Here is a 40,380-nt window from a genome sequence, read left to right on the forward strand (position 1 = left end):
CATCGAGAAGAAGCGGTGAATTGAGGTAAGAATTTTTATGCATCACACCATAGCGGATAAATTCAGCCTCTTCAAGGCCGGGAATCATCCGGAAAACTCGTTTTTGCTCTGGCCAACGCAAATGCGTTTGAAAACCAACCATGTTAAAGAGGCTCCCTGCCCCATTATCCTGACGCAGCTGGACAACGGCATAGGGATCTTCCCCCGTTCGGGGATCGGGAAGCCCAACCGGTTTCAAGGGACCAAATCGCATGGTATCCTCGCCGCGAACGGCCATTTCTTCAATCGGCATGCAGCCTTCAAAGACCATCCCATGTTCAAAGTCCTTTACGTCGGCCACTTCGGCTGTGCGCAGAGCTTCCCAAAAACGCAGGTATTCCTCTTTGTTCAAAGGGCAGTTGTAATAGGCGGCCTCCCCTTTTCCATAACGGGATGCCTTATAGGCAATCTCCTCGTTGATGGATTCCAAGGTCACAATAGGCGCGGCTGCGTCAAAGAAATGGAAATAGTCCTGGGAAACAAGATTCTGGATTGCGCCAGATAAGGGTTCACTCGTAAGGGGGCCTGTTGCTACAATGACGTAATCTTCTTCTGGAAAGGAAAGATCGATTGTTTCCTCTTCAATGACTGTCACGAGCGGATGATTCCTGATGGCTTCCGTAACTCCTTGGGCAAAACCCATACGGTCGACAGCCAATGCCCCGCCAGCGGGGACGCGGTGTGCGTCCGCCTGAGCCATGATGAGGGAGTCCAACCGCCGCATTTCCTCCTTTAAAAGGCCGACGGCATTTTCAATGTTATCGGCCCGTAGGGAATTGCTGCAGACAAGCTCACTGTAATATGCCGTATGGTGAGCAGGATCTGATTTTTTGGGACGCATTTCGTGCAGCTTGACAGGGATTTTCCGCGATACAAGCTGCCATGTGGCCTCACTGCCTGCAAGGCCCGCACCAATCACATGAACAGTCATAGTTTCTTTCATTCCTTTCCAGTTTTTTTCACGGCGGTCTTTTTAGTGGAAGCGGTCTTCTTGGTAGACGCGGTCTTCATTACGGCAGTCTTTTTGGCCGTTGTTGTTTTTTTTGCAGTCGTTTTTTTCACTGTTTTTTCAGCGGTTCCTTCTGTTTTCGCAAGAGCGGCCTTGGCACTGACTTTCTTTAGTCCGCTCTTTTTGGCGCCGCTGTTTGGACACTCAGGATTGCTGCAGTGGTGCACGACCTTCCCGCCGCGCTGAACCGCTTCCAGCATGATATGACCGCAAAGGGGACATGTTTCGTTGATGGGCTTATCCCAGCTTGTAAAATGACATTCCGGATAATGGGAACAGCCATAAAAAGTCCGTCCTGTCTTGGTTTTTCTTACAATCAGATCATGACCGCAGAGCGGGCAGGCGACGCCAATTTTTTCGTAATAAGGTTTCGTGTTGCGGCATTCCGGAAATCCAGGGCAGGCAAGGAACTTTCCATGACGCCCTGTTTTTACGACCATCATACGGCCGCACTTCTCACACTTTACATCACTTACAATGACTTCCTGAGGTTTTACAGGAATTTCACGGTCGGCAATTTCCAGTTCCTTTTCAAAGGGCCCATAGAACTCCTTGAGGACAGTTTCCTTTTTAGTCTTGTGCTCACTGATGGCATCCAATTCATTTTCCATATGAGCAGAAAAGGGCACATCAATCAGATTGGGGAAATATTGGGTCAAAAGTTCAATGGTCGTCATGCCCAATTCCGTCGGCATGACTTTTTTTGCCTCCTTGGCTACATAACCGCGGGAAAGGATGGTCTGGATGATGGTGGCATAAGTACTTGGCCGTCCAATTCCCTTTTCTTCCAGTTCCTTGACTAAGGTAGCTTCCGTGAAATAGGCAGGCGGTTCCGTAAAATGCTGAATGGCATCATCGACGGAAATGAGGGTAAGGGGCGTCCCCTCCTTAAGGTGTGGAACCTTCTTTGTCTTTTCCCCGGCAAGTTCCTTTTTATCCATCAAAGTCAGGAAACCATCAAAATTAACAACAGATCCGGAAGCGCGCAGTTCGTAGGGCCCGCCGTTAATGATGAGGGTTGTGACCTCACTGACGCTGGGTGCCATTTGGCAGGATACGGTCCGTTCCCAAATCAGGCGGTAAAGCCGCAGCTGATCCCGTTCAAGATAGGGCGCAACCTCATCGGGGGTACGCATGACCGAGGTCGGACGGATGGCTTCATGGGCCTCCTGGGCATTCTTACGGCTGCTGTATACGTTTGGCTTTTTCGGCAAGTAGGCATCGCCATAAACCTCGCCGATATAATTGCGAATTTCCGCAACGGCAACACTGGCCAGATGGACAGAGTCCGTACGCATATAGGTAATGAGGCCGACAGGAGTCCTTTTTTCAAGGGCAATGCCTTCATAAAGCTGCTGGGCCAGCATCATGGTCTTTTTCGTTGTAAAATTAAGCCGCTTGACCGCTTCCTGCTGAAGGGAACTGGTCGTAAAAGGAGCTATGGGGCGGCGGATCCTGTCCTTTACTGCCGAAGAAGCAACGGCATAGGACTGGTTCAGCAGTTCCTTGGTCACGGTCCGGGCTTCCTCTTCGTTATGGATGACAAGTTTTTTGCCCTCTTTTTTCGTCACCTCTGCCGTAAATTTATGACTTGGTTTATCTGCCGTAAGGGTTACGGAACTCGTCCAATATTCCTGCGGCTCAAAGGCATCAATTTCCTTTTGCCGGTCGCAGATGATCTTGACTGCTACAGACTGGACACGGCCTGCCGAAAGACCTTTGGCAATCTTGCGCCACAAAAGGGGCGACAGCTTATAGCCGACAATACGATCGAGGATGCGACGCGTCTGCTGTGCGTCGACCTTATCCATATCAATGGCAGCAGGATGCTTGATAGCTTCTTTGACCGCATGAGGTGTGATTTCATGAAAGGAAATCCGGCAGTTGCTTTCTGGATCGACGCCCAATAAATAGCCCAGATGCCAAGCAATGGCTTCCCCTTCGCGGTCAGGGTCCGTTGCAAGATATATCTTGTCCGCTTTTTTGGCAAGGGTCTTCAGTTCTTTGATGAGGTCACCTTTTCCACGGATGTTGATGTACTTAGGCTCAAAATCATGATCCACGTCCACACCGAACTGGCTTTTGGGAAGATTACGCAAGTGACCCATGGAGGCCTTGACAGTATAGTTTTTTCCCAAGAAACGACCGATAGTTTTTGATTTTGTTGGTGATTCTACAATGACAAGATTAGCCATAAAACATCTGACTCCTTTTTAGCGAACTAAATATCGATTGCCCGCGCTTTTACGGACCATGCCGGCAACTTCCATACGCAGGAGAAGCATGCTGACAAAAGAAAGCGGCCAGGGAAAATGGGCCATGATTTCTTCCATCTGTTTGCCATTTCCTCCCTTGATAAAATCATAAAGGGCTTCTGCTTTTTTCCGGTCGGGAACGGGAAATGTTTCAAATAAAGAAAGTTCTACTGCGTGGGCCCCCTTGGGAACGTCCTCGGGAAAATAGACGTCCAAAAGATCCTGCGGATCATCAACAAGATGGGCACCTTCCTTGATAAGGGCGTGGGTTCCTTTGCTTGTGAATGATTCAATGGGGCCCGGTACAGCATAGACATCACGGCCTTCATCCGCCGCTAAGTGAGCCGTAATCATAGCCCCGCTTTTTAGTGCAGCCTCGACGACAAGCACTCCGGAAGAAAGCCCGACGATAATGCGGTTGCGCATGGGAAACTGATAGGCCATGGGCGGAGTAAAAGGGGAAAATTCAGAGATGACAGCACCCGTTTCGGAAATACGTTGAAAAAGACCTTTGTGTCGAACTGGATAGGGGCGCGCCAGGCCGGAGCCCAAAACGGAGATTGTCTTTCCTCCGCCAAGGAGGGCCCCCTCATGGGCTGCTGCATCAATGCCATAGGCCCCGCCACTTACGATGGCAATCTTCTCCGACGCAAGGACGCGGGAAAAACGTTCTGCAATGGATAGACCGTATCCGGTAGCTTTGCGTGACCCAACAACTGCAAGATAAGCCGTCAGATTCGGCAGCTTACCCTTGACGTACAGGACCCAAGGCGGATCCGCAATCTCCCTAAGTGAAGCTGGATACCCACTTTCCTGGATGCCAAGAAGTGAAATATGGGCGATTTCACAGTAATCGGCTATTTTTTGAGGAAGGCCAGGATCATACCACTTTCGGTAGTGCTGGGCTCCTTTTTCTGTGAGTATGCCTGACGCTTTCACCTGTTCGAAAGAAGCCTCAAAGGCTTCCTTTGCCGACCCAAAATAGGCTGCAAGTCGAGGCCCCAAAAGAGCGGCGCGGGAACCCAAAAGATGGGCCAGGGCTGCCATATAATAGACTTCCACGATGGATTCAACTCCTACTGCAAATAGACTGCAAATTCTGTCTTACAATGCTATGAAGATACCACGAATGAATAAGAATGTCCAATCTAAATTGAAAATTTTTTGCAAAATATGGAGGGATATACCAGGGGATAATGCCGGTTCATCCAGCTTTTTTCATCTTTCAGCGCCGATTTTCACCCTTTTGGGAAAAATCCCATCGACGGAGCAGGGAAGATGAGGTATAGTATAGAAGTCAAAATTTTTGAGGGATGGGTTCCCATCCCAGAAAGGAGCTTGCTATGGCCTCTTCGCTTAATGAAACCCCAGCGGCTGAACGCGTCCACATTGGACTTTTTGGCTGCCGCAATGCAGGGAAATCTTCCCTGATCAACGCCCTAACAGGACAGGACCTCTCCATTGTATCCGACTTCAAGGGCACGACGACGGACCCCGTCTCCAAGGCCATGGAAATCCTTCCTCTTGGCCCCGTACTGATTACAGATACACCTGGCCTTGATGATGAAGGGGCTCTAGGTGAAAAACGCGTCAAAAAAGCACGCTTTGTCCTGCGCAGCACAGATATTGCCCTCCTTGTTGTCGATGCGGCCCTTGGCCTGTCAGAAGCTGATCAGCGTCTTCTTAAGGAATTCAAGGAACGAAAGGTTCCCTACCTGCTCATTGTCAACAAAATCGATATATACAGCGCTCCCCTCCTACCTCAGGCAGAAAAGGACCATCTTCTTTTTGTCAGTGCCCAGACCCATGAAGGCATTACGGAGCTTAAGGAACGCCTTTCCCGGATGAATCCCACTGCAAAAGCGCAGCGCCCTCTGTTGGGAGATCTTTTGGCGCCCGGCGATCTGGTTGTTCTTGTCGTTCCTATTGACGAGTCAGCACCAAAAGCGCGGCTGATCCTGCCTCAGCAGCAGACCATCCGGGAAATCCTCGATTTCCATGGAAGGGCCATTGTTGTACAACCTGACGAACTGCCTTCCACCGTCAAGGCCTTTCATGACAGTATTCGCCTTGTCATTACGGACTCTCAAGCGTTTTCTACCGTGAAGGACATGGTGCCGGAAGATGTACCGCTTACCAGTTTTTCCATTCTCTTTGCCCGCTATAAAGGAGAACTGGAAGCCTTTATTGAAGGTGCCAATGAACTAAAACGTCTGAAAGAGGGCGACCGTGTCCTGATTTCCGAAGGCTGCACCCATCACCGTCAGTGCAACGATATCGGTACAGTGAAGATGCCTGACTGGATCCGCCGCTTTTCCAGAAAAACACCGGAATTTTCCTTTACAAGCGGCAAGGGCTTTCCCGATGACCTTTCTTCCTTTTCACTGATTGTCCACTGCGGAGCCTGCATGCTGAACCCACAGGAAGTTTCCTATCGGCAGCAACTTGCAAAAACCGAGAACATTCCCATGACCAATTATGGGATTGCCATTGCTTATATGAACGGCATCTTAAGGCGCGTTCTTTCCCCCTTTCCGGAACTTGTGAAAAAAGTCAAATAAAACATGGACCCACTCTGTATGTCATCACAGGATGGGTCCTTTTTCTTTACCCCTTTTCTTTTACTGCCCGGGCATCGAGACGGTTCATGCGGAACCTTTCGACGATATCCATGAAGCCTTTTTCATGAAGCGGGTTCTTTATAAACCCAAAAAGATGGGACCCATCTTCCGGGCAGTCTGTCGCACCAAAGTGAGAGATGGACCAGTCTGCGGCCTTTATCAGTTCCCGCGCCATGAGATGTTCCAAATCATCCTGGGTCCTTACGGGAAGGGCAGCAAGAACCTTGGCTTCATTACGAAAATAATCAATATGCCAATGCATTCCCTTGCGCTTCCGTTTATGCCGTTCCAGCCGTTTCATGAGATTTTTTTTTGCAGATCCGACATAGACATAAAAGCCCTTGGGAAAATGTACTTTCCCTAAACTGCCTACGGCAATATCTCGATTTTCGGCAAGTTCCAGAACCACAAAGTAGTCCCCGGCGTCCTGATTTTCCTCTGCAAGGAGCGTCTCTGGGTACATAAGAAGTTTTCCTGGTTCAGGATAAGTAAAGGTCTTATCCCAGGAAAGGGAAAAGGCCTTCCAATCAAGGCGGGGTGCGCAGCGCCGAAAGGCTTCCGCAAAAGCAGGATCTGTATGGTAATCAGGAAGGAACCATTCAGCCCGGTTCCAGTGGGCGAGGATGAGAAGTCCCGTCCTGATTCCCTCATCATGCATGGCGGCAAGTTCCTCGATATGCTTGCGGCCCCTTTCGGTGACCGCGTCCGGGAACATGGCACCCTTACGACCAAAAAGGGTGCATGATTTGACTTCTACATAAAATGGCTGCCCCTCCTGCTCAAGAAGCAGGTCGAAGCGGCTGTCCCCCACTGTGACTTCCCGCTTTACGACACGGCAGGACTCCCAGCCAGGGATCAAATGGTTCCGGATAAGGTACTCTGCCACATCATTGTTATACTGTGTATCAAGCAGAATCGGGACACCGTCACGCTCAATCCCGACAACATCATAGGGCGTTTTACGCGCTGGATCCTTGGCTTTTCGAAGGTAAAGCCGCGTCCCCTCATAAAGGAGCTCCCACATGCGACCCGGGTTGGGCATATGACAAGTAACAACAGCATCCCCCATGACCGCCTTTGTCACAAAGCGATTGGGCCTGCTGACAAAGGCCGCTGGAATCAGCACTTGATGATCATGCATCATCGTTTGTTCCTCCTTAGGAAAAAGGACTGCCGCCCTATGGGTGAGCAGTCCTTTTCAGATTTTTCTTCCTAGGCCTTGAAAATCTTCTCAAAGACATCCTTATTTTCTTCAATGGCTTCCTTGCTGCCTACAACGCATCGATATCCATCAGAAAGAACGTCCCGCACAACAGGCGCCAAAGCCCTGATATCTTCTACCGAGCAGTCAATGACTTCATCGCGGTAGGTCTGGGCAAGGTCCTTGGGCAGGCCGCGCAGATAGGTCGTAATGGCTTTTTCAAGCCGCATAGCATTTGTCAGCGGCGTATCAAGCAGACTGATGGTCCCGATGACATACTTGGTCATTTCCCGTTCTGAGGCTTCAAAATGTTCCAGATACTCAGGCAGTCCTTCATAGGTGCTGAGCGTCTTCATGAGCTGTGGATCGCGGTAGCTGGACAGATAGAACAGCCCGTTCTGATCAAAGCGCGCCCCTGCCCCATAAGCACCTCCCTGAACACGGATCTTGGTCCAAAGATAGCTATAGCGAAGGATAGTTTCAAGGACCTTCATGGCGCCCGTATAGTCATGGCCATGGGCACGGAAATTGCCGCCGGCAAGAACATACTGGACCTTGCCGCTGGTCGTAATGCCCTCATTAAGGCCCGGTGCAGCAAACTCCGGCACTGGCTTTCCGGCAAAGGAAGAATGGGGCAGCTGATCGACAAAGGATTCCATCTTCTTTTCTGCCGTTTCCCTGTGGCTTTCGTCACAGCAAAGGCTCATAACAAGACGGTCCTTATTGAAGAAAGCGGACATCAAAGTCTTCAGGTTTTCAATGACGCGGTCCGCCTTTTCCTCAAAATGCGCGCACAGATCCTGGAGGAACTGGTAATAGGTCAGCTGATCATGCTCGCTGGAGCGGCCGGAATCGGAGAAATAACTAGAAAGACGGATGGTGGCAACGGTCATGCCTCGTGAGAAAAACAATGCATCCCAACCCGCCTTGACTTCTTCCACGATTTCCTTGAGGCGGGCCTTGTCCCCCACATGGCTGGTTAGTGCCAGGGCTTCAAGAAGCTCAAAGAGCCGGTCCTCATTATGTTCCAGAACTTTGGCCGTCACCTTGAAATAGTTCCTGAAGTCATTCATGTCCCGATAGGAGGTATAAGGCTGGATAGCAAAGGAAAGTCCTCCAATATATTGGTCTGTAAACGTGTTTAATTCTTCATAGGTGAATGTATCCGTATTGACCTTTCCGAGGACGTCAGAAAGCAAATATGCGCATGTGAGAAGGTCTTCCGGTACGCCTGTCATATCAAAACACCAATCATAATAGACGATTTGGTTCGTAAAGGCAGGGCGGTAAAGCAGGGTATAGCTCCCCTTTTCCGTGACTACAGGTGTTTCAAAGGAAACCGTCCGCTTGATATCATCCCGCTTTAATAAAGGAATTGTTTCCAGTGCTTCCGGTGAGTCTTCTGCCGCCTGACGGGCATGGAGTTCATCGGCAATGACCTTGATTTCATTGATTTCATCCTGTGAGAGGCCTTCTTTGATGGCCTGCATCTTTTTTCGGAAGAGGGCGCCGTCCTTTTCTTCCTTCCCCGGCTCCGGCTTCAGCGTCAGGAGCACTTTATGCGTGTTATCAAGAAGGAGCGTTTCAATGAGGGACTCATAATAATGCGTGCCGATTTTACCGCGCAGGAAATCCAAGGTTTCCGTAAATTTTAGGCACGTCGTAGGATCCCCACCATAAAGCCAGGTCTCCATGATCGAAAGTCCATAGATGAGTCCTTTTGGGTAGACATTGAAATCAGCTTCGCGCATCTTGAATTCTTCGCTGCTGAGTTCTGCTTCCATAAGTTCCTGCGGGATGCCCTTGCGGGAAAGCTCCTGGAGCGTGCTGTAAAGGACCTTGATGAAACGGTCTTTTTCACTTTCCTCACTGCCGCTAATGCGGATAGAAAGAACGGGCTGGAGCTGGGAGGCATTGAGGCTGCCTGATACATCGCTGCCGAGACCGGCCCGCAGGAGGGCAAGGCGCAAGGGGGCGTTATCGCCTTCAAAAAGGACCTTTGTAAGGACTTTAAGGGCCATGGTCTGTTTCTGGTCAAGGCTTGATCCCATAACAATGTTAAGGGAAAGATAGGTCTTGTGATCCACGTCCACCCCCTGGGCTTCCGGATAGTAGGCCGTCACTTCTTTTGTCCGGTCAAAGGGGGCCTGCAGGGGAATCTTGACGGAAAAATCCGGATCTTTATCAAAATGGCTCAGGTAAGCTTCATCCAAATAAGACAAATAGGCATCAATATCCATATTGCCATAAAGATAGATGAAACTATTCTGGGGACTGTAATAAGTCTTATGGAAATCAAGGAACATTTCCTGCGTCAAAGTAGGAATCTCCTCTGGATAACCGCCCGATTCAAAACGGTACGGCGTATCCGGGAAAAGGGCCTTGTTCACCTCATTTTCTTCTACGGCATCAGGGGAAGAATAGACCCCTTTCATTTCATTGTAGACGACGCCGTTATAGACAAGCTGGCCCGCTTCATCGAATTCATAGTGCCAGCCTTCTTGACGAAGCGTGAAGGGGTTTTTATAGGTATTGGGATAAAAGACAGCATCAAGATACACATCGACTAGATTCCTGAAATCCTTATCATTGCGGCTCGCTACAGGATAGACCGTTTTATCGGAATAGGTCATGGCGTTGAGAAACGTATTGAGGGACCCTTTCACAAGTTCGACAAAGGGTTCCTTGACCGGGTATTTGCGGGACCCGCAAAGTACGGAATGTTCCGTTATATGGGCCACACCGGTATCATCCCGACTGGGCGTCCGAAACCCAATGGTAAAGACTTTGTTGTCATCGTCGGAAGCCACATAAAAAAGACGGGCCCCACTTTTTTCATGGGTCATTTCATAGCCCATGGCCTTGATATCACAAAGATCGGTGATTCGATCCACGCGAAAGCCATGGACCTTATCATTCAGGGAAAACTGCATATTGGATAACCTCCATTCAGGGAACAAAATCAGCAAAGATGGATTCTGCATCTAAGAACTGTATCACCCTGCATTATAGTAGAAATTGATGAAAAAAGCCATAGCCACCCCTTCCGGCACAGAAAAAGGACCCACCCCCCAAGGAGGTGGATCCTCTGTTTAGACAGGAGCTGAACAACTTATTTGAAGTACTGTACACCGGACAGGAAGATTGGCTGGAACTTGTTGCCCGGAATGTTCTTCATGAGGCCATCGGTGTAGCGTTCGGAATGGCCCATCTTGCCGAGGACGCGGCCATCGGGGCTGGTAACAGACTCGACGGCATAGAAGGAACCGTTCGGGTTGTACGGGCTTTCCATGGTCGGATTGCCGGCAAGGTCAACATATTGGGTGCCAATCTGGCCATTGGCAACAAGGTGTTTGATTTCCTCCTCCGTCGCTACGAAACGGCCTTCCCCATGGGAAACGGCGATGGTATGGATATCACCAGGTTCGCAAAGGCTGAGCCACGGAGATTTGTTGGAAACCACTTTTGTGTCGACCATTCGGGAAATATGACGGCCAATGGTATTGAACGTCAGCGTCGGGGAATCATCCTTCAGCGGTACAATATGACCGTACGGCACAAGGCCGAGCTTGATCAGGGCTTGGAACCCGTTGCAGATTCCAAGGATCAGGCCATCACGGTTCGTCAAAAGATCTTCCACGGCTTCTGTAAGAGTTGGGTTGCGGAACATGGTGGCCATGAACTTACCAGAACCATCCGGTTCATCACCGGCAGAGAAGCCACCGGGAAGAGCCATGATCTGCGCCTGTTTCATTCGTTTGGCCATTTCTTCCACCGATTCCTTGATGGCGTCTGGCGTCAGGTTGCGGATTACGAAGATATCCGTCTTCGCTCCAGCGGCTTCAAAGGCGGCAGCCGTATCATATTCGCAGTTGATTCCTGGGAATACGGGAATGAAGACCGTCGGTTTGGCAACGTTATAGGGAGCGGTCAGCGGTAGATCATTGGTGTAAGCCGGCATGCGTACATCCTTCTTTTCTTTCCGCGGTGCCTTCATGGGGAAAATCTTATCCAGGGTCTTCGTATAGGCGGCTTCAATTTCAGCAAGACTGATTTCTGTATCGTTGACGACCACTTTGCCCTCATCGGTCAAGGTTCCCAGAACGAGAAGATCCGTCCCCGCAAAAACTTCTTCCGCATCTGCCCCATCTTCAAGTTCTACAAGGAAACCAGCAGGCTGCAGGGTGAAGAGACATTCCTCGTGAAGGAATGGCTTAACAAAGGAAAATCCGAGCTCGTTGCCAAGGCACATGGCAGAAATCGCGGCAGCGACACCGCCTTCCTTGACCACACCAGCCGTAATGACCCGCTTGGAAAGGATGCCCTTATGGAGGGAAGCAAGGAGTTTCTTTAAGGCGTCGTAATCAATGACTTCATGTTCATCACAGCTAGCAGGCAGGAATACCACGGTATGACCGGCTTTTTTGAATTCATTGGAAATCGTGTCCCGACCATCCATGACGCCTACGGCAAAACTGATGAGCGAAGGCGGAACTTCAAGATCCATAAAAGTACCACTCATGGAATCCTTTCCGCCAATGGCAGGAAGGCCCAGCTCGCAGCAAGCTTCGTAGGCTCCTAACAGTGCGCTGAGCGGTTGTCCCCAATGCTTGCTGTCATGGAGTTTTGGGAAATATTCCTGCATGGAAAGACGCAGCTTGCTAGGATCGGCGCCAAGGGCTGCTGCACGGCAGACAGATTCCACGACTGCGTACATACCGCCATGATAAGGACTCCAGCAAGCGACGTTTGGATTATAACCAGCGGCCATGACAGAGGCCGCCGTCGTTTTGCCGCCCAGTACTGGAATCCGGGCCGCCATCCCTTCGGATTGAGTCAGTTGACGCTTACCGCCAAAAGGCATGATGACAGTCCCACGTCCGATGGTCCCATCAAAACGTTCCCCCAGCCCTTCCTGACTGCAGACGTTCAAGCGGTCCAGGTTACGGAGCCAGCGATCCTTGATGGACGAAAGGCCCTGCACTTGTTCGGGGATTTCATTGAAAGGAGAAGGCGCCGTAATGGCTTCCACTTCAACGTCAGCCTTTTGGGAAATCCCATTCGTATCGAGGAAGGCACGCGAAAGATCGACGATTTTTTCCCCACGCCAGTACATGACAAGGCGTGGATCCTTGGACACCTCGGCAACAACCGTTGCTTCCAGGTTCTCTTCATCGGCTGCATCCATGAATGCCTTCAGGTCCTTGGCGGCAATGACAACAGCCATACGTTCCTGGGACTCACTGATGGCAAGTTCCGTACCATCAAGGCCTTCATATTTCTTGGGAACCTTATCCAGATTAATGACAAGCCCCGGAGCAAGTTCCCCAATCGCCACGGAAACGCCGCCTGCGCCAAAGTCGTTACAGCGCTTGATGAGACGGGTCACTTCAGGATTGCGGAAAAGACGCTGGATCTTACGTTCGTTGGGAGGATTGCCCTTCTGGACCTCTGCCCCGCATTCACTGAGGGATTTGGTCGTGTGTTCCTTGGACGCACCCGTTGCGCCGCCCATACCATCACGGCCCGTACGGCCGCCAAGAAGTACAACAAGGTCACCATCACTGGGTCGTTCACGGACGACGGCATCACGAGGTGCCGCGCCGATTACAGCGCCGACCTCCATCCGCTTGGCTACAAAACGGTTGTGATAATATTCTTCTACAAGACCTGTAGCAAGGCCAATCTGGTTGCCATAGGAACTATAGCCAGCAGCGGCGCCTTGGGTGATTTTACGCTGTGGCAATTTCCCAACAAGGGTCTTATCATAAGGCGTACGTGGGTCACCTGAGCCCGTGACACGCATGGCTTGATAGACATAGCTGCGGCCGCTCAATGGATCACGGATGGCACCGCCAAGACAGGTTGCCGCACCACCAAAAGGCTCAATCTCCGTGGGATGGTTATGGGTCTCGTTCTTAAACATGACGAGCCATTCTTCTTCGTTTCCATCTACCGTAATGGGGACAACAATGCTGCAGGCATTGATTTCCTCAGAGGCATCCAAATCAGGCAGATGGCCTTCTTTTTTCATCTTCTTGGTCGCAAGGCAAGCCATGTCCATCAGCGTGACAGGCCGCTCTGTATCCTTGCCATAGACAAATTCTCGATCCTTCAGGTAGCGTTCCAAAGCCTGCTGGATAGGTTCCGTATAGACGCTCTCCTCAATATTGATTTTCTCAAGATTGGTTTCAAAAGTGGTGTGGCGGCAATGATCGGACCAGTATGTGTCAAGAACCTTGATTTCAGTAATGGAAGGATTCCGGCCTTCTTTCTGGAAATATTCCTGGATAAAAGCAAGGTCTGCTTCACTCATGGCCAGTTCCTGTTCCGTAAGGAACTGATGGAGTTCTTCCTTGGAAAACTGCGTGAAGCCCTTGATGATGGCAACTGGTTTCGGAGCTTCCCAGCTCATTTCCAGGCTGTCAGGTTTTTGTGTGGAGGCTTCCTGGGCTTCTACAGGGTTGATGGTGTACTTTTTGATTTTTTCAACGTCAGCATCGGTCAGATTGCCTTCCAGAAGGATGACCTTTGCAGCAGCAACTGCGGGCCGTTTACCCTGACTAATGAGCTGTACACACTGAGCGGCAAAGTCTTCCCGCTGGTCATACTGGCCAGGCAGGAGTTCAATGGCAAAGCTCTTCACGCCTTCTGGGATTTCCAGCGTCTCATCATGAACCGTATCTACCGGCGGTTCAGACAGGACAACCCGTTTAGCAGCTTCATAGTCCTCATCGGACAATCCTGCAATATCGTAGCGATTGACGATACGCAGCCCCGTCAGCTGGGTCATGCCCAAGGTTCCCACAAGATCTGCCAGGAGTCCTGCTGCTTCAACAGCATACTCCTTCTTTTTTTCCACATAAATCCTTCTCATCGATTCGCTCATGACAGCCTCCCTTAAAAATATTCATTGATAAAGTTTACTTTTTTGGGGAACAACGTTTCAAGCGTCCACAGGGATGATTCTTCTTCCACGTGGATAAAGCCCGCGTCTTTCAGCTCCCGGGCCCCGTACGTCCCGAAAAAGAGCTGGGTCAGACTGGAAATATCCATGAGAACCGTTGGATCATCAAGCGTATTGAAAAGGGTTATCCCTTTTTCATCAAAATGCATCTTCACGAGCATCGTATTGAGGGGCACCTGCTCGTCCCGGATTCCAATGACGAGTTCCCTACCTACAAGGCAATCCGGAACGGAAAGACTTTGCAGGACCTGGGCCGCGTTCACAATCCTTCCCATCATAAAAGGGACCATCCGGGGCGCCAGCTGCTGACTGGAGAGCCTCAGGTACAGCAGGTCATCACAGGGACCAAGATAGGAAAGCTTCTCAAAGGTTCCGTAAAATCCCTTGAAATAACGCAGAAGCTCCAGCTTGGCAGCCGGGGCAAGCGCCATCAGTTCCTGGATGGTTATGATTCCTTCCCCTTTCTGATAGAGGGCATAACCACAGGTTTTTTCTCCGTTTTTGAGCACAACAGTTTCGAGGCCTTCCCGGGATCCTGACCCAAGAAGATTTTCCCACTCCTGGTGGTTTCTTTTGACATATCCTGTATAAGCCGCCATGGCGTCATCATAAACCGGCGCCAGCAGCGCCTCGGCCTCTTTGGTAGAAATCCTATGAAAAGTATACCCCGTAAGGCTCTCGCCTACAAGGTCAATCTCCCGCAGGGGCAATTCATACTGGGTGCGAAGGGCCGTAAAACTAAAGCCATAAGGCAGGTAAATCCCGGCATGGATTGGCATCAGGACGACAAAGGGAACCTTCATGGCCCGCAGCATGGTAAACGTCTTATCCATGAGTTCGCCCATTACGTGGCGTCCTCGGGCTTCTGGAGCTGTGGCGACGCCAACCAAATAAGGCACGCGGAAATCCTTGTTCCTTACATGGATCGTGTAGGGGTTCAGGTGCACCATTGTCATCAGCCGATGATCCTCAAAACCGCCTAACATCTTATTCTGCTTCAATGCATACTCGGAAAAATACCATTCGTAAAATGGGGTCCCTTTTTTTTCGAAACATTCATCCCAGAGCGCCGCCACTTGGGGCAGCGTCTTTTCATTGATGAGACGAAAATCCATGCTCCACCTCCCTTAACGAATGATTGTATTGTATTTCTTGACCATGAAGATGGGGTTATAGGATTCCTTGGCTTTTCGAAGTCCTTCCTTACCCATATCCTCTTCTCGGTTGATAAACTGCACATCTGGCCAGGCATTTTGGACAAAGTCCTTATTGATGGCTGTAAAAAGTCCGCGGACATTGGGATCTGCTTTTTCGACATGGACAACAGCCGTGTGTTCACTGACCTTTTCCCCAAAGGTAAAGGCTTTTACCTGACCATCCAAACGGATGAGGCCGCCACGGATCTTCAGGAATTCCATATTATTCAGTCCTTCTTCAATGGCGCAGGCTTCGCATTTGATCGTTGGATCGGTCTCAGCCCGCTGGGCACACCACGCCTTGCCAAAGGCAATACATTCATCTTTGTTTGCCGCATTGATTTCTTCATAGACGTAATCGGGGTGTTCCTTGATGAATGCATTGTAATGGTTCTTCTTGCTGTGATACTTTCGTCCCGATAAGGTCGCAAGTTTCTCCCGGTCATAGACGTAATCCCAGTTATCCCGGTCCTCTGTGTACTCCGTAATTTCCGGCATGGTTCGTTTGAATCGTTCCATCGTTGATTCATAAATTCCATGAAATTCAAAAGGCCCGCCAAAATATTCTTTCAGTGCGTTCACGATAAGGGGCATATCCTCATCCTTGCCGCCGAAAGGAGGCAGGACGAAGGTAACCCCATTAACGGTGACCTTGAGAATAAGGGCACCATGGCTGATTGCCCAGAATGTGTCATAGCAGCCACGCCAAATGAAGGTCGATCCAAAGCAGCATTCTGAGCCGCGATAATCCGCTTCATTATAGTAGTCATCAAAAATAGGTTTATCCGATATATCGACATGTTTAAATTCTAAAATAAAAATCTCTCCTAACTTTTTTGGATGATACCATTATACCAGATATCATCAAGAGGGGAAAATGACCGCAAAAGGAGAGTGCCTCCGACTTAGGTCAAGGATCCCATTTGATTCAGGTAAATTAAGCGATACCCCATCAAATCATCATAGGTCAGTTTGGTCACACTTGTATTATCCAATGTCAAGTGCCACATGCAGTCAATAGGGGCTTGAAGAATGCAGCATAATAACAGGCGAATCATCCCGCCATGGCTTACGACCATCACTGCCGTGCCATCTTCCATGGCATCCTTGACTTCATTAAGTCCTTTCATTCCCCGTGCCTGGGCCTCTTGAAGGTCTTCAGCACCGGAGAGTGTCACTTGAGTCGGTGTCAGCCAGAGCGTCTGCAGGCGCTTCGAGTCCGTTTTTCTTAAGTCTCTGATCCGGCAGCCTTCCCACTCCCCAAAGGAAATTTCCCGGAATGCAGCAAGGGCCTGTGGGACAAGTTGTTTTTCCTCAGCAAGAGGCCGAGCTGTTTCCTTGGTCCTCATAAGATCGGATGTATAAAGGGCCGTAACCATAAGGTCACGGGCTCGTTTTTTTAGGGAAAGGGCCTGCTCCTGTCCAACTGGACTGAGCGGATGGTCCTCCCAGCCCTGGAAACGGCCTTCTTCATTGGACCTTGTTCGTCCATGACGGACGAGGTAAATGGTTTTCATGTCGCTTTCCTTTCTGTACAAAAGGGCTGGTTGCCGTCATATAGAAAAACGAGCCTATTTCCGAGGCTCGTTTTCGATTGGAAAATCCTGCCTTGGGCAGGAAGTCCCTTATGCTCTTTCGATGTATTCGCCCGTACGGGTATCGATACGAAGCACATCGCCTTCGTTGATGAACAGAGGGACTTTTACCACATAGCCCGTGTCCATGGTTGCATTCTTGTTGCCGCCCGTAGCGGTATCCCCTTTGATGCCCGGTTCCGTTTCAACAACGGTCAGTTCAACCGTATTCGGCAGTTCGACCCCGAGGATCCGGTTATCAAAAGAAGAAATCTTGACGTTCATATTTTCCTTCAGGAAATTCATAGCGCTGCCCAGTTGATCTTTGTTAAGCTCAATCTGTTCGTAGGTTTCATTGTCCATGAAGACATACATGCCATCATTTTCATAGAGGTACTGCATTTCACGGCGAACGACCTCAGCATTCGGGAGACGTTCAGCGGCGTTGAACGTACGTTCAACAACAGCACCCGTACAGAGGTTGCGCATCTTGGCACGGACAAAGGCTGCCCCTTTCCCCGGTTTGACGTGCTGGAATTCAACTACCTGCCAAGCATCGCCGTCAATTTCAACTGTTACACCTGTTTTAAAATCGTTCGTAGAAATCATTGAAACACCCTCCAAAAATTTTCTTGTTAAGCTTATAGGATTTCCATAAGTTCCTTTTCAACCAGCGTCAGCCGCTCACAACCCCATTCCGTTACAATGACGGTATCTTCAATGCGGACACCGCCCTTGCCCGGCAAATAGATGCCCGGTTCCACCGTTACAATGGCACCCACAGGAATCGGATCCGGATTGCCTTTATTGAGGTTCGGCTTTTCGTGGATATCAAGACCCACACCATGACCCAGTCCATGACCGAAGTAGGCACCATACCCCTTGGACGCGATAAAATCACGAACGGCCTGATCCACTTCAATGCCCGTCTTGCCAGGGAACAGGACTTCTTCCCCCAGTTCATTGGCGGCAAGGACAATCTCGTAGATTTCCTTTTGCCAAGGAGCCGCTTTTCCCATGACGACCGTGCGAGTCATATCACTGCAGTAACCGTCATAGATGCAACCAAAATCAAAAGTGACGAAGTCACCTTCCTCAATGACCTTATTTGAGGCCACTCCATGAGGCAGGGCGCTGCGCACGCCGGAAGCAACAATCGTATCAAAAGAGGTTTTCTGGGCCCCTCTTTTTCGCATATTATACTCAAGTTCTGCAGCAAGTTCAGATTCCCTCCGCCCCACTTTGATATGGGGAATGAGTTCATGAAAAGCGTCGTCAGCAATGGCGGCAGCTTTGAACATTTTACGCTGTTCCTCTGGGGATTTGACTGCCCTCAAAAAGACGAGATTCACATTCTTGAAACTTGCTTTAGGAAGGGCCTTTTGCAAGGCCGTGGCTTCCGTATAGGAAAAATAGTCACCATCAAGGGCCAAACGCCATGCTGGTCTTACCTGATCCACGACGGAAAAAAGGCCATGCTGGTGTTCCAGGATTTCACATTCAGGAGCCTGCTGCTGCGCCTGCAGGATGTAGCGCGAGTCCGTAATAAGAACGGCCCGTAAAGCGTCTACATAAAGAAGACTTTCTCCGCCCGTAAAGCCCGTGAAATAGCGAATGGATGAATCCCCCTTGATGAAGATTCCCTGTACGCCTTCCTCTTGGAGGAAGGTTCTGAGCGTAGGTAATGGTTTCATAAGCGACCTCCCACAAAAGTACCCTACTATATTAGCATATTCCCTGCAATTTGCCTATATTGAAACGGGAAAATTTTAGGGAAAGTGTACAAAATCATACGGAATTTTATAGAAAAACCTTTTTCTAGGCTTTTTTGAGGCGCCTTACGAGGGAATAGGGTTCCATGCGGGCGTCCCCAACGGCCGTAAAGATCATCTGTGCATGAGGTGCGGCAGCAATGGGCGTGCCCGTTTCATCCTCCATGTCCGACAAGGTCCAGGGAAAGACCGTTCCCCCAGGCGTCAAGATTTCAAGGGTTTCCCCTTCCTTCACATTGTTTCGCTGCTCCAGCGTCACCCGCCCCGAAGCAGCGTCGTAGTCGTTCACAAGGCCTACAAAATCCGCTGTCTGTTCATAGGAACTTGTTGTATAGACCTGACCGTCTGCTTCCGGTCTGTGTTCAAAAAAGCCCGTCGTATAGGGACGATGGGAAATTTTGAGCAGTTCTTCCTGCCATTCAGGCAGCACGGAAAAGTGTTCCGGATCCCTCAGATAGGCATCAATGGCCTTGCGATAAACGCTCACCACTGTTGCGACATAATGGACACTCTTCATGCGACCTTCAATTTTGAGACTTTTTACGCCGCTTTTGATGAGGTCCGGCAGATGATCCAAGAGACAAAGGTCCTTTGAATTCATGATGTACGTGCCTTGCTCATCTTCGGCAATATCAAAGGCTTCATCAGGACGGTTTTTCTCTTTTAAGGAAAACTCCCAGCGGCAGACTTGTGCACAAGCGCCTCGGTTGCTGTCCCGACCCGTAAAGTAGTTGCTCAAAAGGCAGCGGCCTGAATAGGAAATACACATTGCACCATGGACAAAGACCTCAACCTCTGCATGGATGTTCCGCACGATTTCGGAAATCTCCCCAAGGGACAGTTCCCTCGCAAGGACCACCCGTTCAGCACCGAGCGCCTCCCAAGCCTTGGCGGCCTCATAGTTTGTCACGTTAGCCTGGGTACTGACATGAAGGGCCAGATTCGGTACGATTTTTCGGGCCATCATCCATACCCCGAGATCAGAAACAAGGAGCGCATCCACACCGGCGTCCTCTAGGTCCTTTAGATACGAGGGAAGCTGGGGAAGATCACCATTATGAGGAACAACGTTCACAGTCACATAGACTTTTTTATCCAAGTTATGGGCAAACGTGCAGGCCTCCCTGATTTCTTCCATTGAAAAATTTGCGGCAAAAGCCCTCAGTCCGAAAGCCTTGCCGCCTAAATAGACTGCATCGGCACCATAGCGGAGCGCCATTTTACACTTATCGAGGCTTCCGGCAGGTGCAAGAAGTTCAATTTGATTCATATGTCTACATCTCCATGGATGGCTCGGATCATCGCCTTATGTTCCTCATAGGTCTTGGTAAAACGATGATAGCCATCCTTATCTGCTACAAAATAGAGGTAATCCGATTTTTGGGGATTGAGGACAGCTTTGATTGCCTGCTCGCTGGGACTTGCAATCGGTCCTGGCGGAAGCCCAGGATACAAGTACGTATTATACGGAGAATCCACTTTAAGGTCATCATAGCGAAGGTCACCCTTTTGATGCCCTAAAAGATATTGGATGGTCGTATCGGATTGGATGGGCATATTCTTATGAAGGCGGTTCAGAAATACACCAGCAATAAGAGGCATCTCATCTTCATGAACGGCTTCCTTTTCCACCATGGCAGCAAGGTTCACCACATCACGAATACTCATGCCGCTTGCTTTGATCTGATTCTTTAGCTCCTCATCCAGACGACGGTTAAATTCCTTGACCATGGTGGCAAGGATTTCCTTTTCCGTGGCGCCTTCCGGCAAATCATATGTAGCCGGATAGGCAAAGCCTTCCGCCTTATAGATTACATGGGGATTGGGCGTCTCCATATAAGGATACGGTGCATAATCAATGGCCGCTTGTTGGAAAGCTTCGGCCGAACCCAACTTTTCTTTTTCCAGTTTGGCCGCAATCTGAGGGATGCTCGAAGCTTCAGGCACAGTAAACTTGTTGTAGCGCGTCTTTCCCGACGCAATGATGTCAATGATTTCGGCATCACTCATGCCTGCCGTGATTTCATAATTTCCCGCTTTCAGCATACTTTCCTTATGGGTCAGCTTTGCCGTCAGGAGAAACAATTCCGGACTGCGTACGGCCTTCTCCTCATGAAGCAAAGCAGCTATATCCCGTGTTGTCATGCCATCCTTGATGGTAAAATGGACCAATGCCCCTGTTGCAAGGTTAGCATTGCTGTTGAATCCGTGGAGGTACCAGTAGACAGCGCCACTAAAGGCTGCCAAAAGAACCAGAAGGACACATACAAGCTTTTTGGCCATGTCCTTTGCTCCTTACTCTTCATCCATCTCCTGGGTGATTTCTTCATAGGCCTTTTTAACGGCCTCAAATTCTTCATCCGTCGGATCCACATAGACAGGTTCGCCGTCAGTATCGAACTCAATGCGGGCAATCATGACCGCGTCATCTTCTTCCAAGGCTTCTGCTTCCTCTTCATCCATAGGTTCACGGACAAGAAGGGCAAAACTCTTGTTATCAATAGGGATGACCATTTCTTCTGCATAGTAGGTCTTATTCCCCTTATCGTCAGTAACAACAACCAAAGCCTCTTGATCTTCGGTTTGGAGCATATCTTGATCTTTTGTCATGGCATTACCTCCTTAGGCTGTCCAGATAATTTTGTAAGATGACGACGGCCGCCATCATATCAATGACTTTCTTGCGTTTTTTACGTGTCAGATCTGCATCGATAAGAACCTTTTCCGCCGCCACCGTGGAAAGCCGTTCATCCCAAAGGGTAATCTTTGCATCGGGGAATTCGGTTTGCAGCAATTTGGAAAAAGCCTCACTCGCTTTTCCGCGCTCACCAATGGTTCCATTCATATTTTTGGGGTAGCCCAGGACAAAAGCCCCCACTTCTTCCTTTTGGACCAATTCATGAAGGCGTGCCAAATCATTCTTGGTTCCGCTGCGCCGAATGGTTTCGATGCCGCGCGCAATCAGTCCCATCTCATCGCTTACAGCGACACCGATGGTGCGTGTTCCGAGGTCAAGACCCATGATCCTCATTTTTGGGGCAATTCCTTCAAATAGGATTGAAGAAGGGCTTCAATGAGTTCATAGCGATTGAATTGGCGGATCTTCAGACGGGCATCCTTATAGCTCGTCACATAGGCTGGGTCCCCACTCAAGAGGTAGCCAGCCAATTGGTCAATGGGATTATAACCTTTTTCCTGGAGGGCTTCCACGACTTCGTGGATGGTCCGGGAAACCGTTTCCGTCTTGGAAACGGGTTTAAACATCGTGGTTTCTTGAGTCGTACGTGACATGAACAGTCCCTCCTTTTGGGAAAAACAAGCAGCCCGCTTCCGAAACGAGCTGCACAGCATAAAGTATCTCGGCCATTAGTAAAAATACTGACTGATGGAAACAGGAATCGATTCCTGGAAGAGGACCAACATGACCTCAATAGGAACCTTCATTCCATCCATCATCCAGCGCATGGTCATTTCTTCCCCGCCATAAACAACCATTTCCACGGCAAACTGAATATGGGGGTCGTGGACGTCCACCCCATAGTGCCTCAGCATCATGGTATAGGCATCACGGACAAAGCGCCGGTTGGTCCGGCGAAAGTGCTCATTATCATCACTCTCATACAGATGGCGGAAGAATCCCTCATATTTTTTATACATAAGGAATTTCTTATAAAGAGCTTCGGACCAACTTTTGCTGCCCAGGATATCGCGGCCATGGACGGCAAGAATATGAAGAAACTCATAATGGGCCAGTTCCGTCATAGACGCAAAGGTCCTATCATATGCGTCCCGAGTGACACCGGATTCCCGAACAAGCTCTTCAACACTGATGCATTTTAGCGGTTTCTTCGTAAGGAGCCGACCCATGGCCTCTCCCATCCGTCTTTTAGCATCCATGTAACGACACCTTCTTTATTGAATCATATTTTCAATAACTTTCAGGGTTTCCGCCATGGCCTCGGCAATCTTTCCACTGTTCTTGCCGCCAGCTTGGGCCATATCGGGACGGCCGCCGCCGTTACCGCCCAAGACCTGGGCAGCGGCTTTGACAATCTTGCCGGCGTGGGCCCCTTTCGCAACGGCTTCTTTGGATGCCATGGTCAGAATGTTCACCTTCTGCGGTGCCATAGCTGCAAAGAGGACAACAATGCCGCCCGTCTTGTCACGGAGCTGGTCTCCCATGCTGCGAAGGGCCGATACATCATCGACCTTTACTTCATCAATGAGGACAGGAATCCCCTTGACATCCTTTACTTTATCTCCGGCGGACTGCGCGGCAGCGGCAACCAGTTTTTGTTCAAGTTCAGCCGCGTGATGCTTTTCTGCTTTCAGTTCATCCTGAAGCGCTTCGATCCGGCTCAGTAGGGTGTTGGGACGACCCTTCACCTTCTGGGAAGCGTCCTCGAGGAGGGCTTCTAGTTCCCGGGTGTAAAGAAGTGCTCCATGTCCTGTAACCGCTTCGATACGGCGCAGCCCAGCACCGACGCTTGATTCGCCAAGGATCTTGAAAAGACCAATGCGGGACGTATTGGAGACATGGACGCCGCCGCAAAGTTCCATGCTGTGACCTGGCACATTGACGACGCGGACAATCTTGCCGTATTTTTCACCAAAAAGTGCCATAGCCCCCATTTCCTTGGCCTTATCAATATCCTCTTCGGAAATCTGGACGTCGACCGCATCAAGGATAGCTTCATTCACAAGGTCTTCCACACGGCTTACTTCCTCAGCCGTAAGCGGCGAAAAATGAGAGAAGTCAAACCGGAGCCGGTCCGGTCCAACATAACTGCCGGCTTGGTTTACATGACCGCCCAGGACTTTCTTGAGGGCAGCATGCAGAAGGTGGGTTGCCGTATGATTGCGGGCAATGTCAGCCTTGCGGTCAAGGTTGACTTCAAAGGTGACCGCTTGACCCACCGAGAAAGCACCCGATTCTACCGTTCCTAGGTGGATAGTCGTGCCATCAGGGAGTTTCTTTGTATTTTCCACATCAAAGATTCCCGCGTCAGAAATCAGGCGGCCCGTATCACCAAGCTGCCCGCCCCCTTCGGCGTGGAAGGCAGTATTGGTCAGGATGATCGCAAGGCTGTCCCCTGTATGGCCTTCTTTGATTGGCGTGGTTTCACCTTCTTGATACAGGGCGGCGACCACGCCTTCCTTAGAAGCTTCATCCACCGTGAGTCCTTCCAAATGAAGGCTTCGCGTATCATACATAACAGGGCGGCCTTCCTTATCGTTGCGAGCCTTACGGGCCCGCTCCTTCTGGGATGCCATGGCCTTGTCGAACCCTTCCTTATCCATGGTCATGCCCTGTTCCTGAAGGATTTCATCCGTCACTTCCCAAGGAAAACCAAAGGTATCATAAAGTTTAAAGGCATCGTCACCGCTAAGGACCGTCTTGTTTTCTTTTTTCATGGCGGCAATCTTTTCATTCAGCAGATCCGTACCCTGGGAAAGGGTCTGGAGGAAGCTTGTTTCCTCCATATCGATGACCTTGTCAATGAATTCCTTCTTTTCCACGAGCTCCGTGTAATGCTCACCATACATGGAAATGACCTTATCGGCAAGGGCGGCAAGGAACTTGCCCCGAATGCCAAGGAGACGTCCATGACGGATGGCACGGCGCAAAACGCGGCGCAGGACATAGCCTCTTCCTTCATTGGAAGGAAGGATTCCGTCCCCAATCATGAAGGTCAAGCTGCGAGCATGATCAGCAACAACCTTAAGCGAAATATCGGTTTTGGCATCTGCATTATATTTCTTATGGGAGAGTTCGCAAGCAAGTTCGATGATGGGGAAAATAAGATCGGTCTCAAAGTTTGACGGCTTGCCTTGGATAACGGAAGCAAGGCGTTCAAGGCCGGCACCGGTATCGATATTCTTATGTTTGAGCGGCGTGTAGGTCCCGTCAGCGTTCTGGTTGAACTGAGTAAAGACAAGATTCCACAATTCAAGGAATCGACCGCAGTCACAGCCAGGACCACAGGTTGGTTCCCCACAGCCTTTATCGGCGCCAAGGTCGATATGGATTTCCGAGTCCGGACCGCAGGGACCGCTGCCGATTTGCCAGAAGTTATCTTCCAGACGAACAATACGTTCATCAGGGACGCCTACGACATCGTGCCAGATATGATAGGCTTCGTCATCTTTGGGATAAATGGTGATCCAAAGCTTATCCGCAGGCAATTCCAACTCTTTGGTCAAAAATTCCCAAGCCCAGGGAATGACTTCCTTTTTGAAATAATCGCCAAAAGAGAAGTTGCCCAGCATTTCAAAATAAGTATGGTGACGAGCTGTGCGGCCGACGTTTTCAATATCGTCCGTACGAACACATTTTTGGCAGGTCGTAATGCGCGGAGAAGGCGGTTTCATCTTCCCTGTAAAAAACGGTTTGAACGGTGCCATTCCAGCCCCAATCAGCAGCAGGGTCGGATCATCATGCGGAATGAGCGAGGCACTGGGAAGAACCAAATGACCGTGTGCCTTGAAAAAATCCAAATATTTTTGACGGATTTCATTACCAGTTAAATATTTCATGCAAGTATCTCCCTCGGTTCAGTTCGTTTTGCAAGCTTAACATGCCGATGAGGCATTCCTTAAGTATATAAAATTTACAGATACGTGTCAAACACCGCCCGGTTTGACGCCATATTCCTCGGCCAATTTCCTAAAAAGCGGCAGGGACCGTTTAATGGTATCCCGATTGATGCAGTATGACGCACGGAAATAGCCTGGCACGCCAAAATCTGTTCCCGGTACTAAGAGCAGATCATACTTCATGGCCCGTTTACAGAAGGCATGATCATCTTCTTCCAGGCACTTCGGGAAAAGATAAAAAGCCCCCTGCGGACGTAGACAGGTAAAACCGACACCAATAAGACCCTGATAAAGCAGTTCCCCGTTGATGCGATACGGTTCCGCATCCGTTGGTTTGCCTGCACAGCGGGCCACGACAAGCTGCCAGAGGCTGGGAGCATTGACATGGGTGAGGACCCGAGCCGCTCCGCAAATTGCAGGATATACTTTTTCAAAGCCTGTCACTTCACTGGGAATAACGATATAGCCAATTCGCTCCCCTGGAAGGGAGAATGATTTACTATAGGAGTAGCAGACGATGGTATCCTTATAATATAGTGGAATATAAGGCACTTCATAGCCATGGTAGGCAATTTCCCGATAAGGTTCATCGGAGATGATATAAATGGGATGACCGTATTCCTTTTCCTTGCGCAGTAAAAGCGCGCTAAGGGCTCGGATGGTTTCCTCCGAGTAGATGGCCCCGCTCGGATTATTGGGGGAATTGACAATGACCCCTTTAGTATGGCGTGTCAGGGCCCTTTCAAAAAGGTCCATATTGATTTGGAAATCTTCAACCTGAGCGGGAACAACCACGAGACGGGCCCCGGTTGCCTCAACAAAAGGCCGGTATTCCGGGAAAAACGGGGCAACAATGACAAATTCATCGCCAGGTTCGGCAAGGGCCTTGAAGGTAATGGAAATGGAAGCCGCCGCGCCAGCGGTCATGAACAGATTGTCCTTTGTAAAATGCGTGCCAAAACGACGGTTGATATCCTTTGCAAGGATCTCCCGGACCTCTGGATTACCCGGAGCCACCGTATAGCTGTGGATCTTTTGGGTCGGCACGGTATCAAAGATATCAAGGACAGCCTCCTTGATGTAAGAGGGAGCCGGTACGTTCGGATTTCCCAAGCTGAAATCGTAGATATTTTCCTCTCCGACCTCCTGTGCCCTTTTCCTTCCATACTCAAAGATTTCACGGATCGTCGATTTTTTCGATCCAAGTTCATACATTTTTTCATTGACCATCAGGTTATCCCTACTTTCTGCATCAAAGGCAGTCCGTGAATTGGATGCACTTAGTTGTATTTTAGCACGCTTCCACAACCCATGCCAGTAGCAATTCGACAGGCAGACTGCTAGTGTCTAAAAAAGCCCTCCCTGAGGGAAGGCTCTTTTAGTGAGGTTGTTATTTTCTTTTGCTGCGATTGAAATTAATGAGGCAGCCGGCTTTGATGATTTCCTTTTCTTCCTCGTTAAGGGGCAGGATATAAAGGGTAATGGCTTTTGCCATGCCATCTTTCAGGACATAGGCGGGAATCTCATCCATGGACCCTGCGAGGATTTTCTTGATGGAAGGAACAAAAATGAAATCGTTGACATCAAAGGCAATCGTCTCATCTTTCAAATGAAAGGGCAGCATCCCCCAGTTGATGACGTTGCTGCGATACCGTTTGGTCGCATATTCACGAGTGATGTTGGCAAGGCCGCCGATGACGCGCTGACAGCTGGCTGCCTGTTCACGAGCACTGCCATCACCCGGTTTATTGGCGTAAATGACAGAACCGATTTCCGTATTGGTAAGAGTAACATCTTCACTGCCAGAAATGGTGTGGATGGCGGTAAAAGCAGCTGCCACATCGGCATCCTTTTGCAGGAGGTCTTCGCCTTTTTCACGGGCAAGTTCCAGTTCCTTGACCGCTTTGGTCCGCCCCACATACTGCGGATCACGGCGCGACAGGGTAAATTCGGCAAGCCCCAATGGATTGGAACGATAGGAGGATGTTTCCCCGGAAGGAATAAGTTCATCCGTCGTCGTTACAGGGTCTTCAATCTTGGAACAGACGCGCAGGAGAATATTGTCCCCTAAAGCGGGCAGTTCAGGCCAAGCTTTGATATTCGGTCCCTCATAAAGTTTTTCTTTCGGTTCCGCCTTACCAAAACCTTCGTAGACACGGGCCTTGTAGGCACTGTCATCGAAGTGGTAACTAGGCACATGTCCAAAAGTGTCGGCAAAGGTTTCCGCACTTGTCAGGGCGCCGCCATTTGCAGCTGTTGCGGCAATGCTGCGGGAATCCATGAGGGCCACTGCCGACATCTGCCCCTGACCGGGCTTGCTCCCTTCCCGGTTCGGGAAGTTGCGCGTATTGTGACGGATGGAAAACCCATTGTTGTTTGGCGTGTCGCCTGCGCCAAAGCAAGGCCCGCAGAAAGCCGTCTTGATTACGGCACCGGACGCCATGAGGTCCGTGAGGAATCCTTTTTTGGCAAGGTCCATATAGACCGGCATGGACGAAGGATAGATATTGAGGGTAAATTCCCCAGCACCGATGCTCTTGCCACGCAGAAGGTTGGCCGCTTCTACAACGTTTGTGTAGTTACCGCCGGCGCAGCCGCCAATGACGCCCTGCTGGACCATGAACTTTCCGTCCTTGACTTTATCGGTCAAGGTATATTGGGCACGGCCTTGGGCTACTTTTTCGGCCTTTTTTTCCGTCTCACGAAGGATATCCATCAGATTGGCATTCAGTTCATCAATTTCGTAAGCATTCGACGGATGGAATGGAAGGGCAATCATCGGCTTGATGGTAGAAAGATCAACATAGACGCAGCCATCATAGTATGCCACATCTGCAGGATTCAGTTCCTTATAATCACTTTCGCGGCCGTGTTCCTTGAGAAAGTCCTTCGTATCGCTGTCTGTTCTCCAAATGGAAGACAGGCACGTCGTTTCCGTCGTCATGACGTCAACACCATTGCGATAGTCCGTTGTCATGGAAGAAACGCCCGGTCCGACAAATTCCATGATCTTATTTTTCACATAGCCCTTTTCATAGACGGCACGGCAAATAGCAAGGGCAATATCATGCGGTCCAACCCAAGGAGCCGGTTTCCCCGTCAAGTAGATGGCGACAACACCGGGATAAGGGTTATCCCAGGTATCCCCCAAGATCTGTTTATCAAGCTCCCCGCCGCCTTCACCAACTGCAATGGTCCCGAGAGCACCATAACGGGTATGACTGTCACTGCCAAGGATCATCTTGCCGCAACCAGCGTACATTTCTCGCATATACTGATGGATGACCGCGAAATGGGGAGGGACGAAGATACCGCCATATTTCTTGGCTGCCGAAAGACCAAACATGTGGTCATCTTCATTGATAGTCCCACCGACAGCACAGAGGGAATTGTGACAGCACGTGAGGATATAAGGCATGGGAAAATGGTCCATACCAGAAGCGCGGGCGGTTTGGATAATGCCAACATAGGTAATATCGTGGCTCGTCAGGGCATCAAATTTGATGTTCAGCTGCTCCATATTCGCGCTTTTATTGTGTTCCTTCAAGATACCATAGGCAATCGTGCCTTTTTTGGCTTCTTCTGCTGTTACTTCGCGGCCAAGACGGCTTTTCAGCGTCCCTGCCTGTTCTTCCGGAACAAGTTCCGTACCATTCAGCAAATAGGCACCCTTATCAAACAACTTGATCATGATAACTCTCCTCTCTTTGTTACCTGGCTCTTTTGGGTTATTCTTGCACCTCCATCTTATGGAGGGTTTCTACAACATATTCAGCAAATTCTTCTGCTGTCGCCCCGTCTTTATCCGTCGTAATGACGGCCTTGCGTTCCACTTTGGTACAAAAATCAAGGGCTTTAAAAAGACGGTCCCGTTTTTCAGGGTAACCAATGAATGCCATCATTTCCCCCATCGCCCGAATCAGGCTGGAAGGATCGGCATACTGGGCACGATTGTGCTCAACAAGATAGACCCCCACCCCATGGATGGCTTCAAACATGGCATACTGATCGCCAATATTGGAAGAGCTGGCCGTTCCAAGGCCTCCTTGGTATTCGGCAGCAATATCAGTGAGGATGTCGCCGTATAGGTTGGGCAGCACAAAGACCTGCATACCAGCATTGAATTCCGGGTCCATCAATTTAGCAGACAGGGAATCAATCAGTTCTTCCCGCACATGGATGCCGGGATATTCTTTTTCCATAGCATGGGCCACCTTCAGGAAATTTCCGTCGACGAGTTTGACAATATTGGCTTTTGTTGCCACCGTAATGTTGGTCTTCCCACTACTTTTAGCGTACTCAAATGCATTTCGGAACAGCCGTTCGGCTCCTGGCTTGGAAAGGATCTTGAAGTCAATGGCAAGGTCATCGCCGACGCAAATCCCTTTGTTGCCCCAAATGTATTCGCCTTCAATATTTTCTCTGAAAAAGGTCCAATCTATGCCCTTTTCAGGAATTCGAATGGGACGGACCGCTGCATAAAGCTGCAGCTGGCGGCGCAGCAAACTGTTGGCACTCAGGAGATTGGGCCACCTGTCGCCCGCACGGGGAGTCACGAAAGGTCCCTTTACAAGGATGTCACAGGCCTTGCAGGCCTCAAGAACGGCAGGCGGCAGACTCTTATTCTGACGGGCCCGTTCCTCAATGGTCATTCCTTTAATTGGAACAAATTCCACGCGTTGATCTGCGATTTCCTTTTTCAGCAATTTCCGTGCCACCAAAAGGGCTGCTTTCATGATATAGGGACCAATGCCGTCGCCGGGCATAATGCCCACCTTTACGTGGGATAAATGGAGAAAATCCTTACGGGGCGGCGCTTTCCTAATCCCTTCGATGCGGTCAAGATCCTCTTCAATGAGTTTCCCAAAAGCTTGCTTAGCGCGTTCAATCATTTCTTCACGGTTCATGCTGGTCTCTCCTTTTTGGTTCCATAACGGCCACGCGGCCTTTTGGTTCCATTGTAGGAAATCCCAAGCAATAAGGCCAATACTTATCCTCCCATAAGGATTATACGAAATTTTCTATGTATTTTACCAATTCGGATTTGCGATTCATATCCATCAGAATTTCTAATTGATATTTTTAATTTTATATATAATTTACAAATCTTTCCCTTATTTAAAGGAACAGACCGCCGAGGAAGAATACATGAAACGCCGCCATCACAACATTGATACTCACATTTGCCACGGATAAGAGAAAAAGCGTCTTGAACATAGTGTTCATTTCCTCTGTCGTCGTTGGTTTGGAAGCAGAATAACTTGACATGATGATGGCACCGCCCGTCGATAATGGGCTGATGGCTGCAGCAAAACTGGTCGCCGTAATGGCAGAGATAAGTTCTACATAGTTTGTCTGTCCGGCAAACGTCCGAGCAATCTCGTCAGCGATTGGAAACAGCGTCGGCATGACAACACCCGTCGTAGAGCTGACCCAGGATAGAATCCCGCTTGATGCGGCAATGATGGGTACCGCCGTCTGGGCCGTCATATGGCTAGCAAGAAAGTCAGATACCAGCTTTATTCCACCAAGCTTTGTCAGGACATTCACAAGGACGCCCACACCGCAGATCATCATCAAAGTGCCCCAGGGAATTTGACGAATAGCCGTTTTTTCATCGGCACAATGCAGTATGATCAGGACAGAAGCTGCCGCAAAGGCAAAAAGTCCCGTATCAAACTTAAAACCAATACAAAAAATAACCATAGCCACAATCGAAGCCATCGTAATTTTCTGATTGCGATTAAAGGCGGGAATTTCAGAGAGCTTCAGTGGATTTTCCGAGTTGACGCGCCACCCCTTGTAGCCGATATAGACAACAAGCGTAAAGACAAAGCCGGACAGTAACGTAGATAGGAAGAGATGCGTCCCAAAGCCTTGGTAACCCAGCGGCTCAGAAAGATTCTTGGCAAGGATGCCTGTCAAGGAAAGAACAGAGGCACAGCCCGCATTGGCTCCCAGTTTTGCATAAAGGGCCGTTGCCATGGGATTGATCTTGAGTTCGAAGGCAAGATAGACGGCAAAGGTCGTCATCAAGATTCCAGCAGCAATATGTCCAGGACCAATGGCTGAAATGAAAGCAGAAAGCACAAACATCAAGATGGGAATCAAGTAGGTCCGCTTCCCTACAAGAGCGACGACCTTCTTGGAAAAAAGATTGAGCGTCCCATTGGCAGAGGCCATCCCAAACAGAAAGGTAACCCCAACCAAGGTCACAAACATGGAACTTGAAAAACCTGCAGCAATCTGCTTGGCACTCATCTGTCCATAGGAACCGAGCAGAAAAGCGGCGCCAATGGAAAAGAAGCCTATATTGACTTTTTTGATAAACCCAATGGCAACGACAACGGCAAGAACAATCAATGAAATCAGGGATAGATCCATCATGATGCCTCCTTACGAGCAGTGGATTCAGTAGGAAATAGGGGCTACGCCTTTCATCAATAGACGGGCCGTTCGATACCCATACGTTTCTTTAATGAAAGGAATCGACTGGCCCTTTTCGGTTTCAACGCCGCAAACAAGCGTGCCGGAACCATGACCAATCCTGATTTCAGGAAGCTTACCGCAGGGGGAAAGAATGCTATGGACAAGGGTCCCTGGAATTGCGGCGGCAGCTGCCGTACACATCGCGCCTGTCATGGCATAACTGGGATGGGCCTTTTGCATGCTCATCATGCGTCCCAAAAGGTCAATCTCGGATGCCTTGATTTCTGTGCCCTGAGCCGTCGTGTAAAAAGTCGGTGGTGCAACAATGGTCATCTTCGGAATTCCCGGTGTTTCCCAAGCAGCCTTTTCCCAATGATCGGTCAGCCCCAATAGGACAGCTGCCTTTCCTCGGATACATTCCAAGAGTCGGAGCAGGGCTTCGTCTTTATTGATTTCTTCCGGCTGTTCCGTTCCATTCATCTTTATGGAATCAGCTGTTACAAAAACCAAGGGATTTGCTGCGTCGACAATGGAAACGGGCAGGCGGCCAAAATCGGGGATCTCAAGTTCATCCACCCCATTTCCCGTTGGCAGGATGCCTTTACCAAGGGTACCGCTGGGATCAAGGAATCTAAGCTTGATGGGAGCGGCCGTACCGGGCACGCCAGCAATAGTATAGTCTCCGTCATAACACACCTGGCCATCTGCTGTATTGACCGTTTCAACAATGATTTTCCGGGTATTCGTATTAAAGATCCTGACGGTTGTTTCTTCTCCGACAGCTGGGACGAGACCTTCTTCAATCGCAAAGGGACCGACACCGGATGATATATTACCGCAGTTTCCTCCATAACTGACGACGGGCTTATCCACAGATACTTGGGCAAAGGTGTAATCCACATCGGCATCAGAGCGACTGGATTTTTCGATAATAGCGACCTTGCTGGTTACGGACTGGGAACCGCCAAGTCCGTCGATCTGTTTGCGGTCAGGGCTTCCCATGAGTTTCAAAAGGACGCTGTCCCAATCCTTCCTTTCAGGCGGCATATCCTTTCTTAATAGATAAGCTCCTTTACTCGTTCCCCCACGCATCAACGTGACAGGAAGTTTGATCTTTGTTGTCATCATGAACCCTCCTTATTAGATAGGTAACAGTCATCGTTATTTTCTGAAAACATCATAACAAGAAAAACCTCATAATTTAAATTCATAAAAATTATTTTTAACATGGTAAAAGCGAATGGTTTTATTGGTGGGAGCATGAAAAAGTGCCGCTTTGCCATGCTTTTTTCCAGTGGACTAATGGTATAGATGGTGCTTCGGTTCATGTCATACGTTCATAAAAAAAATAATAATCATGGTTTTTATGAATAGTTTGGGTTATAATTGGTTAAAGATGATTTACAATCTGGAAGAAAGGAGTACAGCCAATGGATTTTCGAGATCTGACCTATCTTCTGGCCATTGCGCGCCAGCAAAATATCACGCGGGCGGCAGAATCCCTCTACCTTAGCCAGCCCACCCTCTCCAAGTTCTTAAAAGGCCTTGAAGGAGAACTTGGACTTCCTTTGTTTGAGAGATTGGGTAATAAATATATCCCAACCTATGCCGGTGAACAGTACATAAAAAAAGCCAAGGAAATCCTGGCCCTCAAAAAAGAACTCGATCAGCAGATGGGCGATATCATAAAAAACAATGAAGGCTATTTAAAGATTGGCTTCCCCGCAATGCGGGGTACGTATATGCTTCCCTGCACGCTGCCTATTTTTCATGATAAGTATCCCAATGTAAGGATTGACCTTCACGAAGCAAATTCCGAATCCCTCATCCAAATGATTATTGAAGGGGACATTGACCTGGCTTTTTTCAATTTTGTAGAGGCCAATCCCGCTCTCGCCTACACCGTCATCAGTCATGAAGAACTGGTGCTTGTCATGAGTGCCCAGCATCCCTTTACGCGCTATGGAAGGAAACGGCCGGGCTGTAAATATCCTTATATGGACCTTCATTTCCTAAAAGACCAAGATTTCATCCTTCAAAACCGGACGCAGCACACACGGCTGATTGTGGATAGGATCTTTCATAAACGCCACATTGAACCCCACATTATCCTTGAAACAAGCAATATCCAAGCAGAAGCCGAGCTGGCAGCACGGAATTACGGCTTTACCTTCATTACGGAAACCCATTTGAAGTATATTCCCAACCGCGACCAATTAGCCTTGTTTTCAATCGGATCTCCTAAGACAACCGTTGATTTTGTAGCAACGTATCGAAAAAATTCCTACCTCCCTTTCCACGCCAAGGAATACATCAAGGTGGTCAAGGAGTTCACCTGATACGTCTCACGCATCCAAAACGCCCACATAGAAACAACACTGCCTGTCAAATCTCTTTTCTCACAACGGTTGGTCTTATAACGAAAATAACAATCAAATGCCCCCAGCCACGTGATTGGCAAGGGGCATTTGATTAAGTTACAGGAAGGAGCGGCTCATAAATATAAAACTCCCTGCCGCCATCGCAGCAGGGAGTTTCGGGTCGTATCGCTTAGATCTTGTTCTTGCAGTCGCCCGTTTCCATGTATTCCTTCAGGTTTTCATAGGTCGTTTCAACCATGTTCTTGACAGCTTCGTCAGTGAAGGAACCCAGATGCGGGGAAAGCAGGACTTTCGGGTACAGGTCGATGAGTTTTTGGAATATAGCATTCGGGGCCTTACCGCCTTCAAAGTCCTTACCGAACAGATCGGCTTCGCCGTCCAGCGTATCAGCAGCAAAACCACCGAGCTTACCGCTTTCTATGGCTTCGATGACAGCTTCCGTGTCAACGAGCTGGCCGCGGGCAGCGTTAACAAGGATGGCGCCGTCTTTCATCTTGCTGATGAATTCACGGGTAACCACCTTGCCGTTTTCTTTGATGTACGGGCAGTGCAGGGAGATGACGTCGGACACTTTCAGCAGTTCGTCCATTTCAACCTGCGTAGCATAGTCATCGATGCCTTTGATCTGGAAGACATCCTGACCGACAACTTTGGCACCCATACCGTGGAAGATCTGGGCGCAGACGCGGCCGATACGGCCAAGGCCGATTACGCCAACGGTGCAGTTGCGGATTTCCTTGGAGAACATATGCTTATCAACAACGAAGTTGCCTTTGTGAGCTTCGCTCGTCGTGTATGCCAGATGTCTCAGGAGCATCATGGCATGGGTAACAGCCAGTTCGGCAATGGCGTTCGGAGAATAACCGGGAACAAATGCCATCTTGAAGCCCAGTTCCTTGGCATAGGGAATATCGATATGGTCCTTACCAACCGTTCTGGTCAGTACATACTGAACACCGAGTTTCTTGTAGATATCGAGATTCTGTTTGTTGGCAAAGCAGTTACCACGCAGGATAACAGCATCAAAACCTTTTGCCATTTCAGCCGTTTCCGGAGTATTCAGGTAATCGGGGACACATTTGATGTCATACCCAAAAGCCTTATTGCTGCTCTCAAAAATCGGTTCTTCAACGTCTCTGACGCCATAACACAAAACCTTCATGACAATACCTCCTAATTAAAGTAGCCCTTTGTTTGGGGTGATGCACAGCACCACACCCGTCTCCCCTATTCTAACATAAAAATCTGTATTTTCCTATATATTTTGTATTTTGTATACACTTTAATTTTCATAAAGGCCTAAAAATAAAGAGGGACGCCGCATGCGCCCCCCCTCTTTCATTATTTTTCAGCTTTCCAAAGTCCATGCAGGTTGCAGTAAGCATAAGCAGCAACGACATCATCACTGGGAGCCAGTGCAAAAACCGCGACAGGATCAGCCCCTGGTTTCAGTTCCTTTCTCTGATTGCCTTCCTTGGTTTCCAGGGAAATCCATTCGATATAGTGTTCATCAAGCATGGGATGGGTAACGGAACCAACCTTGACCGTCACGAGGTTTTCCTTGACTTCAATGACGGGAACGTGTTTTTCTTGGGCTGCATCAACGGTATTCGGAACGATTTCCTGCATCTTTTCGCCGCAGCAAATGACAGGGACACCCGTTTCCTTTACAACAGCGATGATTTTACCACAATGACTGCATCTGTAGAATTTTTGTTCCATTTTCTCGTCCTCCTTTGATTTTCACGCACAAAATACGTGGCCTCCTTGAATGTTTGGACAATCGTTGTCCTACTTCAAGTATATCATATCAAAGGGCTCCTGTACGAAAAAAGTTGTGAAAATTATGTTTCCGTATCCCTTAGCGATTACGAGACTTGAGGGCCCGGTCAATTTCTCGTTTGGCCGACCGGTCCGCCATATCGCGCCGCTTGTCATAAAGTTTTTTACCAGTTGCAAGGGCCAGTTTTACTTTCACAAGGCCATGGGAAAAATAAAGGGTCAGAGGAACCAAGGTAAAGCCTTTTTCCTTGGTCTTACCTATGAGTTTTGCAATTTCCCGTTTATGCATGAGCAGCTTGCGGTCACGCCGCGGCTCATGGTTGAAGATATTGCCATGGTCATATTCACTGATGTGAAGGTTGTATAAATATAGTTCCCCCGATTTGGTAATGGCAGCATAACTGTCCTTCAGGTTGGCCTTACCAGCACGGAGGGACTTGACTTCTGTGCCGGTAAGCACGACGCCTGTTTCAAAGGTTTCATGAATGGCGTAGTCATGGCGGGCTTTTCTATTTTCTGCGATGATTTTGACGTTTGTTTTTTCCATGCTGACTTCCCTTCTGACGTGTACCGCCTCTTTTTTGGGTCTGTGAGGCCAGTTTATTGCGGCCGCCTTTCTTTACGGTCTGTTTTTTAGGCGTCCTTTTCTTATCTGACGGAACGGTTTCCTTTCGAGCTGTGACAAAAGTTTCGAATTCGGGAAGGATAAAATCAATCTTGCGTTCTTCCACACTGACATGGAAGACCTTGATCCTTACAGGGCTGCCAAGGCGGTAGCTCTTTCCGCCATGCTCCCCGACAAGGGCAAAATGTTCCTCATCATAACGATAATAATCGTCAAGGAGACTCGAGATATGGACAAGGCCTTCAATACCGTTTTCGAGCTGGACAAACATGCCAAAGCTTGTGACGCCGGAAATCGTTCCATCAAATTCCTGTCCTACATAGGGCAGCATATACTCCGTCATCTTGAGTTCATCCGTTTCCCGTTCTGCCTCAATGGCAAGGCGTTCCCGTGTCGAGGCATGGCTTGCCATGAGGGAAAGCTTATCGTTCAAGTTTTCCTTTTCCTTCTTGGAAAGTTTCTGCCCCGTCCGCTGCTCCTTGAGGAGACGATGGACCAACAGATCTGGATAGCGCCGGATGGGAGAGGTAAAATGCGTGTAGTCCTTGGCAGCAAGGCCAAAGTGGCCCACATTTTCCGTTTGGTACACAGCCTGCTTCATGCTCCGCAGGGCGAGGGTGGAAATCATGCCTTCTTCGGGTTTTCCCTTCACCTTGCGCAGGGCCATTTGAAGAACTTTAGGCCGCATCTTGCCCTCAATCTTGAGAACGGTCCCAAACTGGGCCATGATCTTTGAAAGGCTCTGCATCCGGTCCTCATCAGGCACGTCGTGGACACGGTAAATAAAGGGATAATGATGCTTAGTCATATGGGCGGCTACGGTTTCGTTGGCAGCGAGCATAAATTCCTCGATCATCATTTCCGCAATGGTTCTGTGCCGCAGATGAACGTCGATGGGCCGTTTTTTCTCATCCAGAATAACCTTCACTTCAGGAATCTCGAACTCAATCGCACCCCGTCTCACCCGTTTTTTATGGAGGATCGTGCAAAGTTCCTCCATGGTTTCCAACATAGGCACAATATCGCTGTATTTTTCCCGCAGGGCCGTGTCACGGTCCGTGAGGATTTTTGCCACATCAGGATAGTTCATGCGATGCCGGGAGGCAATCACGCTGGGCGCAATATCATAGGAAAGGACCTTCCCTGTCTTACCGGAAATAACCATTTCACAGCTCATGGTAAGACGTTCTTCCCCTTCATTGAGGCTGCAGATGCCATTTGACAAAAGGGGCGGCAGCATGGGAAGGACGCGGTCAACCAAGTAGACGCTGGTGCCTCGGGCATAGGCCTCCCGATCAAGTTCACCGCGGGGCCGCACATAGTGACTGACATCGGCAATATAGACGCCAAGGAAGTAATCCTCGCCCCGTTTTTCGGCATAAATGGCATCGTCAAGGTCCTTGGAATCAACGCCATCGACGGTGATGATTGGCCATTTGCGCCGGTCAAGACGCCCTTTAAGATCCTTTTTAGGGATGACTTGCGGGACAAGCTGGGCGGCTTCCTTGACTTCTTTGGGAAAATCAAGGGGCAGGTCCTTATCCTTGATGATGGAGATGATATCAATGCCCACATCGCCCTTTTTGCCAAGGATTTCCGTAATGGTTCCTTCTGCTTTTTGACGTCCGTTGGGCCAGACCGTAATCTTGACGACAACCTTGTCCCCGTTGCGGGCATTCAGGAAGTCCTTGCGCCTCACATAGATATCCTGTCCAATATGGCGGTTATCAGGGGTAACAAAGCCAAAATCCCCACTGCGCGTAAAAGTCCCGACAAAACGTTCATGGGCCCGCTCCAAAATACGGATGACCTTTCCCTCACGCCTTCCCCCATAGCCATGGTCACTGACCCGTGCGATTACAAGGTCCTCGTTCATCGCACCGGATAAGTGCATCGCGGGGATGAAAAGATCACCTTCCTCCGTCTTTTCAAGGGGTACAACAAACCCATACCCTTTCTGCGTGACCTGCAGGCGCCCTGTGACAAGCCCCATGGCCCGCGGCAGGCCCAAGGTATTGAAGCGGGTCTTCACAAGAAGCCCATCCTTGATCATTAGTTCAATTTCCGTCCACAAGGCTCCCAGCCCTTTTCCTTTATACCGCAGGTCGCGGCCCAGGTCATCATAGCTGACAGGATGGGTGGCATGGGATTCCATATAAGTAAGGACATCCTGCCGAATTTTTTCGTTACTCATCTTTCTCCTTCATACATCATCTTGGCATCCGCTTCCGCCGCGACAGTTCCATCAGGGCGGATAACCTCTCCCGTCATCTCAAGGAGCAGGCCTTTACGGCGCTTCACCTTAGTCACAATCTCAATGGTTTCACCAATGAGGACGGGCGAGCGGAAACGGACTTCCAGTCGGGCCGTATAGGCCACGCGGTGTTCATACAGATAGGGATAATTCCCCATGGTTTCATCAAGCAAGGTGGAAATGAGTCCGCCGTGCATCCGCCCGTCATAGCTTTGATGACAGGGTTCGGGCGTAAAGTGTGACGAGCAGCCATTTTCATCCACTTTAAAATGCATGTGAAGGCCAATGGGATTGTTCTTCCCACAGCCAAAACACATAGGATTCGTATCATTCACATTCTTCATCGCAGGGCCTCCAGAAAACGGTCAATTTTTTGATAGACAAGTCCCCGTTCCTTATAAAGGGTCAGGACATGCTTTCCTTGGGGGAGCATCTCGATCCGCTTTAGAGGAGATGCCGCATGTTCATAGATGTACTGTGCGCTTTGCGGGCGGACGGTTCGATCCGCTTCACTTTGAATAATAAGAAGCGGAGCCGTCACGCGAGGAAGGGTGCGCTTTTTGACTGTCGACAGCAAACGCAGGAATTCGCGGACACCGGAAAGGGGCATCTCGTGATAGGCCACATCATAGCGGGCCGGAGCGTCGATATGACGAGGGCGCTTGGGAATGGATCGCGTCACTTTTTCCGCAAGCCAAAGGAAATGGGAACGCCAATCGAATAGATAGATGGGCGTTGAAATGACGATGACCCCGTCAACGGGAACAGTCGAAGCGCAATCAAGGGCAAGAAGACCTCCCATACTCATCCCCACCAAAACAACCTTGCCGTACGTTTCCTTGAGGGCACTGGCGGCGGATTTCACGGATTGAGTCCATTTTTCATAGGTTACGCCGTCAAGGTCTTCCGGGTTCGTACCGTGACCATTTAAAAGAAGGCCCTGCACGGTATAGCCTTTATAATGCAGCCGTTCCCCCAGTTCACGCAGCTCCGACGGGGAACCCGTGTAGCCGTGAATGAGAAGAACCGCTGTATCATTGGTTCCAGGAAAGCGATAAGGCTCAGCGCCTTGGAGCATAGCCGTTTCCTCCTTACTTTATACACAAAAAAAGCATTACCCTTCATGAAGGCAATGCCATAACTGCACCATTTGATTAATGCCATCCCCCACCCTCACTGCAGGCGGGCAATTACAATGTTAAGGACAGCAAAAATAAGGCCAAAGACAACCGTAATGCGGCTCAGAGCCTCATCCATATCGGTCGGTTTGCCGCTGAACATGGACTCACCGCCGCCAAGCCCAGCAAAACCGGAGCTCTTACCGGACTGGAGCAGGACGGACGCAATCAGGATGACACTGACGACGATATCTACAACCATTAAAACCGTTAACACTGGTATTTCCCTCCACTCATTAGATTCTTGTATTTTAGCATAGATTGAAAGCGAGTGCAAGTAAGGACGAGGTGCCAGCGAATTTATTCCAGTCCTTATTTTTACCGTCCCTCTTTGAAAAACTTTCTTCCATTTTTTCACTTCTGCGAGGGGTATCCGCATCTTATTGGCCTTTTTCAAGAAAAAATAATTTGAGTTAACTATATTGCAAATGATTTGACAAATTATCATCACGGTGGTACATTACTCCCCGGATAGAAAAATAGGAAGATTTGGGTAAATC

General features: G+C 49.4%; 32 protein-coding genes (1 of these 32 cut by a window edge). 2 read left to right on the top strand and 30 right to left on the bottom strand.

The annotated features are described in order from the left end of the window. The 3 genes in view from trmFO to dprA are tightly spaced (at most 18 nt apart) and all read right to left on the bottom strand, a layout consistent with a single transcriptional unit that may run on beyond the window. Nucleotides 1-970, bottom strand: partial view of a methylenetetrahydrofolate--tRNA-(uracil(54)-C(5))-methyltransferase (FADH(2)-oxidizing) TrmFO gene (gene trmFO / locus H503_RS0102815; protein WP_009014723.1) — the 5' portion only. Its footprint begins 347 nt before the window's first position; only the first 970 of its 1,317 coding nucleotides appear in the window; the start codon lies at nucleotides 968-970; its stop codon lies off the left edge, out of view. Between the two features lie 8 nt (nucleotides 971-978). Further along, nucleotides 979-3,243, bottom strand: coding sequence for a type I DNA topoisomerase (topA, locus tag H503_RS0102820; protein ID WP_026385425.1), 2,265 nt, complete (start codon nucleotides 3,241-3,243; stop codon nucleotides 979-981). Nucleotides 3,244-3,261: 18 nt separating this feature from the next. Further along, the gene (gene dprA / locus H503_RS0102825; RefSeq protein ID WP_009014721.1) at nucleotides 3,262-4,365 is read right to left on the bottom strand and encodes a DNA-processing protein DprA; all 1,104 of its coding nucleotides are present in this window, start codon (nucleotides 4,363-4,365) and stop codon (nucleotides 3,262-3,264) included. Between the two features lie 281 nt (nucleotides 4,366-4,646). On the opposite strand from dprA, the gene hydF reads away from it, so the two are divergent. Next, nucleotides 4,647-5,864 carry a [FeFe] hydrogenase H-cluster maturation GTPase HydF gene (hydF, locus tag H503_RS0102830; protein WP_009014720.1) on the top strand — a complete coding sequence of 406 codons (1,218 nt, stop codon included), beginning with the start codon at nucleotides 4,647-4,649 and terminating at the stop codon, nucleotides 5,862-5,864. A 46-nt stretch (nucleotides 5,865-5,910) separates the two neighbouring features. Here hydF and sfsA read toward each other — a convergent pair whose 3' ends face one another. From sfsA to H503_RS0102930, 20 genes are all read right to left on the bottom strand, one after another. Further along, nucleotides 5,911-7,068 carry a DNA/RNA nuclease SfsA gene (sfsA, locus tag H503_RS0102835; RefSeq protein ID WP_009014719.1) on the bottom strand — a complete coding sequence of 386 codons (1,158 nt, stop codon included), beginning with the start codon at nucleotides 7,066-7,068 and terminating at the stop codon, nucleotides 5,911-5,913. A 68-nt stretch (nucleotides 7,069-7,136) separates the two neighbouring features. Beyond that, nucleotides 7,137-10,058 carry an insulinase family protein gene (locus tag H503_RS0102840; protein ID WP_009014718.1) on the bottom strand — a complete coding sequence of 974 codons (2,922 nt, stop codon included), beginning with the start codon at nucleotides 10,056-10,058 and terminating at the stop codon, nucleotides 7,137-7,139. Nucleotides 10,059-10,237: 179 nt separating this feature from the next. Beyond that, nucleotides 10,238-14,014: a phosphoribosylformylglycinamidine synthase gene (locus tag H503_RS0102845; protein ID WP_009014717.1), complete on the bottom strand. Its 3,777-nt coding sequence runs from the start codon at nucleotides 14,012-14,014 to the stop codon at nucleotides 10,238-10,240. Between the two features lie 11 nt (nucleotides 14,015-14,025). After that, a complete protein-coding gene (locus H503_RS0102850) occupies nucleotides 14,026-15,207 on the bottom strand; it encodes a GNAT family N-acetyltransferase (protein ID WP_009014716.1) in 1,182 nt (393 codons plus the stop codon). Nucleotides 15,208-15,219: 12 nt separating this feature from the next. Further along, nucleotides 15,220-16,110: a DUF2156 domain-containing protein gene (locus H503_RS0102855; protein ID WP_306511538.1), complete on the bottom strand. Its 891-nt coding sequence runs from the start codon at nucleotides 16,108-16,110 to the stop codon at nucleotides 15,220-15,222. 83 nt (nucleotides 16,111-16,193) lie between these two features. Then, a complete protein-coding gene (locus H503_RS0102860) occupies nucleotides 16,194-16,805 on the bottom strand; it encodes a histidine phosphatase family protein (protein ID WP_016459513.1) in 612 nt (203 codons plus the stop codon). Between the two features lie 108 nt (nucleotides 16,806-16,913). Beyond that, on the bottom strand, nucleotides 16,914-17,471 hold the full coding sequence (gene efp, locus H503_RS0102865) for an elongation factor P (protein ID WP_009014713.1): 558 nt from the start codon (nucleotides 17,469-17,471) through the stop codon (nucleotides 16,914-16,916). A 32-nt stretch (nucleotides 17,472-17,503) separates the two neighbouring features. After that, nucleotides 17,504-18,556 (bottom strand): M24 family metallopeptidase, encoded by a 1,053-nt coding sequence (locus H503_RS0102870; protein WP_009014712.1) that lies wholly within the window; start codon nucleotides 18,554-18,556, stop codon nucleotides 17,504-17,506. 124 nt (nucleotides 18,557-18,680) lie between these two features. Next, the gene (locus H503_RS0102875) at nucleotides 18,681-19,904 is read right to left on the bottom strand and encodes a peptidase U32 family protein (RefSeq protein ID WP_009014711.1); all 1,224 of its coding nucleotides are present in this window, start codon (nucleotides 19,902-19,904) and stop codon (nucleotides 18,681-18,683) included. After that, nucleotides 19,901-20,917, bottom strand: coding sequence for an endolytic transglycosylase MltG (gene mltG / locus H503_RS0102880; protein WP_021736673.1), 1,017 nt, complete (start codon nucleotides 20,915-20,917; stop codon nucleotides 19,901-19,903). Before mltG ends, H503_RS0102875 begins: the two co-directional genes overlap by 4 nt. Nucleotides 20,918-20,929: 12 nt before the next feature. Further along, nucleotides 20,930-21,244, bottom strand: a complete 315-nt coding sequence (locus tag H503_RS0102885) for a DUF1292 domain-containing protein (RefSeq protein WP_009014709.1) — start codon at nucleotides 21,242-21,244, stop codon at nucleotides 20,930-20,932. Between the two features lie 4 nt (nucleotides 21,245-21,248). Next, the gene (gene ruvX / locus H503_RS0102890; RefSeq protein WP_009014708.1) at nucleotides 21,249-21,665 is read right to left on the bottom strand and encodes a Holliday junction resolvase RuvX; all 417 of its coding nucleotides are present in this window, start codon (nucleotides 21,663-21,665) and stop codon (nucleotides 21,249-21,251) included. Further along, nucleotides 21,662-21,925: an IreB family regulatory phosphoprotein gene (locus tag H503_RS0102895; protein ID WP_009014707.1), complete on the bottom strand. Its 264-nt coding sequence runs from the start codon at nucleotides 21,923-21,925 to the stop codon at nucleotides 21,662-21,664. Before H503_RS0102895 ends, ruvX begins: the two co-directional genes overlap by 4 nt. 75 nt (nucleotides 21,926-22,000) lie before the next feature. Continuing rightward, a complete protein-coding gene (locus H503_RS0102900; protein WP_009014706.1) occupies nucleotides 22,001-22,531 on the bottom strand; it encodes a TetR-like C-terminal domain-containing protein in 531 nt (176 codons plus the stop codon). Nucleotides 22,532-22,546: 15 nt separating this feature from the next. Next, on the bottom strand, nucleotides 22,547-25,171 hold the full coding sequence (alaS, locus tag H503_RS0102905; RefSeq protein ID WP_009014705.1) for an alanine--tRNA ligase: 2,625 nt from the start codon (nucleotides 25,169-25,171) through the stop codon (nucleotides 22,547-22,549). 87 nt (nucleotides 25,172-25,258) lie between these two features. Beyond that, the gene (locus H503_RS0102910; protein ID WP_016459512.1) at nucleotides 25,259-26,461 is read right to left on the bottom strand and encodes a pyridoxal phosphate-dependent aminotransferase; all 1,203 of its coding nucleotides are present in this window, start codon (nucleotides 26,459-26,461) and stop codon (nucleotides 25,259-25,261) included. Between the two features lie 160 nt (nucleotides 26,462-26,621). Beyond that, nucleotides 26,622-28,922, bottom strand: coding sequence for a hydratase (locus tag H503_RS0102915; RefSeq protein ID WP_009014703.1), 2,301 nt, complete (start codon nucleotides 28,920-28,922; stop codon nucleotides 26,622-26,624). A gap of 37 nt (nucleotides 28,923-28,959) precedes the next feature. Continuing rightward, entirely contained in the window at nucleotides 28,960-30,138 is a 1,179-nt protein-coding gene (locus H503_RS0102920) for an isocitrate/isopropylmalate family dehydrogenase (RefSeq protein ID WP_014128488.1), read from the bottom strand. A 211-nt stretch (nucleotides 30,139-30,349) separates the two neighbouring features. After that, complete coding sequence (locus tag H503_RS0102925; RefSeq protein WP_009014701.1) at nucleotides 30,350-31,615, bottom strand: SLC13 family permease; 1,266 nt, start codon at nucleotides 31,613-31,615, stop codon at nucleotides 30,350-30,352. Between the two features lie 27 nt (nucleotides 31,616-31,642). Then, the gene (locus H503_RS0102930; RefSeq protein WP_014128490.1) at nucleotides 31,643-32,788 is read right to left on the bottom strand and encodes a 2-methylaconitate cis-trans isomerase PrpF family protein; all 1,146 of its coding nucleotides are present in this window, start codon (nucleotides 32,786-32,788) and stop codon (nucleotides 31,643-31,645) included. Nucleotides 32,789-33,090: 302 nt separating this feature from the next. Between H503_RS0102930 and H503_RS0102940 the strand changes: the two genes are divergently transcribed. Next, complete coding sequence (locus H503_RS0102940) at nucleotides 33,091-33,999, top strand: LysR family transcriptional regulator (RefSeq protein WP_009014699.1); 909 nt, start codon at nucleotides 33,091-33,093, stop codon at nucleotides 33,997-33,999. A gap of 211 nt (nucleotides 34,000-34,210) precedes the next feature. Here the strand turns inward: H503_RS0102940 and H503_RS0102945 are convergent, their stop codons facing one another. The 7 genes from H503_RS0102945 to secG all read right to left on the bottom strand — a co-directional run bounded on the left by H503_RS0102945 (nucleotide 34,211) and on the right by secG (nucleotide 40,097). Continuing rightward, complete coding sequence (locus H503_RS0102945; RefSeq protein WP_009014698.1) at nucleotides 34,211-35,203, bottom strand: 2-hydroxyacid dehydrogenase; 993 nt, start codon at nucleotides 35,201-35,203, stop codon at nucleotides 34,211-34,213. A gap of 179 nt (nucleotides 35,204-35,382) precedes the next feature. After that, nucleotides 35,383-35,763: a desulfoferrodoxin family protein gene (locus tag H503_RS0102950; RefSeq protein WP_009014697.1), complete on the bottom strand. Its 381-nt coding sequence runs from the start codon at nucleotides 35,761-35,763 to the stop codon at nucleotides 35,383-35,385. A gap of 139 nt (nucleotides 35,764-35,902) precedes the next feature. Continuing rightward, nucleotides 35,903-36,370 carry an SsrA-binding protein SmpB gene (gene smpB / locus H503_RS0102955; protein ID WP_009014696.1) on the bottom strand — a complete coding sequence of 156 codons (468 nt, stop codon included), beginning with the start codon at nucleotides 36,368-36,370 and terminating at the stop codon, nucleotides 35,903-35,905. After that, nucleotides 36,333-38,642, bottom strand: a complete 2,310-nt coding sequence (gene rnr, locus H503_RS0102960) for a ribonuclease R (RefSeq protein ID WP_009014695.1) — start codon at nucleotides 38,640-38,642, stop codon at nucleotides 36,333-36,335. The genes smpB and rnr overlap by 38 nt, the downstream gene beginning before the upstream one ends. Next, nucleotides 38,639-39,046, bottom strand: a complete 408-nt coding sequence (locus H503_RS0102965) for a PaaI family thioesterase (protein ID WP_009014694.1) — start codon at nucleotides 39,044-39,046, stop codon at nucleotides 38,639-38,641. Before H503_RS0102965 ends, rnr begins: the two co-directional genes overlap by 4 nt. Next, nucleotides 39,043-39,780 (bottom strand): alpha/beta hydrolase, encoded by a 738-nt coding sequence (locus H503_RS0102970; protein ID WP_009014693.1) that lies wholly within the window; start codon nucleotides 39,778-39,780, stop codon nucleotides 39,043-39,045. Before H503_RS0102970 ends, H503_RS0102965 begins: the two co-directional genes overlap by 4 nt. Nucleotides 39,781-39,875: 95 nt before the next feature. Beyond that, nucleotides 39,876-40,097: a preprotein translocase subunit SecG gene (gene secG / locus H503_RS0102975; RefSeq protein ID WP_009014692.1), complete on the bottom strand. Its 222-nt coding sequence runs from the start codon at nucleotides 40,095-40,097 to the stop codon at nucleotides 39,876-39,878. Between the last annotated feature and the right edge of the window lie 283 nt (nucleotides 40,098-40,380).

Origin of the sequence: Acidaminococcus intestini DSM 21505 (genome assembly GCF_000425045.1) — a bacterium.
Lineage (GTDB): Bacteria > Bacillota > Negativicutes > Acidaminococcales > Acidaminococcaceae > Acidaminococcus > Acidaminococcus intestini.

What these genes read in the sequence shown, in the direction of transcription:
- topA (WP_026385425.1), bottom strand. Translation starts at nt 3,243, where the DNA reads ATGGCTAATCTTGTCATTGTAGAATCACCAACAAAATCAAAAACTATC.
- hydF (WP_009014720.1), top strand. Translation starts at nt 4,647, where the DNA reads ATGGCCTCTTCGCTTAATGAAACCCCAGCGGCTGAACGCGTCCACATT.
- sfsA (WP_009014719.1), bottom strand. Translation starts at nt 7,068, where the DNA reads ATGATGCATGATCATCAAGTGCTGATTCCAGCGGCCTTTGTCAGCAGG.
- H503_RS0102840 (WP_009014718.1), bottom strand. Translation starts at nt 10,058, where the DNA reads ATGCAGTTTTCCCTGAATGATAAGGTCCATGGCTTTCGCGTGGATCGA.
- H503_RS0102845 (WP_009014717.1), bottom strand. Translation starts at nt 14,014, where the DNA reads ATGAGCGAATCGATGAGAAGGATTTATGTGGAAAAAAAGAAGGAGTAT.
- H503_RS0102850 (WP_009014716.1), bottom strand. Translation starts at nt 15,207, where the DNA reads ATGGATTTTCGTCTCATCAATGAAAAGACGCTGCCCCAAGTGGCGGCG.
- H503_RS0102860 (WP_016459513.1), bottom strand. Translation starts at nt 16,805, where the DNA reads ATGAAAACCATTTACCTCGTCCGTCATGGACGAACAAGGTCCAATGAA.
- efp (WP_009014713.1), bottom strand. Translation starts at nt 17,471, where the DNA reads ATGATTTCTACGAACGATTTTAAAACAGGTGTAACAGTTGAAATTGAC.
- H503_RS0102870 (WP_009014712.1), bottom strand. Translation starts at nt 18,556, where the DNA reads ATGAAACCATTACCTACGCTCAGAACCTTCCTCCAAGAGGAAGGCGTA.
- H503_RS0102875 (WP_009014711.1), bottom strand. Translation starts at nt 19,904, where the DNA reads ATGAATCAAATTGAACTTCTTGCACCTGCCGGAAGCCTCGATAAGTGT.
- mltG (WP_021736673.1), bottom strand. Translation starts at nt 20,917, where the DNA reads ATGGCCAAAAAGCTTGTATGTGTCCTTCTGGTTCTTTTGGCAGCCTTT.
- H503_RS0102885 (WP_009014709.1), bottom strand. Translation starts at nt 21,244, where the DNA reads ATGACAAAAGATCAAGATATGCTCCAAACCGAAGATCAAGAGGCTTTG.
- ruvX (WP_009014708.1), bottom strand. Translation starts at nt 21,665, where the DNA reads ATGAGGATCATGGGTCTTGACCTCGGAACACGCACCATCGGTGTCGCT.
- H503_RS0102895 (WP_009014707.1), bottom strand. Translation starts at nt 21,925, where the DNA reads ATGTCACGTACGACTCAAGAAACCACGATGTTTAAACCCGTTTCCAAG.
- H503_RS0102900 (WP_009014706.1), bottom strand. Translation starts at nt 22,531, where the DNA reads ATGGATGCTAAAAGACGGATGGGAGAGGCCATGGGTCGGCTCCTTACG.
- alaS (WP_009014705.1), bottom strand. Translation starts at nt 25,171, where the DNA reads ATGAAATATTTAACTGGTAATGAAATCCGTCAAAAATATTTGGATTTT.
- H503_RS0102910 (WP_016459512.1), bottom strand. Translation starts at nt 26,461, where the DNA reads ATGGTCAATGAAAAAATGTATGAACTTGGATCGAAAAAATCGACGATC.
- H503_RS0102915 (WP_009014703.1), bottom strand. Translation starts at nt 28,922, where the DNA reads ATGATCAAGTTGTTTGATAAGGGTGCCTATTTGCTGAATGGTACGGAA.
- H503_RS0102920 (WP_014128488.1), bottom strand. Translation starts at nt 30,138, where the DNA reads ATGAACCGTGAAGAAATGATTGAACGCGCTAAGCAAGCTTTTGGGAAA.
- H503_RS0102925 (WP_009014701.1), bottom strand. Translation starts at nt 31,615, where the DNA reads ATGGATCTATCCCTGATTTCATTGATTGTTCTTGCCGTTGTCGTTGCC.
- H503_RS0102930 (WP_014128490.1), bottom strand. Translation starts at nt 32,788, where the DNA reads ATGATGACAACAAAGATCAAACTTCCTGTCACGTTGATGCGTGGGGGA.
- H503_RS0102940 (WP_009014699.1), top strand. Translation starts at nt 33,091, where the DNA reads ATGGATTTTCGAGATCTGACCTATCTTCTGGCCATTGCGCGCCAGCAA.
- H503_RS0102945 (WP_009014698.1), bottom strand. Translation starts at nt 35,203, where the DNA reads ATGAAGGTTTTGTGTTATGGCGTCAGAGACGTTGAAGAACCGATTTTT.
- H503_RS0102950 (WP_009014697.1), bottom strand. Translation starts at nt 35,763, where the DNA reads ATGGAACAAAAATTCTACAGATGCAGTCATTGTGGTAAAATCATCGCT.
- smpB (WP_009014696.1), bottom strand. Translation starts at nt 36,370, where the DNA reads ATGGAAAAAACAAACGTCAAAATCATCGCAGAAAATAGAAAAGCCCGC.
- rnr (WP_009014695.1), bottom strand. Translation starts at nt 38,642, where the DNA reads ATGAGTAACGAAAAAATTCGGCAGGATGTCCTTACTTATATGGAATCC.
- H503_RS0102965 (WP_009014694.1), bottom strand. Translation starts at nt 39,046, where the DNA reads ATGAAGAATGTGAATGATACGAATCCTATGTGTTTTGGCTGTGGGAAG.
- H503_RS0102970 (WP_009014693.1), bottom strand. Translation starts at nt 39,780, where the DNA reads ATGCTCCAAGGCGCTGAGCCTTATCGCTTTCCTGGAACCAATGATACA.